At 70.3% G+C, this 43867-nt stretch carries 37 protein-coding genes and 1 pseudogene (1 of these 38 cut by a window edge); 26 read left to right on the top strand and 12 right to left on the bottom strand.

Features of this window, described 5'->3' with window-relative positions:
- Positions 1–259 precede the first annotated feature (259 nt).
- From NJE57_RS17355 to proB, 5 genes are all read left to right on the top strand, one after another.
- Entirely contained in the window at positions 260–3820 is a 3561-nt protein-coding gene (locus NJE57_RS17355; protein WP_319029775.1) for an Rne/Rng family ribonuclease, read from the top strand.
- A 237-nt stretch (positions 3821–4057) separates the two neighbouring features.
- Entirely contained in the window at positions 4058–4363 is a 306-nt protein-coding gene (rplU, locus tag NJE57_RS17350; RefSeq protein WP_319029780.1) for a 50S ribosomal protein L21, read from the top strand.
- A 68-nt stretch (positions 4364–4431) separates the two neighbouring features.
- On the top strand, positions 4432–4695 hold the full coding sequence (rpmA, locus tag NJE57_RS17345; protein WP_107748170.1) for a 50S ribosomal protein L27: 264 nt from the start codon (positions 4432–4434) through the stop codon (positions 4693–4695).
- A 123-nt stretch (positions 4696–4818) separates the two neighbouring features.
- The gene (obgE, locus tag NJE57_RS17340) at positions 4819–6279 is read left to right on the top strand and encodes a GTPase ObgE (protein WP_319029774.1); all 1461 of its coding nucleotides are present in this window, start codon (positions 4819–4821) and stop codon (positions 6277–6279) included.
- Positions 6276–7391 carry a glutamate 5-kinase gene (proB, locus tag NJE57_RS17335; RefSeq protein ID WP_319029773.1) on the top strand — a complete coding sequence of 372 codons (1116 nt, stop codon included), beginning with the start codon at positions 6276–6278 and terminating at the stop codon, positions 7389–7391. The genes obgE and proB overlap by 4 nt, the downstream gene beginning before the upstream one ends.
- On the opposite strand, the gene NJE57_RS17330 is transcribed toward proB, so the two are convergent.
- The 3 genes from NJE57_RS17330 to NJE57_RS17320 are packed head-to-tail and all read right to left on the bottom strand — an operon-like array spanning position 7388 to position 9713.
- Positions 7388–8008, bottom strand: a complete 621-nt coding sequence (locus NJE57_RS17330; protein ID WP_319029772.1) for a carbonic anhydrase — start codon at positions 8006–8008, stop codon at positions 7388–7390. The two genes, proB and NJE57_RS17330, sit on opposite strands and share 4 nt — an antisense overlap.
- Positions 8005–8934, bottom strand: coding sequence for a Sir2 family NAD-dependent protein deacetylase (locus tag NJE57_RS17325; protein WP_319029771.1), 930 nt, complete (start codon positions 8932–8934; stop codon positions 8005–8007). The genes NJE57_RS17330 and NJE57_RS17325 overlap by 4 nt, the downstream gene beginning before the upstream one ends.
- Positions 8931–9713 carry an MBL fold metallo-hydrolase gene (locus NJE57_RS17320; protein ID WP_319029770.1) on the bottom strand — a complete coding sequence of 261 codons (783 nt, stop codon included), beginning with the start codon at positions 9711–9713 and terminating at the stop codon, positions 8931–8933. Before NJE57_RS17320 ends, NJE57_RS17325 begins: the two co-directional genes overlap by 4 nt.
- Before the next feature lie 23 nt (positions 9714–9736).
- On the opposite strand from NJE57_RS17320, the gene NJE57_RS17315 reads away from it, so the two are divergent.
- Genes NJE57_RS17315 through NJE57_RS17300 form a run of 4 tightly spaced genes read left to right on the top strand, consistent with a single transcriptional unit; the run spans position 9737 to position 14759 of the window.
- A complete protein-coding gene (locus NJE57_RS17315) occupies positions 9737–10468 on the top strand; it encodes an AAA family ATPase (protein ID WP_319029769.1) in 732 nt (243 codons plus the stop codon).
- A 17-nt stretch (positions 10469–10485) separates the two neighbouring features.
- Entirely contained in the window at positions 10486–12306 is a 1821-nt protein-coding gene (locus NJE57_RS17310; RefSeq protein WP_319029768.1) for an FAD-binding dehydrogenase, read from the top strand.
- A gap of 23 nt (positions 12307–12329) precedes the next feature.
- Positions 12330–13496 carry an MFS transporter gene (locus NJE57_RS17305; RefSeq protein WP_319029767.1) on the top strand — a complete coding sequence of 389 codons (1167 nt, stop codon included), beginning with the start codon at positions 12330–12332 and terminating at the stop codon, positions 13494–13496.
- A 57-nt stretch (positions 13497–13553) separates the two neighbouring features.
- Positions 13554–14759: a cytochrome P450 gene (locus tag NJE57_RS17300; RefSeq protein ID WP_319029766.1), complete on the top strand. Its 1206-nt coding sequence runs from the start codon at positions 13554–13556 to the stop codon at positions 14757–14759.
- Between the two features lie 36 nt (positions 14760–14795).
- On the opposite strand, the pseudogene NJE57_RS17295 reads toward NJE57_RS17300, so the two are convergent.
- Together NJE57_RS17295 and NJE57_RS17290 are read right to left on the bottom strand one after the other, a co-directional pair.
- Positions 14796–15928: pseudogene (locus NJE57_RS17295) on the bottom strand (CaiB/BaiF CoA transferase family protein).
- 2 nt (positions 15929–15930) lie between these two features.
- A complete protein-coding gene (locus NJE57_RS17290) occupies positions 15931–17880 on the bottom strand; it encodes an NAD(P)/FAD-dependent oxidoreductase (protein ID WP_319029765.1) in 1950 nt (649 codons plus the stop codon).
- Positions 17881–18049: 169 nt separating this feature from the next.
- On the opposite strand from NJE57_RS17290, the gene NJE57_RS17285 reads away from it, so the two are divergent.
- Both NJE57_RS17285 and NJE57_RS17280 read left to right on the top strand, forming a co-directional pair.
- Positions 18050–19723, top strand: a complete 1674-nt coding sequence (locus NJE57_RS17285; RefSeq protein ID WP_319029764.1) for a class I adenylate-forming enzyme family protein — start codon at positions 18050–18052, stop codon at positions 19721–19723.
- 25 nt (positions 19724–19748) lie between these two features.
- Entirely contained in the window at positions 19749–20399 is a 651-nt protein-coding gene (locus tag NJE57_RS17280) for a TetR/AcrR family transcriptional regulator (protein ID WP_319029779.1), read from the top strand.
- 75 nt (positions 20400–20474) lie between these two features.
- Here the strand turns inward: NJE57_RS17280 and NJE57_RS17275 are convergent, their stop codons facing one another.
- Positions 20475–21644: an iron-containing alcohol dehydrogenase gene (locus tag NJE57_RS17275; RefSeq protein WP_319029763.1), complete on the bottom strand. Its 1170-nt coding sequence runs from the start codon at positions 21642–21644 to the stop codon at positions 20475–20477.
- Between the two features lie 537 nt (positions 21645–22181).
- Positions 22182–22949 carry a type I methionyl aminopeptidase gene (gene map, locus NJE57_RS17270; protein WP_319029762.1) on the bottom strand — a complete coding sequence of 256 codons (768 nt, stop codon included), beginning with the start codon at positions 22947–22949 and terminating at the stop codon, positions 22182–22184.
- Between the two features lie 66 nt (positions 22950–23015).
- On the opposite strand from map, the gene NJE57_RS17265 reads away from it, so the two are divergent.
- Complete coding sequence (locus tag NJE57_RS17265) at positions 23016–23285, top strand: helix-turn-helix transcriptional regulator (RefSeq protein WP_319029761.1); 270 nt, start codon at positions 23016–23018, stop codon at positions 23283–23285.
- A gap of 661 nt (positions 23286–23946) precedes the next feature.
- Here NJE57_RS17265 and NJE57_RS17260 read toward each other — a convergent pair.
- Positions 23947–25107, bottom strand: a complete 1161-nt coding sequence (locus NJE57_RS17260; RefSeq protein WP_319029760.1) for a calcium/sodium antiporter — start codon at positions 25105–25107, stop codon at positions 23947–23949.
- A gap of 122 nt (positions 25108–25229) precedes the next feature.
- Complete coding sequence (locus tag NJE57_RS17255; protein ID WP_319029759.1) at positions 25230–27404, bottom strand: RecQ family ATP-dependent DNA helicase; 2175 nt, start codon at positions 27402–27404, stop codon at positions 25230–25232.
- Between the two features lie 71 nt (positions 27405–27475).
- Here NJE57_RS17255 and NJE57_RS17250 point away from each other — a divergent pair, with 71 nt between their 5' ends.
- Positions 27476–28519, top strand: a complete 1044-nt coding sequence (locus tag NJE57_RS17250; RefSeq protein WP_319029758.1) for a serine hydrolase domain-containing protein — start codon at positions 27476–27478, stop codon at positions 28517–28519.
- A gap of 43 nt (positions 28520–28562) precedes the next feature.
- Positions 28563–29174 (top strand): class I SAM-dependent methyltransferase, encoded by a 612-nt coding sequence (locus NJE57_RS17245; RefSeq protein WP_319029757.1) that lies wholly within the window; start codon positions 28563–28565, stop codon positions 29172–29174.
- Positions 29175–29211: 37 nt separating this feature from the next.
- Here the strand turns inward: NJE57_RS17245 and NJE57_RS17240 are convergent, their stop codons facing one another.
- The 3 genes from NJE57_RS17240 to NJE57_RS17230 form a co-directional block, all read right to left on the bottom strand.
- Entirely contained in the window at positions 29212–30018 is an 807-nt protein-coding gene (locus NJE57_RS17240; RefSeq protein ID WP_319029756.1) for a glycosyltransferase, read from the bottom strand.
- Entirely contained in the window at positions 30000–31196 is a 1197-nt protein-coding gene (locus NJE57_RS17235) for a glycosyltransferase 87 family protein (protein ID WP_319029755.1), read from the bottom strand. Before NJE57_RS17235 ends, NJE57_RS17240 begins: the two co-directional genes overlap by 19 nt.
- A 62-nt stretch (positions 31197–31258) precedes the next feature.
- Positions 31259–32815: a SulP family inorganic anion transporter gene (locus NJE57_RS17230; protein ID WP_413464430.1), complete on the bottom strand. Its 1557-nt coding sequence runs from the start codon at positions 32813–32815 to the stop codon at positions 31259–31261.
- A gap of 199 nt (positions 32816–33014) precedes the next feature.
- On the opposite strand from NJE57_RS17230, the gene NJE57_RS17225 reads away from it, so the two are divergent.
- From NJE57_RS17225 to NJE57_RS17170, 12 genes are all read left to right on the top strand, one after another.
- Positions 33015–34319, top strand: a complete 1305-nt coding sequence (locus NJE57_RS17225) for a glutamate-5-semialdehyde dehydrogenase (protein ID WP_319029754.1) — start codon at positions 33015–33017, stop codon at positions 34317–34319.
- A 66-nt stretch (positions 34320–34385) separates the two neighbouring features.
- On the top strand, positions 34386–35267 hold the full coding sequence (locus NJE57_RS17220; RefSeq protein ID WP_319029753.1) for a MoxR family ATPase: 882 nt from the start codon (positions 34386–34388) through the stop codon (positions 35265–35267).
- A gap of 27 nt (positions 35268–35294) precedes the next feature.
- Positions 35295–36725: a vWA domain-containing protein gene (locus NJE57_RS17215; RefSeq protein WP_319029752.1), complete on the top strand. Its 1431-nt coding sequence runs from the start codon at positions 35295–35297 to the stop codon at positions 36723–36725.
- Positions 36726–36781: 56 nt separating this feature from the next.
- Positions 36782–37498 carry a nicotinate-nucleotide adenylyltransferase gene (nadD, locus tag NJE57_RS17210; RefSeq protein ID WP_319029751.1) on the top strand — a complete coding sequence of 239 codons (717 nt, stop codon included), beginning with the start codon at positions 36782–36784 and terminating at the stop codon, positions 37496–37498.
- Entirely contained in the window at positions 37495–37938 is a 444-nt protein-coding gene (rsfS, locus tag NJE57_RS17205; protein WP_319029750.1) for a ribosome silencing factor, read from the top strand. Before nadD ends, rsfS begins: the two co-directional genes overlap by 4 nt.
- A 7-nt stretch (positions 37939–37945) precedes the next feature.
- The gene (locus NJE57_RS17200; RefSeq protein WP_319029749.1) at positions 37946–38647 is read left to right on the top strand and encodes a histidine phosphatase family protein; all 702 of its coding nucleotides are present in this window, start codon (positions 37946–37948) and stop codon (positions 38645–38647) included.
- Positions 38644–39474 carry a DegV family protein gene (locus NJE57_RS17195; protein WP_319029748.1) on the top strand — a complete coding sequence of 277 codons (831 nt, stop codon included), beginning with the start codon at positions 38644–38646 and terminating at the stop codon, positions 39472–39474. Before NJE57_RS17200 ends, NJE57_RS17195 begins: the two co-directional genes overlap by 4 nt.
- Before the next feature lie 51 nt (positions 39475–39525).
- Positions 39526–40542: a ComEA family DNA-binding protein gene (locus NJE57_RS17190; protein WP_319029747.1), complete on the top strand. Its 1017-nt coding sequence runs from the start codon at positions 39526–39528 to the stop codon at positions 40540–40542.
- A 113-nt stretch (positions 40543–40655) separates the two neighbouring features.
- A complete protein-coding gene (locus tag NJE57_RS17185) occupies positions 40656–42026 on the top strand; it encodes a ComEC/Rec2 family competence protein (RefSeq protein WP_319029746.1) in 1371 nt (456 codons plus the stop codon).
- A 79-nt stretch (positions 42027–42105) separates the two neighbouring features.
- Positions 42106–42669, top strand: coding sequence for a 2Fe-2S iron-sulfur cluster-binding protein (locus NJE57_RS17180; RefSeq protein ID WP_319029745.1), 564 nt, complete (start codon positions 42106–42108; stop codon positions 42667–42669).
- Entirely contained in the window at positions 42666–43697 is a 1032-nt protein-coding gene (locus NJE57_RS17175; protein ID WP_319029744.1) for a xanthine dehydrogenase family protein subunit M, read from the top strand. Before NJE57_RS17180 ends, NJE57_RS17175 begins: the two co-directional genes overlap by 4 nt.
- Positions 43694–43867, top strand: partial view of a xanthine dehydrogenase family protein molybdopterin-binding subunit gene (locus NJE57_RS17170; RefSeq protein WP_319029743.1) — the 5' end (the start) only. It continues 1929 nt past the right edge of the window; only the first 174 of its 2103 coding nucleotides appear in the window; it begins with the start codon at positions 43694–43696; its stop codon lies off the right edge, out of view. The genes NJE57_RS17175 and NJE57_RS17170 overlap by 4 nt, the downstream gene beginning before the upstream one ends.

The raw sequence follows: 43867 nt of genomic DNA, 5'->3' as shown, positions 1-43867 counted from the left end.
GCCCGCGCCCGCGCGGCGACGGATCGTCGGCGTGTGTGGGACAATGGGCGAAGCCCGTATTCGCGGCGAGCGGAACACCCGTGAGCCCCGGTACCGGGCGCCCGCCATCCGCGGCCCGGAACACCCCGGTATCGCGGACCACAAGACACAGCCCCGCCCTGGTGGGGCCCAGAGAGAAATGCCGACCCCGTGCGGCGGCGTGGGTCACCGGATCACTCCGGTGACGTGATCGCGCCCGGAGTCCGGCCAGAGGAGACACGTGTCGGATTCGAACCTGACCATAGACGATCTCAATGCGCTTCCCGAGCGGATGCGCGCGCACGCGGCCGCCAAGGCCATCGGGATGACCAGCAGGGAGTTCCTGGCCGCGATGGCCGGCATCGGCGTGGAGGTCAAGAGCGCCCAGTCCGGAGTCAGCCGCGAGGTCCTGCTCACCTGGTTCGCGGGGCGTGACCAGACCGCCACGGACGCCGCCCCGGAGGCGCCCGCCGCCGCCGAGGACGGCCCGGCCGAGAAGCCCGCCCGCAAGACGGCGGCCGGGAAGGCTCCCGCCAAGAAGGCTCCCGCCAAGAAGGCCGCCGGGAAGAAGGCGCCGGCCGAGAAGCCGGCCGCCGAGAAGCAACCCGCCGCGAAGGCGCCGGCCGACGAGGCTCCCGCCAAGAAGGCCCGCAAGACCCGGAGTGAGACGTCGGCGCCGGCGGCGCGCGAGGGCGGTGCGGCCACGGACCCGACGACCACGGACGCGACGAGCACCGAACCGACGACCACCGAACCGACGAGTACCAAGCAGGGACAGTCGCAGGCTCCGGTCCGTCGACCCCTGCCGGAGATCGCCATCGTGACCGGTGAGGTGGGCTCGGCCGAGCCGGGCAACCGCCGCCGTCGGTCCACCGCGACCCCCTCGTTCTCCCCGCTGTTCCTCTCTCCCGATGAGGCCGCCGCCAAGGCCGAGAAGGAGCGCCCCCGGCGTACACGGTCCGCCGCGCCCGACGCCGACACCGCCCGGTCGAAGGGCGCCTCCGACTCCACAGGCGCCTCCGACACCGCGGATGAGCAGAACGACACTGACTCCCCAGACGTCTCCGACACCGAGTCCACAGGCGCTTCCGACACCGCGGACGAGCAGAACGACACCGCCGAGGGCGGCAACCGTCGCCGGCGGCGGGGCCGTCGTGGCCGCGGGCGGGGCCGGGGCGAGAACGTCGACGAGCAGAACGGCGAGAACGCCGGAGACGACGACTACGCGGAGGACACCGGGGACGCCGACGACGCGGAGGAAACCTCCGGCGGGAGCGGCGACCGGTCGCGGGCCGATTCCGGATCGGCCGACGGCGCCGACGGGCGGTCCGACTCCGGGGACGACCCGACCGAGGACGACTCCGAAGACTCCGACGGGTCACCGTCCGGTTCGCGTCGGCGCCGACGTCGTCGTCGTCGTGGTGGGGGTTCGGGCAACGACGACTCCCAGTCCTCCGGCGACGACTCGTCCGACACCGAGGCCCGGGAGCGCGATTCGCGCCGTCGTCCCGCACGTGGGGGACAGGCCTCCGGGTCCGGTTCGTCCTCCAACGACGAGGTCCAGGGCATCACCGGCTCGACCCGCCTCGAGGCCAAGCGTCAGCGCCGCCGTGACGGGCGCGAGGCGGGTCGCCGCCGGCAGCCCATCCTCTCCGAGTCCGAGTTCCTGGCGCGCCGCGAGTCCGTCGACCGCGTGATGGTGGTCCGTGAGAAGCGACGCGGCGACGGCAAGGGGATCATGACCCAGGTCGGCGTGCTCGAGGACAAGGTCCTCGTGGAGCACTTCGTCACCACCGAGTCCGCGCGCTCCATGGTGGGCAACGTCTACCTCGGCCGCGTCCAGAACGTGCTGCCGAGCCTGGAGGCCGCGTTCGTCGACATCGGCCGCGGCCGCAACGGCGTCCTGTACGCGGGTGAGGTCAACTGGGAGGCCGCCGGACTCGGTGGCAAGGCCCGGCGGATCGAGCAGGCGCTCAGGCCCGGCGACATGGTCCTGGTGCAGGTCACCAAAGACCCGATCGGCCAGAAGGGTGCCCGTCTGACCACGCAGATCTCGCTGGCCGGCCGCTTCCTGGTCTACGTGCCCGACGGCAACTCCACCGGTATCTCACGCAAGCTCCCCGACACCGAGCGGCGCAGGCTCAAGGCGATCCTCAAGGAGGTCGTCCCCGAGGGGTCGGGTGTCATCATCCGCACCGCCGCCGAAGGTGTCAGCGAGGAGGAGATAGGCCGCGACGTCGAGCGCCTCGCGGCCCAGTGGGACGAGATCGCCGAGGCCTCCGCCAAGCGGACCTCCTCCGGTGCCGGTTCGCCGATCGCCCTGTACGAGGAGCCGGACCTGCTGGTCAAGGTGGTGCGTGACCTGTTCAACGAGGACTTCTCCTCGCTCGTGATCCAGGGTGAGACCTCGTGGGACACCGTCCACGACTACGTCTCGCGCGTCGCGCCCGAGATGACCGAGCGGCTCGAGCGGTACGACAACCCGGACGTCGACGTCTTCGCCACCCACCGCGTCGACGAACAGCTGGCCAAGGCGCTCGACCGCAAGGTGTGGCTGCCCTCCGGCGGGTCGTTGGTGATCGACCGCACCGAGGCGATGACTGTCGTCGACGTCAACACCGGCAAGTACACCGGTTCCGGCGGCAACCTCGAGGAGACCGTCACCAAGAACAACCTCGAGGCCGCCGAGGAGATCGTCCGTCAGCTGCGGCTGCGCGACGTGGGCGGCATGGTGATCATCGACTTCATCGACATGGTCCTGGAGGCCAACCGGGACCTCGTCCTGCGTCGACTCACCGAGGCGCTGGGTCGCGACCGGACCCGACACCAGGTCTCCGAGGTCACCTCGCTCGGCCTGGTCCAGATGACCCGCAAGAAGCTGGGTACCGGTCTGATCGAGGCGTTCTCCACGCCGTGTGAGCACTGCCAGGGCCGCGGCCTGATCGTGCACGCCGACCCGGTCCACACCGAGTCGCACAACGCCGACGAGCCCGGCGCCCGCAAGGGTCGACGCCGGGGCGGGAAGGGGTCGGAGTCGGACCAGTCCGACGGTTCGAACGGGTCGACGTCCGCGCCCAAGCAGACGCCCCGGAAGGACGGGCCCGCGCCGGCCGCGCACCCGGCCGCGCTCGCGATCTCCCGTCAGGAGGCGGCCGAGCAGGCGGACGCCGCCGCGGAGAAGGAGCGTGCCGAGGTCGTCACCCAGAAGGCCGGTACGTCCGCTGCTGAATCCGGGGGCGACAGCGCCTCCGACTCGACGGTGGCTGACGCCGACGCCGCGGGCGCGGCCGGCGCCGCGGCCGCGCGCGCCGACGAACCGGAACCCGGCGTGGCGGAGTCCGGGGACGCCGCGGGCACGCGCCCGGCCCGCCGCCGTCGTCGCTCGACCCGTCGCCCGGCCGACGCGGCCCCGGCTCCGGTCGTCGCCGCGGAGGACGAGGCGGTGGCGGAGGTGACCGAGTCCCCGGAGGCCGCGGCCGAGGTCGTGGCGGAGGCGGCAGAGGTCGTGGAGACGGTCGGGTCCCCCGAGCCGGCCGCGCAGCAGAGCCCCGCCGCACAGCCGGATCCCACCGCGCAGCCGGAGACCTCCGGCCGGCGTCCCCGTAGGCGGTCCACCCGGCGCGAGACCGGGGCGGCTGCCGCGGATGTGGTGGCACAGGAGACCGCGCCCGTCGCGGTGGTGCCGGTCGAGGCCGCCCCGCTGGCCGAGGCGCCCCCGGCCGTCGTCGCCGAGCCGCGGAAGCGACCGGCCAGGCGGCGCGCAACCAGGACGACGACAGCCCCCGCGGACGGCGATAGCTAGAGGTACGGGGCCCGGCGGCGCGGTCGGTTTGACCTGCTGTGCCGCCGGGCCGTAACCTTGACAAGTCGCTCGTCGCGGCGCTATGTCGTCGCGCGAGAAGTCGCGGGCCGGGCCCTCCAGGTCGCCGGGCCCGCGAACCTCGGCCGACGCGAGTCGGCGAGCATGAGAGAACACCGCACATTAGGTGTGGACGTCCCAGTGGCGACCACACACCCGAGAAGCAAGGGGAAGCCCTCGATGTACGCGATCGTCAAGACCGGCGGCAAGCAGTACAAGGTCGCCGAAGGTGACCATGTCAAGGTCGAGAAGATCGAGGGTGAGGCCGGTACCTCCGTGTCCCTGTCCCCGATCCTCGTGGTGGACGGCTCGACCGTCACCTCCGCTGCCGACGCCCTGTCCAAGGTCTCCGTCTCCGGCGAGATCGTCGAGCAGACCAAGGGACCCAAGATCCGGATCCACAAGTTCAAGAACAAGACCGGGTACCACAAGCGTCAGGGTCACCGTCAGAAGCTGACGGTTCTCAAGATCACCGGTATCAAGTAATCCACCGCGGCCGCCAAGGCCACCAGCTCAGCGCCCTCGGGCGTCTTCCCTGAAGGAGGGGTTCGGACATGGCAAGTAAGAAGGGCGCATCCAGCACCCGAAACGGTCGTGACTCCAACGCGCAGCGTCTCGGCGTCAAGCGCTTCGGCGGCCAGGAGGTCAACGCCGGCGAGATCCTGATCCGCCAGCGTGGCACCAAGTTCCACCCGGGCGTGGGCGTCGGCCGTGGCGGCGACGACACGCTGTTCGCTCTCGCCGCGGGTGCGGTCGAGTTCGGCACCAAGCGCGGTCGCAAGACCGTCAACATCGTGCCGGTCGGCGTCGAGGCCTGACCCGGCACCACTGACGCGATTCGCCCTCGGGGGCCGGGCGGGGTCTGATGACCCCACGCCCGGTCCCCGAGAGCATTTCCGCCACGTCATGCACGTCCCACGACCAGCAGGAGGAGTCCGCATATGTCGAGATTCGTCGACCGCGTAGTGCTCCACCTCGCGGCGGGGGACGGTGGCCGCGGCTGCACGTCCGTGCACCGGGAGAAGTTCAAGCCGCTCGGTGGCCCCGACGGGGGCAACGGCGGTGGCGGTGGTGATGTGGTGCTGGTGGTGGACCCCCAGGTCCACACCCTGCTCGACTTCCACTTCCGGCCCCATGCGCGCGCCGGCAAGGGAGAGCCCGGGATGGGCTCCAACCGGAACGGCGCCCAGGGCGACGACCTCGTGTTGGCGGTCCCGCCCGGGACCGTCGTGCTGGACCACAACGGTGCACTGCTGGCCGACCTGACCGGTAACGGAACCCGCTTCGTGGCGGCCGAGGGCGGCAAGGGCGGGCTCGGCAACGCCGCGCTCGCTTCCAAGGCCCGCAAGGCGCCGGGGTTCGCCCTGCTCGGTGAGCCCGGCGAGGTCCGCGATCTGACCCTCGAACTCAAGTCCATGGCCGACGTCGGACTGGTCGGGTTCCCCTCGGCGGGGAAGTCCTCGCTCGTGTCGGTGCTGTCCGCGGCCAAGCCCAAGATCGCCGACTACCCGTTCACCACACTGGCCCCCAACCTCGGGGTGGTCTCGGTGGGCGACGACACGTTCACCATCGCGGACGTACCCGGGCTCATCCCCGGGGCCAGCGAGGGGCGGGGGCTGGGCCTGGACTTCCTGCGCCACATCGAGCGCACCGCCGTCCTGGCCCACGTGGTGGACTGCGCGAGCCTCGAGTCCGACCGTGACCCCATCTCGGACGTCGACGCGCTCGAGGCGGAGCTCGCCGCCTACCAGCCGGAGCTCGCCGACGCCGGTCTGGGCGACCTGGCGGACCGGCCGCGGGTCGTGGTGCTCAACAAGATCGACGTGCCGGACGCCGCCGACATGGCCGAGATGGTCACCGCGCACTTCGAGGCCAAGGGCTGGCCCGTGTACGCGATCTCCGCTGTGGCGCACAAGGGTCTGGACGAGCTGCGGTACGGGCTCTACGAGCTGATCAAGGCCCACCGCAAGTCGACTCCGCCGGCGGCGCCCGAGCGGATCGTCCTGCGGCCCCGGGCCGTCGACGTCGAGGAGTTCACGGTCCGCAAGGATCCGAACGAGGCCGGTGCGTTCGTCATCTCCGGATCCAAGCCGGAGCGCTGGATCCGCCAGACCGATTTCAGCAACGACGAGGCGGTCGGCTTTCTCGCCGACCGCCTGGCCCGGCTGGGCGTCGAGGACGCGCTCATCAAGGCCGGCGCCCAGCAGGGCTGCACCGTCACCGTCGGTGACGTCTCCTTCGAGTGGGAGCCGCAGACCCCCGCCGGCGTCGATCTGATGCGTACGGGCCGCGGCACCGACATCCGGTTGGAGTCCGACGAGCGGGTGGGCGCCATCGAGCGCAAGTACCGCAAGCGGGTCCGCCGCGGACTGATCGACCCGGACGAGGAGATCCTGGAGTGACGGACGAACCGGAGCTGCGGCGCCGGATCGGCACGGCCCGCCGAGTGGTGGTCAAGATCGGCTCGTCGGCCATCACGAGCTTCGGGGGCGGCATCCGCCGGCCGCAGCTCGACGCCCTTGCCGACGTCTGCCAGGAGCGCATGGCCTCGGGTTCGGATGTCTTCGTGGTCTCGTCCGGGGCGATCGGGGCGGGGATGTCCCCGCTGGGGATGACCACCCGCCCCGCCACCCTGTCGGCCAAACAGGCCGCCGCGAGCGTGGGGCAGCTGGAGCTGGCGCGGGCGTGGGGGGACTCCTTCGCGCGATACGAGCGGGTGGTGGGCCAGGTGCTGCTCACGGCGGGCGACATCGGCCGACGGGAGAGCGCGTCCAACGCCCAGCGCACCCTGGACCGGCTGCGCACTCTCGGCGCGGTGCCGGTGATCAACGAGAACGACACGGTGGCCACCAACGAGATCCGCTTCGGCGACAACGACCGACTGGCGGCGCTGGTGGCCCACCTCATCAGCGCCGACGCGCTGATCCTGCTCTCGGATGTGGACGCGCTGTACGACTCTGATCCCCGCAAGGGCGACGCCACCGCGGTGACGATGGTGGAGGGTGCGGCCGATCTCGACGGGGTGGTGGCCGGGGCCGGCGGCGCCCTGGGGACCGGGGGTATGGCCTCCAAGCTCGCCGCGGCGCGGTTGGCGGCCGACGCCGGGATCCCCGTCCTGCTGACCGCGGCCGAGAGGGCGGCACAGGCCCTGGCCGATCAGCCGCCGGTGGGCACGGTGTTCGCCCCGCGGCCCGAGAGGATGACCGCGCGCCGCTTCTGGGTCCGCCATGCCGCCGACGCGCGAGGTGCGGTGTTGCTGGACGCCGGCGCCGTCCGGGCCGTCACCGGGTCCCGGAGGTCCCTGCTGTTGGCCGGGGTGACCGGTGTCGACGGCTTGTTCCACTTCGGTGACGTGATCGAGATGCGCGATCCCGCAGGTGAGACCGTCGCCCGCGGGATCGCGCAGTACGACTCGATCGAGGTGCGCGCACGGCTGGCCGAGCGCGAGTCGGGGACCGGCACCACTGGCCAGGGGCGTCCGCTCGTCCACGCCGACGACCTGGTGGCGCTCTAGAGTTCGATCCCGCCCTCGGTGTGGACCGGGGTGACCGTGCCCTCGGCGAGGTTGTACAGCGCCCCGACGATCGCGGTGCGCCCCTCGCGGATGGCGCGGTCCACGGCGGCCGACTTCTCGCGGATGGCGGTGACCGCCTGCCGGACGTTCTCGATCACCACGTCGTCGTACCCCGCCGCAGGGTCGCGCCGGGCCTCGAACACGGCCGGGGCGATCCGCTCCACCACGTCGCGCAGGTATCCCGACGGGGTGGTGTGGGTGTCGACGGCGTCGATCGCCGCGCCCACGGCTCCGCACGAGGTGTGCCCGAGCACCAGGGTGAGCGGGATCCCCAGCACGTCCACACCGAACTCGATCGACCCCAGTACCGACGGGTCCACGATGTGGCCGGCGTTGCGGATCACGAACAGGTCGCCGAGGCCCTGGTCGAAGACCACCTCGGCGGGCACGCGCGAATCGGCGCAGCCGAAGACCATGCCGAAGGGGTGCTGTTCGCCGGTGAGTTCGGCGCGCCGCGCGGGGTCCTGGTGGGCGTGCAGGCCGGCCCCGTCCACGTAGCGCTGGTTGCCCTCCATCAGTCGGCGGAGTGCGGCGTCGGGGGTCAGGTCGGTGCTCATCCCTGCATTGTCCCCCCGGTGCCGGTCGGGCGACCGCGGGACCCGGCGTGCAGCGCGCGGTCCACGAGGGTGAGGACCTCCACGCAGTCGCCGTCCACGGTCAGGGTGGCCTCGTCGTGTGCCCGGGTGTGGCCGCGGTTGACCACGGCCACGGGGATCCCGGTGGTCACCGCCCGCCGCACGAACCGGTATCCCGACCGGACCGTGAGGGAGGATCCGACGACGACGACGAGGTCGGACCCGTCCACGAGCGCGTTGGCCTCCTGCACGCGGGCCGCGGGAACGTTCTCCCCGAAGTACACGATGTCGGGCTTGAGCACGCCCGAGCAGCGGCGGCAGTCCACCATCCGGAAGTCGGCGGTGTCGGCGAGGACCGCGTCGGCGTCCGGGGCCACCTCGATCGCCCCGCGGGTGGCCACCTTCTCGGCGAACCCGGGATTGAGACGGTCGAGGTCCTCGTGCAGGGCCCAGCGGCTCTGCCGCAGCCCACAGTCGAGGCAGGTCACCACCGCGTAGCTGCCGTGCAGGTCCACCAGTCGGCGGCTACCGGCCTTGAGGTGCAGCAGGTCCACGTTCTGGGTGATGACCCCGGCGACGATGCCGCGGCGTTCCCAGTCGGCGAGCAGCGCGTGCGCGGCGTTCGGGCGGGCGGCCTCCATGTGGCGCCATCCCAGGTGGTTGCGGGCCCAGTAGTGCCGGCGGAACGCGGGATCGCCCACGAACTGTTGGAAGGTCATCGGGGTGCGGGCGGGGGAGTCCGGACCGCGGTAGTCGGGGATGCCCGACGGGGTCGAGATCCCCGCCCCGGTCAGGACGGTGGCCCGTCGGCCCCGCAGCAGATCGGCGAGCACGGCGGCCCGATCGGGCAGGTCCGGGTCCGGGGCGGTCCGCGTCGCGGGCGTCCAGGCGGTCTCCCGGATCCTCATCTCCCGAGTCCTCCCGGGCCCGCGGGGTCGTGGGCGCACACCACGTCCAGGCTCCCGCGGCTGCGGCCGGCCAGGGATCGCAGTCGGGCGTGGGTCAGTTCGACAGCCGCCGGCTCCAGCGCCAGGACGCGTTCCCCCACCGCGACGAGTGTGGGGCTCTCGATCCCCGGCTCGATCTGCCCGCGCAGGTAGAACGCATCGCCCGCGTGCAGGATGTCCACCTCGTCCGGGTCCCCGGGGTCGCCCGGGACCAGGATGCCGGCGTGCCCCACGGTGTGCCCCGGGAGGTCCACCAACAGCATCCCCTCGACCACATGGTCCAGGTCGCGGACCCGGAACCCCTCCCACCGGTCGGTTCCGTAGGAGTACTCGGCGAAGCGCGGTCCGTGTGACCACTGGGCGCGCCGGTAGCGGCGCCGCTCGATCCAGCGGGGGGTCCGCACGGCCCACGTCAACGCATCCGAGGACACGTGCACCTGCGCCTCGGGGAAGTCGGCCAACCCCCCGATGTGGTCCACGTCCAGGTGGGTGAGCACGATGTGGCGCACCTCCCGGGGGTCGAACCCCATGGCCTCGATGCGGCGGTGCGCGGTCTCGGCCGGGTCGAGACGCGCCCGTAGGACGTGCCTCATCGGTCCCAGTCGCGCGGCTGGATCGGCGACGTCGCGGAGGCCGAAGCCGGTGTCCACCAGCACGAGCCCGTCCGGGGCCTCCACCAGCAGGACGCGGGTGGGGACAATGCCCGCGCACGTGCCGCAGTTGAGTTGGTGGATCCGCATGACGGTCACGGTACCGTGACCGCGTGAGTCGAGACGGTGTCCTGGATCCGCGGCCGCTCGTGCGCGTGAGCGTGCAACCGGGACCGGCCGGCCCTCCCGACGCCTGGCCGTATTCGATCCCGGCGGTGGCGCAACTGCTGGACGAGGGCCTGGAACTCGAGGACCTGACCGTGCTGGTGGGGGAGAACGGGACCGGCAAGTCCACGATCGTCGAGGCCGTGGCCATGGCGTTCGGGTTGAACGCCGAGGGCGGGTCCACCGGTGCGCGGCACGAGACGTGGGAGTCGGAGTCCCCGCTGCACGACTCACTCCGGCTGACCCGTGGAGGGGGCGCGTCCAAGTGGGGGTACTTCCTGCGCGCCGAGACGATGCACGGGTTGTTCACCTACCTGCAGTCCACGGGCCCGGGACAGGATCTGCACGCACGCAGCCACGGTGAGGCGTTCTGGGATCTGGTCGAGACCTCCCGGTTCTCCGGTGGCGGGTTGTTCGTGATGGACGAGCCCGAGGCGGGGCTCTCCTTTGACGCCCAGCTCAGACTGGTGGCGCTTCTGCTCGAGCTGGCCGACCGCCGGGGTGCGCAGGTGCTCATGGCCACCCACTCACCCATCCTGGCCTCCGTGCCGGGGGCGGCGGTCTACGAGTTGACCGGGGACGGGATGCAGCGCACCCGGTGGCAGGACCTGTCGATGGTGGAGCACCACCGCCGCTATCTGGAGGCCCCCGAGCGGTACCTGCGCCACCTGCTGGAGTGACCGGGCACACTGGACCCATGAGCAGTCCCGAGTCCCGATCCGCGCGCACCGCCGGCCAGGCCCGGCCCGTCCACCCCACCTACCCGGCGTACCAACCGCCGTCAACGTCACGGGCGGCCAACACAGGTCCGCTGCCCGCGCCCGAGCCCGGATTCACCCCGGATCTGATCGTGGTGGGCCACGGACTGGCGGGACTCGTGGCCACCTACGAGGCCACCCGCGCCGGCAAGAAGGTGCTCGTGGTGGATCAGGAGAACGAGAAGAACCTGGGTGGGCAGGCGTTCTGGTCTCTCGGCGGGTTGTTCCTGGTGGACACCCCCGAGCAGCGCCGGATAGGTATCAAGGACTCGCTCGAGCTGGCGTGGCGCGACTGGCTGGGTTCGGCCGGATTCGACCGGCTCGAGGACCACTGGCCGCGGGAGTGGGCGCGCGCGTACGTGGAGTTCGCGGCTGGTGAGAAGCGGCAGTACCTGCACGACCTCGGCCTGCGCATCATCCCCACCGTGGGCTGGGCCGAGCGGGGCGGCGGAGACGTGAACGGCCACGGCAACTCCGTCCCCCGATTCCACGTGACGTGGGGGACCGGACCCGAGGTGGTGAGGGTGTTCGAGGAGCCGGTTCTGGAGGCCGCCCGCAGCGGCCTGGTGCGCTTCGCCGTCCGGCACCGGGTGGACGAGATCGTGGTCGACGGCGGGCGCGCCGTGGGCGTGAGCGGGGCGACGCTCGTGCCCTGCGACCTCGACCGCGGTGTGGCCTCCCCGCGCGAGGAGACGGGGGCGTTCGAGTTCCGTGCCGGGGCGGTCCTGCTGGCCTCCGGTGGCATCGGCGGCAACCCCGATCTGGTCCGGCGGTACTGGCCCACCGACAGGCTCGGTGACGTGCCCACGGACCTCATCGTGGGTGTGCCCGAGCACGTCGACGGGCGGATGCTCGAGATCTCCGCCGAGGCGGGGGCGAACCTCATCAACCGCGACCGCATGTGGCACTACACCGAGGGCGTGGCCAACTTCTCGCCGGTGTGGCCCTCCCACGCCATCCGGATCATCCCGGGTCCGTCCACCCTGTGGCTCGACGCGAACGGCGACCGGATGCCGGTCCCGCTGTTCCCCGGCTTCCACACCACCGCCTCCATCGAGGCCATCCGTCGCGCCGGCCAGGACTACTCCTGGTTCATCCTCGACTCGGCCATCGCAGGCAAGGAGTTCATCCTCTCCGGGTCCGAGCAGAACCCGGAGCTGACGGACAAGAGCATCAAGAAGTTCGCGTCCAAGGCGGGAAAGGGACTGCCACCGTCGATCGCCGACTTCGCCGAGAAGGGCGTCGACTGGGTGGTGGCCGACACCCTCGAGGAGATGGTCGACGGGATGAACTCGCTCCTGCGCGAGGGCGAGCCCGAGCTGGACGTGGAGAGGGTCCGCGAGTTCGTCCTGGCCATGGACGGACAGATGGACAATCCCTTCGCCAAGGACGCCCAGGTGCAGGCCATCCACAACTCCCGTCGCGTCCTGACCGACAAGCTCACCCGGTTGGCCAAGCCACACCGGCTGCTGGCTGACGCGGGCCCGGGCAAGGGTTCCGCGGCGGGCTCCGGTGGTCCGCTGATCGCGGTCAAGGTCCACCTGATGACCCGCAAGACCCTCGGCGGGATCGAGACCACCCTCGACTCGCAGTGCCTGAGGCCGGACGGCGAGCCGTTCCCCGGCCTGTACGCAGCCGGCGAGGTGGCCGGTTTCGGCGGTGGCGGCGTCCACGGCTACAACTCCCTCGAGGGGACCTTCCTCGGTGGCTGCATCTTCTCGGGGATGAAGGCCGGTCGGGCGATGGCGCGGGAGGCCTGAGACGAGTGTCCGCAGGCTCTGACATGTCGACGAGGTCCGCCGCCAGGATCGGTATCGCCGGGGCAGCGGTGGTCGGGGTCGCGTTCGGCATGGCGAGATACGTCTACGGACTGACACTTCCGGACATCCGGCAGGAGCTCGGGCTCTCGGAGCTGGTGCTGGGGCTGATCGCCAGTGCCACGTTCGCCGGCTACCTCGCCGGTCTGCTGCTCGCCGGTCCACTGTCGGCGCGTCGGGGCCCGCGTGCACCGACGACCGTCGGCGGGGTCTGTGGCGCGCTGGGTGCTGCGATCGTGGTGGTCGCACAGTCGCCCGGGCTCCTCGCGGTGGGCGCGGTGCTGTGCGGCAGCGCGGGCGGATGGGTCTGGGCACCGTACTCGGACATCGTGACCCGTACGGCCGTGGACCGGCTCCAACCGAGGGCGCTGGCCATGATCACCACCGGTACCGGCGCGGGACTGATCGTGCTCGGCGGCCTGGCGATGCTCGCCGTGCAGGGTTCCTGGCGACTCGTGTGGGCGGGTGTCGCGACGGCGGCCGTGATCGCGGCGATCGCGAACCTCCTCCTGGTACCGCGGGCCGGCCCGAACGCCCGCCTGCGAAGCCCGGGTGACATGACCGCGCTCGCCCGGACGCTGCCGGTCGCCGCCGCGTACTCGGTGATCTACTTCGCCGTGGTCATCATCTACTTCACCTATGCCGCCGATGTTCTCGATCGCGCCGACCTACCGGTCTTCGCGACCCCGGTGATCTACGTCGTGATCGGCGGTAGCGGTGTGGTGGCCCTGGGCACCGGGGCGATGGCGATTCGCTGGGGTAGCGCCCGTGTGGCCGCGATGTGTCTGGTGACGGTGGCGATCGCACTGGTGATGTTGAGCTTCTCGGACGACTCGCTGATCTGGCCCGTGATCTCCGCGGGTGTCTTCGGTGTGGGCTACATGACCGGATCAGCGGTGCTCGCGGTGTGGACCGCCGAGTTGGCCCCGGATCGGGCGGGAGCCGCGTTCACCGGGTGCCTGGTCGTGGGTGCGGTCAGTTCGGTCGTCGCCCCGGCACTCGCCGGGACCGTGATCCCGTCCCTGGGCCTCGGGGCGGTACTCCTGGCGAGTGCCGCGGTCGCGCTGATCAGCGGTATGGCGCTGATCGTGATCGCCAGAGGACCGCAGGGTGCATCCGCGACCGCCGGGTGAGCAGGGGGTTCGTCGAAAGCGCTGTGTGGTGGAGACACGTGCGCGAGGGTGGCCAGCATGCAGAGCGCGGACGATGTCATGGACATGCTCGCCCCGTCTCGTCGGTCGCCGGGGATCGAGAGGATCGCAGAGTCGTCCTTCTACGCCGTCCGGGCCTGGGATCTGGTCGCAGAGGCGACGGAGCGGGTCGAGGATTTCTCGTCCAACCTCACGGCGACGATGGTCGTGGGTCCGAACGGGGAGGTGACGGAATTTCCCGTCGCCGAGCTCGGATCCCCGGTCCATGCGCTGGCCACAGCCGACGGTGAGGTGCACCGCGCCCACCGGAAGCTGGTCCTGCCCTCCCTCTCTCCACGCACGCTCCGGGCCTGGCGGCCGTTCATCGATCAGCAGCTGCGTGACCTGTGGGCGGAGGGATATCGAGGCGGTGGCATCGACTGGGTGGGGGCGATAGCCGAACGGCTCCCGTCCGCGGCCGTGGCGAAACTCATGGGATTGCCCGCGCGGGACAGTGACAGGCTGTGCGAGTGGGCGTTCGCCAGCACGAGGATGCTGGACGGGATGGTCTCGTCGGGCGAGCTCGAGGAGTCGGTCCGGTCGGTGGGGGAGTTGGTCGACTACCTGTCCGGCGGGCTCACCCGAGCGCGGAGTGCCGGAGGGAACTCGGTGATCGGTGACCTGGCCCGTCTCGTGGAGGACGGGGACCTCACGCACGACGTCGCGGTGCAGGTCCTCGTCCAACTGGTGGCGGCCGGGATCGAGTCGACGGTCGGACACCTGGGCTCGCTGGTATGGCGACTGGGGCGGCACCCCGAGTACCTGGCGACCCTGCGGTCGGATCCGACGTCCCGTCCGCTGTTCATCGAGGAGACGCTCCGGACCGAGGCTCCGTTCCGGGGGCACTACCGACACGTCACCAGGGACACGGAGCTGGGCGGGACCGCTCTCGCCGCCGGCACCCACCTGTTCCTTCTCTGGGGTACCGCCAACCGGGACCACCGCCGCTTCCACCAGCCCGAACAGTTCACACCGGACCGCGCGGAGGGCTCGCACCTGTCGTTCGGACGCGGGATCCACTTCTGTGTGGGGGCAGCCCTCGCGCGGATGGAGTCGCTGGCCGCCCTCGACTTCCTCCTGGGCCACGGCTCAGACCTGCAGATAGACGTCTCCGACGCCCGATGGCACCAGAGTCTCCTTGTGCGTCGACTCCGGACTCTCACCGTCAGCGTGGGAGACGGGACCCGGAACGTGGACCGTCCCTGATCGAGACCGGTCACGAACCCACGCGCCGGCCCGCGGTCAGCCGAGAGGACCGGGGACGTCCCACCTCGCCAGTGCCGAGTCCAGATCCTCGCGTGACGACCGCGGCGCCGTGCCGTGTGACGAGTCCATCCGAGGGGCTGCGGCGGGCATCGCGAACCCTCCCGCGTCGACGAAGGCCCCCGTCGTACCGCGTGGTCGTGGCGTGTCGCCTCCTCGAGCGAGAGCACCGGGGTGACACAGGCGTCGAGACCGTCGAAGGCCTCGGCCCAGGCGTCGCGCCCGCGCGAGGCGAACCGCTGGCCGAAGATCTCGGTCAGAGTCTCCCGGTTCGAGCTGTCCCAACGATTCGGTAGGTCGGCGGGATCCAGTCCGATGCCCCGCACGAAGCGCTCGTAGAACACGTCCTCGAGAGCCCCCACCGCGATGAATTGGCCGTCAGCGCACTCGTAGGCACGGTAGAAGGGCGCCGACCCGTCGAGGAGGTTCGTCCCTCGACGGGTGGACCAGCGACCGGCGTGCTGCCACGAGCGGACGAGACCGGTCAACGAGCTCGCTCCGTCGACCATCGCCGCGTCCACGACCTGACCCCGGCCGGTCCGGTGCCTGTCGTGAAGTGCGGAAAGAAGGCCCACCAGGAGGAACATCGATCCTCCGCCGAAGTTGCCGACGAGGTTCAGCGGCGGTGTCGGCGGGCCGGACGCCGGGCCGAGCTGCCCGAGAGCGCCCGTCAGCGCGAGGTAGTTGATGTCGTGCCCGGGATCTCGTGCCAGCGGGCCGTCCTGACCCCAGCCGCTCATCCGGCCGTAGACCAGCCCCGGGTTGTCCTCCATCACGACGTCGGGCCCCAGGCCGAGCTTCTCCATCACGCCGGGACGAGATCCCTCCATCAGCACGTCGGCACCGCCGATCAGCCCCCGCAGGCTGCGGGCCTCGCCGGGACTGGTCAGGTCGACCGCGATCTCGGTCCGTCCCCGCAGCATCGCCGCGTTGGCGTCGTCGACCCCGTCGTCCGCCCCCGCCGTGACCGGTCGCACTACGCGGACGACATCGGCGCCCAGATCGGCGAGCATGAGTCCGGCGTGCAGCAACGGGCCGATGGCGTCCATCTCGACGACCCGGAGTCCCGACAGAGGCCCGCCGTGCACGTCCCCCGTGACCTCGCTGCGCATCCCTAGCCGCCGGTCGTCGCCGTCTGCGCCGCCCCGGCCCGGACCGGTTCGGTGTGGAAGTCCTCGGGGTCGACCTCGTTGGTCATGGACCAGTAGTCGTTGATCCGCCAGGGCAGGACCGACACGACGCGCCCGTCCGGGTTGCGGTACCAGTTCTCCATCGCCGGATGAGTCCACACCATCTGCGCGTGTTGCCGGTCGACGGCCTCGTTGTAGCGATCGTTGACCTCGGCACGGCATTCCAACACGCCGAGGTTCTCGGACCGCATCAGCTCCAGGGCGTCCATGATGTAGCGGACCTGGCATTCCAGGATGGTGATGAAGCTGCCCCCGTGGCCGAGGCCCGTGTTGGGGCCGGTCATGATGAAGAAGTTGGGGAAGTCCGGAACCGTGATCCCCAGGTAGGCGCGCGCGTCGTGCTCGCCCCAGATCTCCTTGGTGGAGCGACCCGATCGACCGACGATGTCCATCGGGTGGAGGATCCGCACGCTGTGGAAGCCCGTCGCCATGACGATGATGTCCAACTCGTGCTCTACGCCGTCGGAGTCGACCAGGCCGGTGGGCGTCACCGCGTCGACACCGTTCGTGACGAGGGTGACGTGGGGCTTGCGCAGCATCGCGTACCACCCGTTGTCCAGCAGCATCCGTTTGCCGAAGGGCGGGTAATCCGGCAGCGAGGCCTCGATGAGATCGTCGCGGTCACCCAGTTGATCCCGGAGGTAGCGCTCGTAGAACCTGCGGTGGCCGTGGTTGGCGGCGTTGATCGAGGCACTCGGTTCGGGCCACTCGGGGTCCACCTGCAGGGTCGGGTACACCTTGTCGTTGAAGATCCACGACAGTCGGGCCCGGTACCACTCGCGATATCCCGGAACGTGGTCCAACAACCAGTGGACGTCGTCGTCGATCGTCGCGAAGTAGTCGTCGTTGGGGGCGATCCACTGCGGCGAGCGCTGGAAGATCGTCAAGGACCCCACCCGATCGGCGATGGCCGGACCGATCTGCATCGCACTGGCGCCGGCGCCGACGATGCCCACCCGCTTGCCCCGGAGCGCGTCCGGGTCGTCGAGCTCGCTCGGCCACTCGGCGGAATGGAACATGCGGCCACGGAAGCTCTCGATTCCCGGGAGGTTCGGGACCTTCGGACGGTTGAGCAGGCCCACCGCGCTGATCAGGATCGGCGCCACCAGGAGTTCCGACTCCCCGTCGGGTCGCCGAACGGTCACCCTCCAGGACTGGCCCGCGTCATCGAACTCGGCCCGCGTCACCTCGTGGCGGAAGCGGACGTGGCGCCGGATGTCGTTGGCCTCCGCGAAATCCTCGAGGTAGCCCTGCACCTCGTCACGCTTGCCGAAGTGGGTCGACCAGTTGTGCGGGAACGACGTGATCGAGTAGAGATGGCTCGGCGTGTCGACCCCGGCGCCGGGATAGCGGTTCTCCCACCAGGATCCGCCGACATCGTCGTTCTTCTCCAGGATCACGTGGGGGATCCCGGCGCGGGTCAGCTCGACCGAGGCCAGCATCCCGGCGATCCCGGCCCCGATCACGATGGCGTGGAGCCGCTCGTCACGCTTCCCGGACGCCGGCGTGGCCCGGGGGCCGTTGACTATCTCCGCCATCATCGGAGCGAAGTCCGGCGGGATCGATTCACCGCAGGTGAAGTTGAGGAGACGCTCGACGTCCGCGTCCTCCATCCACCCCCGTGAGGGCCGTCCCGACGCCCACCAGCGCTCGACGGCCTCGACCAACGCCTCCTGGATCTCGGCCTGGACCTCGTCCGGAAGCCCCCCGGTCGAGTTGTCGTCCATGCCGCGGCTGCGGGTGGGCTGGTACCGGGGGTCCATCCACCGCTCGTCCGCGGTCAGTTCCAGGAGGACGGCGAGCATGGTGGGGACGTTGCCCCGGCGCACCGCCGAACGCAGTCGGGCTCGATCCGAATCAGTGACATTGGCCATACTCCGGAGACTAACAGCAGTTAGTTCGTCAGCCAAGGCCAATCGCGCTGCCGCTCGATGCATCGTTTCGCTCTGCTTGACCCTCGTCGACGGCGGTGACAGTATGAGCCACATCATACTAACGGCGGTAAGCCCATCAGCCGTCAGCCCCGCGGGAGAGTGAGGAATCATGGACCAGTCGGTACGTGTCGAGTCGAGTGCCACCGATCCACGACCGTCCGCGGGGGGCGGGGCCTCCGGGCACCGGTCGCTGGCATCGACCCAGGCCGCGCCGCTGGGGCGGGCGACGTTGGGCGACCAGCTGCGCCGTCACGCGCAGAGCCGGTCCGCGAAGGCCGCGATCGTGTCCTACGCCCCTGACGGTGGACGGACCGTGACCACCTACGGCGAGCTCGATCAGGGCGCGAACCGGGCCGCCCACATGCTCCTCGGGCTCGGAGTCTCCCGCGGCGACCGGGTCGCGGTGATGGCGCGCAACCGCGTGGAATCGGTCATCGCCTACTACGGCGCCCTCAAGATCGGGGCGGCCTACTCCGGCATCAACGTCCTGTTCGGGGCCGGCGAGGTTGCGCAACAGGTCGCCCACCTTGAGCCCGCGGCAGTGGTCGTGGCCGCGGAGTTCCTCCCGGTGATGGAAGAGGCGCTCACCGATCTGGAGAACCGCCCCGAGATCGTCGTCCTCGACCACACGGATGAGGTCGCCGGCCACAGCTTCGAGCGGCTCCTCGGGTCCTCGCCGGCGACGGAGCCCGAGAGCGACGTCGACGAGCACGACCTCGCGATGATCGTGTACACGAGCGGCACCGAGGCGGCGCCGAAGGGCGTCATGCTGCCGCATCGCAACTACCTGATCTCCACCGCGCCGGCGTACACCTGGGGTCTGCGGTGCCTCGACGACGATGTCTGGCTGTTCGTGATGCCGTTCCACACCATCGCCGGGATCGGCTCCCTGACCTCGCTGATCATGCTCGGCGCGACACTCGTGCTGCCGGCCAGCCTCGCGCCCGCCGACGCGTTGAACATGATCAAGACGGAGCAGATCACGGTCCTGGCCCAGACCCCGACGTTCTTCATCTCACTGGCGGACCACCCGGACTTCGGCCCCGACACGGTGGGAACGATCCAGCGTTGTCTGACCTACGGAGGGCAGGTCTCGCCGCGAACGGTGGACGCCTGGCACCACGCGGCCCCGGCGTCGATCTGGGGCACCTACTGGGGGCAGTCGGAACTGACCCAGTTGGGATCGGTCGGGTGGTTCAAGCGGCTCGAGGATGTCCCCGACCAGGACCCGACCTGGATCGGCAGGCCGGTCGGCCATCTGGAGGTCAGGGTCGTCGACGCCGACGGCAACGACTCCGAGAGCGGCGAGCTCCTGTGCCGCACCCCGTCGGTGATGCTGGGGTATTACAAGGAGCCCGAGAAGACCGACGCGGTTCTCGCGGGTGGTTGGGTCCACACCGGTGACATCGTGCGTCGCGACGCCGAGGGCAACATGTTCTTCCTCGACCGGAACAAGGACATGATCAAGACGGGCGGGTACAACGTGTCCTCACAGGAGGTCGAGCGGGTGCTGCAGGCCCATCCCGGGGTGGCGCGAGCCGCCGTCGTCGGACTCCCGGACGAGTACTGGTCCGAGGCGGTCACCGGCTTCGTGATCCCGGTCGACGGCAGCGATGTGTCGGGGCCGGAGTTGCGAGAGCACTGCAAGACCGCGCTCGCAGGATATAAGGTCCCCAAAGCGATCATGATCGTGGACGAGCTACCCACCGACCCCCAGGGCAAGCTGCTCAAGAGAGAACTACGCCGCCTGCACGCGAAGGGCAGCCAGCACGCAAAGGACTGAGACGCTGAACACCGAGCCCGCCAGTATCGCGACGCCCGACCCCGCTCCAGCACGGCTGGAAGGACTGCACGGCAGTAGGCGCGACGCGATACTGGCCGCGGCCGCGGAGTACTTCGCCGAGCAGGGATACCACTCGGCGGGAATGCGCGGAATCGCCGACTCGGTGGGCATCAAGGGCGCCAGCCTGTACAACCACTTCACCTCGAAAGAGGAGATCCTCTACGCGATCGCGCTCAAGATGACCCGCGTCCCGGTCGAGGAGCATCTGCTGGTCCTCGACGAATCCGGGACGCCGGCCGAGCGGCTCACCTCGCTGATCGACGTTCACCTACGGCATCTCGCGGTGAACCGGGTCGAGCACCTGGTGAGCCTGAGGGAGCTCTCGGCGCTCACCGGCGAACACCGTGACCGTGTGCTCGAGTACCGGAAGTACTACCAGCGGCGCGTGCGCGATGTGATCGCCGCGGGCATCCGGGCCGGTGAGTTCGACGACGTCGATGCGCTCCGTGCGGCCGTGGCCGCCCTGGACCTCATGAACGGGGTGAGCTGGTGGCTCCGTGACGACCACGACATCGACGCGCTGGTCGCGACGTATGTGGAGTACATCGTCGACGGCATCCTCCGGCACCGCCCGCGGGCCGAGAGCGGGACGGGGGATCCGACCGCACACCGGTGACATTCGAAGCGCCGAAAAAAACTGGTCTCCCTCCACCTGAGGTGGAGGGAGACCAGATGAGTCTGTGGCGCAGGATCAGAGTGCGCGCCGCAACACGGGGACCAGCGCATCCGCGTCAGCGATCGGGTTCGGGTTCGTCCCACACCAGATGTCCTTGAAGGTGTAGGCCGCGAGACTGGGGAGATCGTCCTCGCTCAGCCCGACCTCTCCCAGCGACCTCGGCATGCCGAGTTGCCGGATGAGGGAATCCGCCAGCTCGTGCGCGGGTGTCTGCGGCTCACCGAAGGCGACACTGATCAGGGCCTGGCGGTGCTCGTTGACCTCGCGGTTGTACTCGAGTGCGAACGGCGCCATGACGCAGGAGGTGTACCCGTGGGGGACCTTGAACGATCCACCGAGAGCGTGTCCGACAGCATGGCTGACGCCCATGTCGAGGCCCGCCACGATCGCCACCATCGACGACCACGCACCCACCTGGCACATCCGCCGGGCCTCCAGGTCGCCGGCGTCGTCCTTCACCCGGACGAGTCCTTCGGACAGCAGGCGGATGGCGTTCATCGCCATCCCGTCGTAGTAGCCGTTCGACTCGAGTGAGCCCAGGGTCTCGAAGGCGTGGTCGAGGGCGCGCACCCCGGTGGACAGCCACAGCCACTCCGGCGTGTGCCGGGTGAGTGCGGGATCGAGGATGACGGCCTTCGGGGTCATCGCCGGATGCAGATAACCCTCCTTGACGTTGCTCTTCTCATCCGTCGATCCCGCCAGGGCGTTGAACTCGCCTCCGGCGAGGGTCGTGGGCGCCACCACCACGGGGATGCTCGGAGCCGAGAAGCTCGGAGCGGTCACAGACGTGTCGGGATTGACCTGCAGGTGATAGGCGTCCATGTCGGAGGTCTCACGGATGCCGTGTTCAAGGGTGACCGCGAGGATCTTCGTCAGGTCGGTCGCCGATCCGCCACCCACGCACAGGAGCATGTCGGGGTCCACTTCTGCGGCGACCCGGGTCGCCGCGATGACGTCCTCGCGCGGCACATGGGGTCGGACCGCGTCGAACAGGCCCACGAAGCGATCGCCCAGGGCCTCGATGATCCGGGCGATCTCGTCGGTCTGCGAATTGAGGGTCCCACTGCAGACGATGAAGACGCGACCCGCGCCGAGCATCTCCGCTTCCTGGGCCGCTGCCTCCGCGACCGGGGTCCCGATGTGGACTCTGTCCATGGAGGACAGAGAGATGAGTGATGACTGCACGGCGATACCGTCCTTCGTTGTAGTCCTCGACCCACAGGCGCGACGCGTTCTCTGCGTCTCGTCGTAGGCTAACCACCGTTACCCTACAGCAGAATTGTGGTGTGGGCCACAGTCCGAATGGGAGTGCGCGGTTCGACCTCTGCACGGATGTCTATGGCTGGCGTCACTCATGCCCTGTACTGCGTGAATGGACCCGTTTCCGTTCGCGGTGGTGGCACCCACCGTGAACCGGTGGCCGCGGAGATTCGAGCTGATGCCGGAAACGGCGCTTGTCATGAGGTTGAACCTAACCACTGATCGTGCAGGGGGGTCCCGATCGAGGGCCCTTCACACGGTCGCTGCATCGCACGTCGTGGCCAGCCGTCCGCCGCCACGGTCGCTGAAGCCTCCCTCGCATCCGAGGGGAGCCGACGCCCGGACCGGAGGGGCCAGTGGAGGCGGTGGTCACCCACAACCCCTGGTCGTACTCGGTGTGGATCTACGGATGTAGGTGAGCTCGCAGTCGACGTCGCCTCGACTGGGGGTGCCTGCACCTGGTCACGGCAACGTGAGCACTTCCGCGCTCGCAGAGGTGATGGCGATGGTGTGCTCACTATGCGCCGCCCGGCATCCTGTCGCGCTACGCAGTGTCCAGCCATCTGCGTCGAGGGTGAGCTCGTCGGTATCGTCCATGACCCAAGGCTCCAAGGCGATCAGCAGGCCGGGCCGGAGCTTGTAGCCGCGGCCCGGCCGGCCGATGTTCGGAATGTGCGGACTCTGGTGCATCGTCGACCCGATGCCGTGACCGCCGAACTCGGTGTTGACCCGGTACCCGGCGTTGACGAGGACCGATCCGATGGCATGAGCCAGGTCGCCGACACGGGCCCCTGGGATCGCGGCCTCAATCCCCGCCCGTAGGGCGCGTTCGGTCGCCTCGATCAGGGCGACACTCTGAGCGGGTCTGGCCTCGCCGACGAGGAAGCTGACGGCGGAGTCGGCGGCGACTCCATCGACCAGTATCGCTAGATCGAGGGTCAGCAGGTCGCCGTCGGCGAGGGGGTAGTCATGGGGCCGTGCATGGAGCACGGCGTCGTTGACTCCCGTGCAGATGTAGTGGCCGAATGCCCCGCGACCGAAGCGGGGCGCGTAGTTGACGTAACAAGATTCCGCCCCCGCATCGTGGATCATGGACCGGGCCCATCGATCGATGTCCAGAAGGTTCGTGCCGACCTGGGTTCTGAGGCGCAGCGTCTGAAGGATCTGCGCGACCAGCGCACCGGCCTTGCGGGCGCGGTCCAACTGCAGAGGGTCCAGTATTTCGATCATGTGGCCTCCTTCGCCTCGCTCCGATAACTATACCGGCCATATAATACCGGTACTAGTATCAGGGGCATGGTGAGACTGCCCCTGACCGCTGTGGAAATGGAACGCGGCCGACGCCTCGGCCTCCTATTGCGGGCAGCGCGTGGATCCCGATCGATACTCGACGTGGCACTGGCCGCCGGAGTCTCCCCGGAGACGCTGCGCAAGATCGAGACGGGTCGCATCGCGACCCCGGCCTTTCCGACGATTGCGGCGATCACCGACGTCCTCGATCTCTCCCTGGATGTGGTGTGGAGCGAGATATCCCGACCCGCCCGGTGGCCGGTCGAGACCCCGTAGTCGCGAGTCCGCGACACCTTGGTCGTACGTCGCGGCGCAGTAGCCACGCTGACACGACAGGTGCGAGCCAGCGGTGTGAGAAGGAAAGGGCCTTGCACCGTTGTATCCGCACTATGAATCGAGACGTCCCAAGCTGTCTGGAGCGATCCCCACACCAGGTGATAAACGTCGAGTGAGACACCGTCGCACGTGGCTAGGGTCGCCTTGTGCCAGTCAGACTCTGTGTTCTCCTGTGGCCTTATCCCGGCGGCGAAGGCGCCCTGTCCAATTACGAAGACCGGGTTCTTCCCCTCGTTGCAGAACACGGTGGGAGGGTCTGCTCGCGTGATCGCGTCTCACGTGAGTCAGATGCCGATCCATGTGAGATTCAGCGGATTGATTTTCCCGACGACCTCGCCCTCGAGCGTTTCATGTCCGACCCCCGCCGACTTCGGTTGGAGCAGCAACGCACGGTCGCGATCGCCAGGACTGACGTGCTACGACTGGCGTGACCTTCAGGCAGCCTGTCCAAGTGGAGTGAACAGGCTCGGGGAACAAGACTTCTGGCTGTAGCGAGTCGTCCCGTGATGGGCGCGTGGATTGCACCCGACGGCGTACATAGCTGATCAGTGCAGTCTCGCTAGAGTTGGCCGGGAGTGCCGGGCAAGGCGAATTTACTCGCCTACCACCCTTCTGCGGGGGCGTCATGGGGCCGGGCTTGCCGCCGCCCCCGCAGCACCCCGAGCTCGTAGGTGGCCAGGACGATCAGCCACAGCGCCGTGATGGGGATGACAAACCAGAGCATCGCCGTGCTGAACGGATCCAGTGCGTCGTGCTCGGCCGCCTGGAGCACCACGTAGACGATGTACGCGGCGTAGAAGGCGACGAAGAGCAGCCCCTCCCAGCGTCGGATCGCCATTCCGGTGAAGGCGATGGGCAGGAGGGCCACCGCGACCGCCAGCATGATGGGCAGGTCGAAACGGATGGCGCCGGCTGCGACCTCGATGGGTGTGATGAAGGAGGTGATGCTCAGGACCGCGCCGATGTTGAACACGTTGCTTCCCACGATGTTCCCCACGGCCATGTCGCGTTCTCCCCGGTACGCCGCCACCAGGCTCGTGGCGAGCTCAGGGAGAGACGTGCCGATGGCCACCACGGTGAGTCCGATGACCAGGTCGCTCATGCCCCACGCCCCCGCCAGTTCGCTCGCGGCGTCGACGAGCAGGCGGGCCCCGACGACGAGCATGGCGACCCCGAGGATCACCAGTGCGCTACTCCCCGGAACCGAGTGGGATCGGCCGCCGTCGGACGACGTCGACCGTGCTCCGGCTCCGCCCCCGTCGGCAGGAGGGTTCGTCGCCGCGGCGGCCCGGTCGACGGTGTCGACGCCCTGCTTGCGGGAGACCACCACCGTCGCCACGACATATGCCACCATGCCGCCGAACAACAACAGCCCGTCCAGGGGGCTGATCGTGCCGTCGAGTGCCACCACCAGCAGGACGACGGAGAAGCCCACCATGATCGGGATGTCGACCCGAACGATCCGGGACTTGGCGACCAGCGGGGCCACCACCGCCGTGAGACCCAGGATGAGGAGGATGTTGGCGATGTTGCTGCCCACCACGTTGCCGACCGCCAGTCCGGGGTGACCGCTCAAGGCTGCGTCGGCGCTCACCGCGAGTTCCGGGGTGGAGGTGGCGAAGGCGACCACCGTCAGGCCCACGACGAGTGGTGAGATCCCCAGTGTGCCCGCCAGGCGTCCGGCTCCCCGCACCAGCAGTTCGCCGCCGGCGATGAGAAGGACGAACCCGGAGGCCAGTGCGACCAGGGTGAGAGCACTCATGTCGGATCCGGGAGGGTCGATCCGCACTCGGGCAGGTGGAGGGGCGCAACGGCTGTGGTTGTGTCCATGGGGGGATTATCTCTGACGTCCCCGACTCCTCGCAGGGGCGCGGCATCGCCGGCTCACCCGGCAGAGGCCACGGCCAGGGGCAGCACCGAGGGGGCTCCGGTCGAGCGGAGGTGCCGGGCGGCCTCCGTTGCCGTCCACCCCGTCCCGAACAGGTCCGTCACCAGCAGGACGGGGCCGTCGACACCGGCTTCGGGCCCGGTGAACGTGCCCCAGAGCTGGGCCACGCGGTAGGCCGAGTTCTGGGCGGTCACCGGGGGTATGGCGGCGTCGCGGGTGAGTTCGCCCAGATAGTCCATCCGGCCCATCTGCGCGAGTGCGCGGGCCAGGCTTCCCACGAGCAACGGACGCTCTCCGGTGAGCAGCGCCACCACCCCGGTCGGCCGTTCGTCCCAACCCCATTCGCGCAACACCGGCACACACGCGCGGACCACCCACTCCGGAACCTCCCGGTCTGGTTCGGCGAGCAGGCCTCGCAGCTTCTGACCGAGACCGAGATCGGTGAGACGCGCCAGCGCGCGCCCCTCGGCGGGACCGTCGGCGATCTTGCCCTTCAGCGGCACGTCCAGTCGGGCGAGCCCGGTGGGCCACTGGCGTCGAGGAGGCAGGACCACACCGGGACGCTCCAATGCCTCGCGGGCCCTGGTCAGGGCGCTGTCATCGACGGCGGTGGTCCTGCGATCGCCGGTGCAGTTGTCGCATCGTCCGCATCCACCGGAGGCCGGGTCGAGGGTGGGGTCGTCGAGTTGGGCCCGCAGGAACTCCATCCGGCACGAATCGGTCCGTTCGTACTCGATCATCGCCTTCTGCTCGACCCGCCGCGCCTCGGCCAGGCCCGCGTAGCGCTGGGAGTCGTAGTGCCAGGGCCGACCGGTGGCGATCCACCCGCCCCGGACCCGCTGGACCGCTCCGTCCACGTCGAGCACCTTGAGCACCATCTCCAACCGGGTCCGGCCCAGGTCCACAGCAGGTTCCAGCGCCTGGGTGGACTGCGGCCGATCCGATGCCAGGGCGTCGAGGACCCGGCGGACCACGTCCTCGGGTGGGAAGGCCAGGGAGGCGAAGTGGTTCCAGATGGCCCGGTCCTCGGGGCCGGGCAGGAGGATCACCTCGGCCCGATCCGCCGCACGCCCGGCGCGGCCGATCTGCTGGTAGTAGGAGATGGGGGAGGGCGGGGCTCCCAGGTGAACGACGAAACCCAGGTCCGGCTTGTCGAATCCCATGCCCAGGGCGGACGTGGCGACGAGCGCCTTGACCTCGTTGTCCAGCAGTGCGCGCTCGAGTTCCTCGCGCTCGCCTGCGTCGGTCCGCCCGGTGTAGGCCTTCACCAGGTGACCGGCGGAGGTGAGCAGCTGAGCCATGTCCTCGGCCGCCGCGACTGTCAGGCTGTAGACGATCCCGCTACCCGGGAGGGACTCGAGGTTCTCCACCAGCCAGGCCGCGCGCTGTTCGGAGTCGTCGATCGCCACCACCGACAGGCGCAGCGACTCGCGGTCCAGCCCGCCGCGGAGGACGAGGGTGTCCGAGGCCGCCGAGTCGCCCGTGCCTGTGCCCGGCAGATCGGAGCCGCCCGGACGTTCTCCCACCCCCAGCTGTTGTGCGACGTCCCGCACCACGCGGTCGTTGGCCGTGGCGGTGGTGGCCAGCACCGGAACGCCCTCGGGCAGGTCGGCCAGGAGGGTGCGGATACGCCGGTAGTCCGGTCGGAAGTCGTGTCCCCAGTCCGAGACGCAGTGCGCCTCGTCCACGACCACCAATCCGGCGTCGGCGGCGAGGGCGGGCAGGACGGTGTCGCGGAAGTCGGGGTTGTTGAGCCGCTCCGGGCTCACCAGGAGCACGTCCACCTCGCCGGCGCGGACCGACGCCCTGACCTCGTCCCACTCCGTCATGTTGGCCGAGTTGATGGTGGCCGCCCGGACCCCGGCGCGCGCTGCGGCGTCGACCTGGTTGCGCATGAGCGCCAACAGGGGCGAGACGATGACCGTGGGCCCGGAGCCGAGTTCCCGCAGCAGGCGGGCCGCGATGAAATACACCGCCGACTTGCCCCAACCCGTGCGCTGCACGACGAGCGCGCGTCGGCGGTCCGCCACGAGCGCCTCGATGGCCGTCCACTGGTCCTCGCGAAGCGATGCCCCCGGTCCGGCGAGTGCGACCAACAACTCGTCCGCTCGGGATCGCAGGGCCGCGCGGTCGGTGACGACGGGCGGGGGGCTGATCGGGGAAGTGGCCATGACGCCCATCGTGCACCACCGTTCCGACAGGGGGGATGCGGAAAGGGGCCGGATGACGTTGACTCGAGTCCATGGGTGGCGAGGATCGCGGGGCGGGGTCGCGGAAGGGTTTGCACGAGGAACTCGTCGAGGAGGCAGCGCAACGGCTGGCGCGACGGCGGGTCGGGCTCGTAGTGGGTGGCGGCCCGAAGGGCGACGTGTCGATCGCCTCGGGCGGCGACGACGGCCACGGGGAGGTCCCGGACGCGGGCACCCTGTTCGAGATCGGGTCGATCACCAAGACCTTCACCGCGCTCCTGCTCGCCGACGGCGTGGTCCGCGGGGAGTGGCGGTTGGACACCCCGGTTCGCGAGCTCCTCCCGGCCGGAGTGGAGGTCCCGAGTCGGGCCGGGGTGCAGATCACGCTGCAGCACCTCGCGACCCACACGTCCGGTCTCCCGAGGTCACCGATACGTATCGGGCTCCGGGAGAACCTCGCCTACCTGCGCACCGGGGCCGACCCCTACGCGGGGCTGACCGAGGACGGCGTGCTGCAGGGCCTGCGCGACGTGCGGCTCAAGCGGACACCCGGGTTCGGTAGGCCCAGGTACTCGAATCTCGGGTTCGGGCTCCTCGGCACCGCGATGACCGCGGGGACCGGACTGGATTACTTCTCGCTCGTGCGAGACCGCGTCTGCGCCCCGCTCGGAATGGTCGACACCGTCGTCGACGACCAGATGACGACCGATCAGCGGGAGCGGATGGCCGTGGGATTCCGGAGCCGTCGCCGCCCCGCCGAGCCCTGGCCCGTGGCCGGGATAGCAGGCGCGGGTGCGCTTCGTTCCACGGCCACGGACATGGTGCGGTTCCTCGAGGCGCAGGTCGATCCGGCGAGCACGGGGCTCGGTGATGCCATCCGGCTCACCCAGGCCACACCACCGGACGGGCCGCGTCGGATGGGGCTCGGGTGGCACCGCGCGTGGGGTCGGACCCTGTGGCACAACGGCGGGACCGGCGGGTTCCGGTCGATCGCGATCATCGGCCCGGACTCCGGCACCGTGGTTCTCGCGCTGGTCAACCAGACGCGGGGCGCGGACCCGGTTGCTTTCCGTCTGATGCGCCGACTGGAGGAGTGAAGTCTGAAACTGGTCGGCGGACGGTGGGGTCATACTGGGAGACATGAGGCAGACGTGGAAGCAGATCGTGGAGGCCGACCCCGAGCACTCGCGTCGGTACTCCAGACGGTGGGACGACATGATCGCCGACGGCGTGGACATCGACGGCGAGGCGCGGCTCATCGATGCGATGGCGCCGCGAGGCGCCCGGATCCTCGACGTGGGGTGCGGGCAGGGCCGCACGGGCGCCTACCTGCACGAGCGCGGGCACCGGGTCACCGGCGTCGACCTCGATCCGCACCTGGTCGAGCGGGCGGGGCAGTTGTGCCCTGGTGCCACCTGGGAGGTCGCCGATCTGGCCGACGACGGCTGGGCGTCCGGGCCGTTCGACCTGGCGGTGTCGGCCGGCAACGTGCTGGCGTTCGTCGACCCCGCCGACCGTGGCCGCGTGCTGGCCAACCTCGCCGCGCGGCTGGTGACGGCCGACGACGACGCCGAGAGCCTGCCCGGGCGACTTGTCGTGGGTTTCGGGCTCGACCGCGGATGGTCTCGCGAGGAGTTCGACGCGGATGCTGACGACGCCGGGCTCCGGCTGGAGCAGCGGTGGTCGACGTGGGACCTCAGGCCGTTCGGGGAGGGCAGTGGCTTCATGGTCTCGGTGCTCGTGCGCGGGTGAAAAGCCGCGTGAGGACCATCGGCGCCACCCCTGGTGGTCAACGGTGGAACAGGCGGCGGTATGCGGCGATCATCGCGGTCGCCGGTAGGCGTCGGTAGGCGGTACGGGCGACGTAGTTGGCCACGGCGCGGGGCCGGGACACCAGACCGCTCGCGACGAGAGTGCGTTGGATGGTGCGTTCGGAAGCGGTGAGTTCGCGACTCTTCCTGCGGGTGAACTGCTCGTCGGTGACGCGGAACTTTGCCAGCGGTTCGGGCAGGTTGTAGAAGCGGTAGCCGGCCCCGAGCAACCGGATCATGAGGTCGTAGTCCTCCTGGTAGGGCACGTTCCGGTAGCCGCCCACGGCGCGGATGGCGTCGGTGCGGGCCAGGAGGGTGGGGTTGTTGACCGGGTTGTTGATGCGGGCGTAGCGACGGATCGTCTCGTGGGTGGTGGGAAGGGCGCGCAGGGCCCTGGGCTCTTCCGGGTCGGTGTCGAACTCGAGTACCGCGGCGCCCAGGACGTCGACCTCCAGTGCGCGGGCACGGTCGAGTTGGCGTTCGAAGCGGTGGGGCAGGGAGATGTCGTCGGCGTCCTGGCGGGCGAGCCACCTGGTGCGGACCTCCTCGAGGCCGCGCTGTGAGGCTGCGGAGGCACCGAGGTTCCTGGGTAGGGAGAACCGACGTAGATCGGGACTGGAGTCCAGGACCGCTCGCAGCGCTGCCGGTAGGGGCCCGTCCTCCACGACCACGATGTCGGCCGGTTCCACGGTCTGGCTGTGGATGCTGGCCAGCGAGGCACGCAGGTGGGCAGGGGAGATCTTGTCGTAGACGGTGACAAGGACGGTCAGTTCGGGATCGCGCATCGAGGTCCTCGGGGTCGGTTCTTGTCTGGGCGGGGCGGTCGGGCGGAGTCGGCGAGAAGGACGAGGAACGCGGCGATGCCGGTCAGTCCCTGGGCGTTGCCGATGAGCCATTGCAGGAGGCCGGCGGCGGGGTCCAGGGCCGTCAGGGAGTAGGCATGGTGGGTTCCGATCAGGTGGGCCAGCACGAGGGCGGCCAGCGCCAGGCGTACCGGGAGCGCGCGTGCGGCCAGCAGCAAGGGTAGGGCGATGAGCATTCCCGACCAGTGGTGGGTGACGGCGACCGGTGTGGCGATGAAGACGCCGAGGGAGATCAGCAGCAGAGCGTCCACCGAGCGACCGTCTCGGGCCAGGCGCCAGGAACCCCAGGTGGCGGCTACCGCGACGAGAAGGAAGAAGCCGTAGACGGCCGGGTCCAGCGCAGAACTCGACACCTCCGCCCGGGACAACAGGCCGCTCAGTGCCTGATTGGGCACAAATCCGGGTGGGCCGCCGCGGTCGGTGAGGAAGAACTCGGTGGTCCAGAAATACCGGGAGGCGGCCGGTCGGACGAGGTGGCCGAGAGCGACGGTGCCGATCACGGTCGCCACGGCGCGGGCCAGCGACGCCCAGTCTCTGCGGACGAGGTACATCAGGGCGAACGCGGCCGGGGTGATCTTGATCCCGGCGGCCAGGCCGACCAGGACGCCACGGACACGGCGGGGAGTGAAGCCCAGGACGTCGGCGGTCACGATCAGGAACAGGAAGACGTTGATCTGGCCGAATCCCAGGTTCGCGCGGATCGGTTCGAGTATTAGTGCCACCCCGGTCAGGGCGAGCGCCACGGTCTTCGCGCCGCCCAGCTGCAGGCGGGTGGCCGCCATCGCCAGGATCGCCCATGTCGCGGCGATGGTGGCGGCCGTCCAGGCGATCTGGGCGAGGAGGGGTCCCAGTGGGGCCAGCGGGATGAACGCGATCGCGGCGAAAGGCGGATAGATGAATCTGAACCCCGAGCGGGTGGGGAAGTCCTCCGAGTACAGGTCCTGACCCGACAGCAGGGCCCTTCCGGCGTCCTGGAACACCTGCAGATCCAGCATGAACCCGAGCACGGCCTGCACCATGAACACCACGGTCACCACCGCGCTCAGGACCAGACCCGCGGCCAGACTGACGGTGCGGGCCGTGGTCGGGGGTCTGCGCATCGCGGGGTCTCTTCTCTGGCGTCGTAGGTCGGGGCGGTCGGTGCGGGGTGGACTCCGCGGGGTCAGTGGCCGTCGCCCAGATTGCCCGAGAGTTTGTCCAGACGGTCCTGGCTCGCGCCGTCCAGGCCGATGATCTCGACGCTCTTGCCCTTGGCCGCGTACTTGTGGGTGATCGCATCGAGGGTGGCCACGGTGGAGGCGTCCCAGATGTCGGCGTCGGTGAGGTCGATGATCACGTGCTGGGGGTCTCCGGTGTAGTCGAACTGGTAGACCAGATCGTTGCTGGAGGCCCAGAACAGTTCTCCGTGGACGCGGTAGGTGCGGATGTCGATGGTGCCGTCGTGGTTGACGTCGAGTTCGGAGACCTTCTCCAGGCTCGTCATGTGCGCCACGCGGCGGGCGAACATGACCATCGCGGTGAGTACACCGAGGATGACGCCGATGGCGAGGTTGTGGGTGATCACGGTGGCGGCCACGGTCACCACCATCACGACTGTCTCGCTGATCGGCATCAGGCGCAGGGTGCGGGGGTGGATGGAGTGCCAGTCCATCGTGGCCACCGAGACCATGATCATCACCGCGACCAGCGCGGCCATGGGGATCAGGCCCACGATCTCGCCCAGGGCCACCACGAGGATCAGGACGAAGATGCCCGCCAGGAGGGTGGACAACCGGGTGCGGGCGCCGGACTGCTTGACGTTGATCATCGTCTGGCCGATCATCGCGCAGCCGCCCATGCCGCCGAAGAAGCTGGTGACGATGTTGGCGACGCCCTGGCCCCAGCCCTCGCGGGTCTTGTCGGTGCGCACCTCGGTGATGTCGTCGACGAGTTTGGCGGTCATCATCGATTCCATGAGCCCGACCAGCGCCATCGCGGCGGCATACGGTGCGATGATCTGCAGCGTCTCCATGGTCCACGGCACGTCGGGGATGAACAGCGACGGCAGCGAGTCGGGCAGGTCGCCCTGGTCGCGCACGTTCGGCATCGTCCAGCCGAACAGCACGACCACTCCGGTGATCACCACGATCGCGATCAGCGGGGCCGGCACCGCGGCCGAGAGCTTGGGGAAGAACACCATGATCCCGATGCCCGCGGCGACCATCGGGTAGACCAGCCACGGCACTCCCAGCAGGTGGGGGATCTGCGCGGTGAAGATCAGTATGGCCAGTGCGTTGACGAATCCGACCATCACACTGCGGGGGATGAACCGCATGAGTCTGCCCACGCCGATCAGGCTCAGGACCACCTGGAAGACGCCGGCCAGCAGCACGGTGGCGATGAAGTAGTCCATCCCGTAGTTCAGTGCGACCGGCGCGATCACCAGGGCGATCGCGCCCGTGGCGGCGGAGATCATCGCGGGCCGTCCGCCGGTGAAGGCGATGGTCACGGCCATCGTGAACGACGCGAACAGACCCACCCGCGGGTCGACGCCTGCCAGGATCGAGAAGGAGATGGCCTCGGGGATCAGTGCGAGCGCGACGACCAGACCGGCAAGCACCTCGGTACGCAACCGGCGTGGGGACGAGAACGCGTACGTGAACGAGGCGATCACGCCGACCGGCGCGAGGTCCTCCTCCGCACTGGCGGGCGCCGCGGACGTGGGGGCGGGAGCTGTCACGAGGGGTTTTCCTCACCGTGGATGGTCATGACTCACTCTCCCGTGACGGGAGGGTTGAAACCTACCGTAACGGGAGGTTTGCCCGATCGCGACTTCGGGTCCGCCACTGTGACTGATCCCACTGCCACCGCGCTCGTGCGGAATCCCCGCCGTCGTCTCGTGCGACGGGGGCTCGGCGTGCATCGGTAAGCTGGCGCGCATGACCACCAGTCACCTCGACGCTTCCGTGCTCACCGGCCATTCCGGCGCCGATCGACCCACCGCGGACCCGGCGCGCGAGGCCGTCCACGACGCGGCGCGGCGCGCCAAGGCCGCCTCGCGGGAGCTGGCCCTGCTGACGGCCGACCGCAAGAACTCCCTGTTGCTGGCGGCTGCCGACGCGCTGGTGTCCTCGAGGTCGCAGATCCTCGGGGCCAACGCCCGCGACATCGAGGAGCAGGCGGCAGAGGGCACCGGTGAGGCCATGCTGGACCGGCTGCGACTGACCGCCGAGCGGATCGAGGGCATCGCCGGCGGCCTGAGGCAGGTGGCGGGACTCGCGGACCCGATCGGTGTGATCACGCGCGGTTCGACCCGTCCCAACGGGCTCCAACTGCGTCAGGTCCGCGTCCCGCTGGGCGTGGTCGGCATGATCTACGAGGGCAGGCCCAACGTCACGGTCGATGCGTTCGGGCTGGCGTTCAAGTCCGGCAACGCGGCCCTGCTGCGGGGTTCCCGCTCGGCGCGGCACTCTAACGAGGCCCTCGTGACCGTGCTGCGCGGCGTGCTGGCCCGGCACGAGTTGCCGGTCGACGCCGCTCAGTTGTTGCCGTCGGCCGACCGGTCCTCGGTCACCCACCTCATCCAGGCGCGTGGCCTGGTGGACGTGGTGATCCCCCGAGGGGGCGCCGGGCTCATCCAGGCGGTGGTGGAGAACGCCAAGGTGCCGGCGATCGAGACCGGCACCGGCAACTGTCACCTCTACATCCATGGAGACGCCGACCTCGATGAAGCCATCGAGCTTCTCCTCAACGGCAAGACCCGCCGGTGCAGCGTCTGCAACGCCACCGAGACCGTGTTGCTCGACGAGGCCCTCGGCGACGCCGCGGTCGACCGGGTGGTCGGAGCGCTGAGAACCGCCGGGGTGACAGTCCACGGTGACCGCGAGGGGCTGGTCCCGGCCGACGACGTGGACTGGGGTGAGGAGTATCTGAGCATGGATATCGCGCTCGGGGTGGTCGACGGGGTCGAGGGGGCGATCGATCACATCGCCCGCTGGTCGTCGGGCCACACCGAGGCCATCTCCACCCGCAGCATCGACGTCGCGGACCAGTTCTGCGCCCGTGTCGACGCGGCAGCGGTGATGGTCAACGCCTCCACCGCCTGGACCGACGGCGAGATGTTCGGCTTCGGCGCCGAGATCGGCATCTCCACCCAGAAGCTCCACGCCCGCGGCCCCATGGGTCTCGAGGAGCTCACCAGCACCAAGTGGATCGCCCACGGCAAGGGGCACGTGCGCCCGTAGGCCCACCACCCGGGTCGTCCGTCGGCCCTTCCCGGAGACTCACCCCGACCCGAAAGGATCCGCCCCATGGATCGAGCCCGCACCGCCCAGCGACCGGCCTTCGAGAGCATCGACCACGTCATCGAGGCGCTCGGCGGCCAGGGTTACCTGGCCGACCGCTCGACCGCGACCGTGGTCTACCTGGCCGACCGGTTGGGCAAACCGCTGCTCATCGAGGGTCCCGCGGGAGTGGGCAAGACCGAGTTGGCCAAGGCCGTCGCCGCCGCCACCGAGGCCGAGCTCATCCGCCTGCAGTGCTACGAGGGTGTCGACGAGGCCCGGGCGCTGTACGAGTGGAACCACGCCAAGCAGATCCTGCGCATCCAGGCCGGGCAGGGGGAGGGCTGGGACTCGACGCGGGACGACGTGTTCTCGGAGGAGTTCCTCCTGTCCCGCCCGCTGCTCACCGCCATCCGGCGCAGCGAGCCGACGGTCCTGCTGGTGGACGAGGTGGACAAGGCCGACATCGAGATCGAGGGCCTGCTACTGGAGGTGCTCAGTGATTTCGCGGTGACCATCCCCGAGCTCGGCACCATCGAGGCCGTCCGCAGGCCGTTCGTGGTACTGACCTCCAACGCGGCCCGTGAGCTCTCCGAGGCGCTCAAGCGCCGCTGCCTGTACCTGCACCTGGACTTCCCGACGCCCGAGCTCGAGCGGAAGATCCTCGCCTCGCGGGTGCCCGAGCTGGACGACCGGCTGGCCGAGCAGCTCGTCCGGGTGGTCGGGGTACTGCGCGCCATGGCGCTCAAGAAGGTGCCGAGTGTGTCCGAGACCATCGACTGGGGCCGGACCCTGGTGGCGCTGGGCCTGGACACGATCGATGACGAGACCGTCATGCAGACCCTCGGCGTGGTCCTCAAGCACCAGTCCGACCAACTGCGCGCGGCCGCCGAGCTGCGGCTCAACTAGCGTGAGGCGACCTGGAGGGCAGGGGAGATGACAACGCGTTCGCCCGGTGGGATGTCCGGGCACCTCGTGGACTTCGTCGACGCGCTTCGTCGTAAGCAGATCCCGGTGGGGCCCAGTGAGGCGGTCGACGCGGCCGCGGCGATGGTCCACATCGACCTGCTCGACCGCGCGGCGCTCCGGGAGGCGCTCGCGGCGACGATCCTGCACAAGGCCACCCACCGCGGGGTGTTCGACCAGCTCTTCGACCTGTGGTTCCCCGCGGCGATCGGGGCCCACGCCGCGTCGGACGCGGCGGTGCTGGAGGTGGAGATCCCGACGGACGACGACGGCAAGGTGGACCCGGAGGCCCTCAACGAGCTCATCGCCTCGCTGTTGCTCGAGGACACCGACGAGTCGCGGGCCAAGGCGCGGGCACTGGCGGAGATGCTGGTCGAGCAGCTCGGGGCCTACGACTCGGTGAACGGACAGCGGTTCTCCGCCTACCAGGCCCTCAGCCCGCTGGACACCGGAGCCATCATGCAGAAGATCCTCGACGGCCTGATGGGTGCCGATCCCTTCGACCCGGACGGCTCCCAGCGGCACGCCGAGAAGTCCGCGGCCGCCAACTCCGCCGCGGACATGGTGCGCGGCTTCCTCCGGGAGGTCGCCGATGAGACCAGGCGCAGGACCGCGGAGACCGTCGGCCGCGACCGTGTCGCCGACTATGCGGTCGGTCCCGCGGCGGAGCAGGTGGACTTCCTCCGTGCCAACGACCAGGACCTGCAGGCACTGCGGCGGCGGGTGGGTCCCCTCGCGCGTCAGCTCGGCAGTCGCCTGGCCGCACGTCGTCGTCGTCATCGACACGGCGCGATCGACATGCGCAAGACGATGCGCCGGTCCATGTCCACCGGCGGTGTGCCGGTGGAGCTGGTGCTGCGCAAGCCCCGGCCGGCGCGGCCCGAGCTGGTGGTGCTGTGCGACGTGTCCGGGTCTGTCGCGGGGTTCAGCCACTTCACCCTCCAGCTGGTGCACTCCCTCCGCGAGCAGTTCTCCCGGGTGCGGATCTTCGCGTTCGTCGACACCACCGACGAGGTGACCTCGTTCTTCGAGACCGGATCGGACCTGGGGTCGGCGATGAGCAGGATGGTCCGCGAGGCGCGGATCGTCACCTACGACGGGCACTCCGACTACGGTCACGCTCTCGAGGGGTTCGCCGATCGCTACGCCCACACCCTCACCCGCACCGGATCGCTATTGATCCTGGGCGACGGGCGCAACAACTACCGCGACCCGTCCGTGGAGGCCCTGGAGTTCGTCAGCGAGCGCGCCGGCCACACCCACTGGCTCAATCCCGAGCCCAAGCGGCAGTGGGGGACCGGGGACTCGGCGGCGCGGTTGTACTCGCAGTACGTGCCCATGCACGAGTGCCGCAACGTCGAGCAGCTCACCGCCGTGGTCGCGGGCCTGCTCCCCGTGTGAGGACGCCGGCACGCCAGGGAGCGGAACGTGGGGCCGGACCGATAGACTCTGCGACCATGACCACGACGGGGACCGCCGCGGGCGCCGGGCGCCGCATCGGCGTGATGGGCGGGACCTTCGATCCGATCCATCACGGTCACCTGGTGGCGGCCAGCGAGGTCGCGCACCGTTTCGGTCTCGACGACGTGGTCTTCGTCCCCACCGGCGAGCCGTGGCAGAAGCGGGAACGGGCCGTCTCGCCCGCCGAGGACCGGTATCTCATGACCGTCATCGCGACCGCCTCGAATCCCCGGTTCTCGGTCAGCCGGGTGGACATCGATCGTGAGGGTCCCACCTTCACGGTGGACACCCTCAAGGACCTGCTGCACCAGAACCCCGGGACCGAGCTGTTCTTCATCACCGGTGCGGACGCTCTCGAGAAGATCCTGACCTGGCGCGGCTGGGAGGAGATGCTCGACCTGGCCACCTTCGTGGGGGTCTCGCGACCCGGGTTCGAACTCTCCGACACCCACCTCGCCGAGGCCGGTGACGGGCGAGTGCACCTGCTGGAGATCCCGGCTCTGGCCATCTCGTCGACGGAGTGCCGGCGCCGCGCCGCCGCCGACATCCCGGTCTGGTACCTGGTACCGGACGGGGTCGTGCAGTACATCGCCAAACGCAATCTCTACCGCCCCGAGGGCTCGAACCGCCTCGACGGCACCCCCGCCGCGACCGCGCCGGTACACCGCGTGCTCGCCGCCGCCGACCACCACCACGAGGAGAACCCCCTGTGACCGCCAGCCCCGAAGCCCTGGAAATGGCGGGCGTCGCCGCCCGCGCCGCAGACGAGAAGCTGGCCACGGACATCGTCGTCCTCGATGTCTCCGGCCAGCTCATCATCACCGACTGCTTCCTCCTGGCCTCGGCCGAGACCGAACGTCAGGTCAACGCCGTCGTCGACGAGATCGAGGACAAGCTCCGCGAAGCGGGGCACAAGCCGCTGCGCCGGGAGGGCACACGTGAGGGGCGGTGGGCGCTGCTCGACTACAACGAGTTGGTGGTCCACGTCCAGCACGTCGACGAGCGCGACTACTACTCGCTCGACCGTCTCTGGAAGGACTGTCCGGTCGTGGAGATCGAGGGTGTCGAGACGTCCGGCCCGTCCGGGTCCTCGACCAGCCGCGCCGACGACTCGCTCGCCCCGGAGGAGCCGCAGCGGGATCAGGGGCTCTGACACCCCCGTGACCCGTCGTCTCATCCTGCTGCGTCACGGCCAGACGCACTACAACGCGTCGCTGAGGATGCAGGGCCAGCTGGACACCGAACTCAGCGAGCTCGGTGTCCAGCAGGCTCACGCGGTCGGCCGCGCCCTGGCGCCGCGTCGGCCGTGGACCATTCTCTCCTCGGATCTGCAGCGCGCGCGGGAGACGGCACGGGCACTGGCCTCGGAGGTCGGGCTCGAGGTCCGCACCGACCCACGGCTGCGGGAGACCGACCTGGGCACGTGGCAGGGGATGAGTCACTCGGAGGTCGACGAGCAGTGGCCCGGGGCGCGGATGCGCTGGCGGTGTACTCCACGGTGGTGTCCGCCGGAGGGGGAGAGCCGACTCGACGTGGCGCTGCGGACCCGCCAGGTCGTCGACGAACTCGTGGACGCCTCGCCGGGGTGGAACGAACACCCGGCCGTCCTCGTGGCACACGGGGGAGCCATCGCCGCGCTCACCGCGGCACTGCTCGAACTGCCCGTGGAGCAGTACCCGGTGTTCAACGGGCTCGGCAACACCTGTTGGGTCCAACTGTCCGCGCATCCCCGCCCCGACGCCTCCTGGGGCGGGGCGCTGCCGGAGCCGGAGATCGGGCCGACGACCGACGGCGCCCGCGAGGTGTTGTGGCGACTGGACCAGTGGAACGCCGGACTCACACCCCCGGTGATCCCGTCATGACCATCCGGTTGGTCACCGATTCCAGCGCCGACCTCCCCGAGGAGTGGGTCCGCCGGTTCGACATCACCGTCGTGGGCCTCCACGTGGTCGAGGAGGGCGACAGGGCGGTCTCGACTGCCGCCGTCACCCCGGACGAACTCGCGACCGTCTACGAGGACGTGCTCGCCGACCCGGACTGCACTGGCGTCGTCTCGGTGCACCTGTCGCGTGAACTCTCCCGCACGTGGGAGTCCGCCGCCGATGCCGCCACCAGGTTCGGGGGCCGGGTCCTGGTCTCGGACTCCCGGTGCGCGGGGATGGCGTTCGGCGCGGCGGTGGCCCAGTGCGCGTGGTCGGCGGACAACGGTCTCGGTCTGTCCGCCACCTACGAGCTGGCCGAGCGGCTGTGCCGTGGCGCGTCCACGTTCGCCGCGCTGGAGTCGCTGGAGAGCCTGCGACGTGGTGGGCGGATCAGCGCTGTCGCGGCGATCTTCGGCAGCGCGCTGGCCATGCGGCCGATCATCGTGTTGCGCGCCGGCTCGGTCGATCTGGCCGCGAAGGCCCGGACCACCACCAAGGCACACCAGAGGCTTCGCACGCTGCTGCGCGACGAGATCGGTCGGGGCGACGTGCTGGTCGTCGTCCACCATCACGAGGCGCCGGAGCGGGCCCGCGAGATGGCCACCGAGATCCGCAAGGAGACCCCGTTCCCGGAGCGTGTCCTGGTCGTCGAGTTCGACGAGGTCCTGGCCTGGCACCTGGGCCCCGGGACCGTGGGCGTCTCCGTGACGGACCTCGTGGACACCGCATTCCCCATCCCCCCGGTCTCTCCACAGGACGCCGACTGACAGACCTCCGCGGCCCCGGATCGGAGCTCCCGCCGGGATAGGTTCGCGGCCATGTTCCCCGACACCCGGACACGTCCCGCGGATACCGGTGATCCTGCCCGGGACCCCGCGCGCGAGGCCGCCCTGCAGCGACTCTCCCACGCGACCGGGCCCCTCGGCGCGGCCTCCGTCCCCTGGGCCGCCGCGGATCCGGAGGGGAGACGACCCGAGCGCGTGCCGCCCGAGAACCCGGACCCGGCGGCGTGGGCGGACCCACCGTGGTGGCGCCGGGTCCGGTGGGCACCGGACAGGCTCGGAGGCATCGCGTTGGTCGTCCTCGTGCTGGGGCTCGGCGTCTTCTCCGTCCACCGGCTCCTGGCAGCGGTACCGGCCGGTCCGCCCGTGCCGGATCTCCCGCTGGCCACGCCCGGCGTGACCGTCCCGGCGGACGGGTCGTCCGCACCGGGACCCGGGCAGGCCCCGACCTCGAGCGCGATGGATTCGACGAAGGCGGGCACGACAGCTGTCGAGACGACCGGTGTCCCCGAGGTCGACGAGGTCGTCGTCTCGGTGGTGGGACTCGTCGGCCGCAGTGGGTTGGTCACCGTGACCCCGGGGGCGCGGGTGGCGGACGCTCTCGACCGCGCGGGCGGCGTCCTGGACGGCGGCGACCGCGACGGTCTCAACCTGGCGCGCAAGGTGGTCGACGGTGAGCAGATCCTGGTGGGCCTGGCCCCGGGGCCCGACGGACCCCGCGGTCCGCGCAGTGGGATCGTCGGCGCCGACGACGCGCCGGTGGACGGCGGGCCCGCGCCCGGGGCGGAGGCGGGCCCCGGCGGGATGGCACCGGGCCCCGGCGGGATGGCACCGGGCCCCGACGGGATGGCACAGAGCGGTGGACTGGTCGACCTCAACTCGGCGGACGCGACGGTGCTGGAGTCGCTGCCCGGGGTGGGGCCGGTGACCGCCTCGTCCATCCTGGCCTGGCGGGCCGCCAACGGTGCGTTCACGAGTATCGACCAACTCGCCGAGGTCGACGGCATCGGCCCGGTGACGCTGGCCCGTCTCCGGCCCCTCGTCACGGTGTGAACGGCGCCGGTCCGCACGGGGACCCCGCGGACGATTCCGCAGCCGATCCCACAGCTGTTCCCGCCGGGGGTCGCCGCCCACCGGCGCGGGTCCCGGCGGTCCGGGACCTCCGGTTGGTCGTTCCGACGCTCGCGCTCTTCGTCACGACGGCGGTCACCGTCGGGATGCGACCTGCGGCGGCCGCGGCACTCGGGGTCGTTCTGCTCGTCGCGGCGGTGATCGCGGTCCTCTGGTCGGGGGAGGCGGGGGCCCACAACCGGGTGGACCACACGGCACTGGGGGTGCTCGCGATGGCGTGCACGCTGGGGGCGGTCGGAGCCGGGGTCCAGGCCGCGCGGTCGCACGCTCTCGCCGCACATCCGCTGGTCTCGCTCGTGGGCACCCGCACCGGCGTCGAGGGGGTGGTGACGGGCTTCGACCGGCCGGTCCGCAGTGGCGGCGTGATGGTCCCGTTCCGGGTGGAGGCCACGGGGTCGGGGGAGTCGGTGAGGGCGGCCGAACTCGACGTGGTGGTCCTGGCCCGGGAGGGGTGGCGGGGTCTTCCCCCCGGTACCCGGGTGCGGGCCTCGGTGGCCGTGCTCGAACCGCTCTCGTCCGGGGATCCACCGGGGTTGCGGGCCCTGACCCCGCCGAGACTGACGGGTGAACCGGGACCGGCCGGCCGTGGGCCCGCCGCGGTGCGTGAACGGCTGCGGGGCGTCTCGGAACGCGCGCTCAAGGGGGAGGCGGTGGGGCTGCTGCCGTCCTTCGTGCTGGGCGACGAGGGCGGGGTCTCCACGGAGACGCGGGACGAGTTCCGGGCGTCGGGACTGGCACATCTGGCCGCGGTGTCCGGGGCCAACACCACCTACGTGGTGGGGGCGGTGCTCCTGGCCGCCGCGGCCATGGGCGCCGGCCGCCGCGGCCGCATCATCGCCGCGGGGGCCGCGCTTGCCGGCTTCGTCGCGGTGGTGGGTCCGGAGCCCGCGGTGCTCAGGGCCGCGGGCACCGGCGCCATCGGACTGGCCGCACTCAGCTCCCACCGGACCGGTCGCCCGTTGGCGGCGCTGGCCGGGGTGGTGCTGATGGTGGTGATGGTGGATCCGGTCACCGCGACCGGGGCGGGGTTCATCCTGTCGGTCACCGCGACGGCCGCGCTCGTCCTGGCGGCGAGGCCGGTGGCGGTGCGTCTGCGCCGCCCGTGGATACCCGCGACCGTCGCGGACGTGGTGGCGGTCTGCGTGGTCGCTCACCTGGCCACACTCCCGGTGCTGGTGGCCTCCGGGTTGGAGACGGGCCCGTGGGCGCTGCCCGCCAACGTCGCGGTGGCACCGGCGGTTCCGCTGGTGACGGTGCTCGGGACCGCTGCCGCGGCACTGGGGCCGGTGTGGGAGGGCGGGGCTGTCGTCCTCGCGGCGGCGTGCGCTCCCGCGCTGTGGTGGTTGGAGACGGTCGCGCACATCGCGGCCGGGCTCCCGGGTTCGCCGGACCCCACGCCCCGGTGAGCAGGTCCTGTGCGTGGATCACCTCGAGCGGCGGCGGACCGGTCGCGACACCTCGGTCGCGCGGCATAAAGTCGGGGGCATGGAGATGCGGATCACCCTCACGGTCGACGGTGCCCTGCACGGCGTCACGGTGGACACGCGCACGACCCTCCTGGACGCACTGAGGGACCGGCTCGGCAACTATGCGCCCAAGAAGGGCTGCGACCACGGGCAGTGCGGGTCGTGCACCGTGCTGGTGAACGACCGCAGGGTCACCTCGTGCCTGTCGTTGGCGGTCGCACAGGAGGGCAACGACGTGGTCACCGCGGCCGGTGTGTCCGCTGACGGGATCCATCCGCTCCAGCAGGCCTTCATCGACGACGACGCCTTCCAGTGCGGCTACTGCACGCCCGGTCAGGTGTGCAGCGCGATCGGGATGCTCGACGAGGCGGGGGCCGGCGCGCCGAGCCACGTCACCGAGGACCTCGACGGGCACGTGGACCTGACCGACGAGGAGATCCGGGAACGGATGAGCGGCAACCTGTGCCGGTGCGGTGCGTACCCGAACATCGTCGCCGCGATCCGCCGGGTCCTCGACGCCGACACCTCGAGTACCTACACCGCGGGCGCCGATCCCGCGACCCCGGAAGGAGCCGGGCGATGAGACCGTTCCGGTACGAACGCCCCGCGGACGCCGCCGCGGCCGTCTCCCTGCTCCGGACCAACGACGGTGCCAGGGCGATCGCCGGCGGCACCAATCTCGTGGATCTGATGAAGCTGGGCGTGGCCGCCCCGGACGTCGTCGTGGACGTCTCGCGCCTCCCGCTGGACTCGGTCGACCGCCTCGGGAGCGGTGGCGTGCGGATCGGGACCAACGTCCGCAACTCCGACCTGGCCGCGCACGCCCACATCCGCGGTTCCTACCCCGTGCTCGCCCGCGCACTGCTGTCCGCCGCCTCACCACAACTGCGCAACCTCGCCACCACCGGCGGCAACCTGCTCCAGCGCACCCGCTGCGTGTATTTCCAGGACGTCACCACACCCTGCAACAAGCGCGAGCCCGGCACGGGGTGCTCGGCGATCGGCGGGTACACCCGCTACCACGCCGTCTTCGGCCACTCCAGCGACTGCATCGCCACCCACCCCTCCGACATGGCCGTCGCCCTGGCCGCACTCGATGCGACGGTGATCGTCCTGGGCCCCGACGGTGAACGCCGGATCCCCGTCACGCGGTTCCACCGACTCCCGGAGAAACGACCGGAGCTCGACACGGTCCTGGAGCGAGACGAGCTCGTCGTCGCGGTGGAACTGCCCCCGCCGGTCCCCGGTGCGGTCTCCACCTACCGCAAGGTCCGTGATCGGGCGTCCTTCGCGTTCGCCATCGTCTCCGTCGCCGCGCAGCTGAGCGTCGACGACGACGGGGTCGTCACCGACGCGCGCATCGCCTGCGGGGGTGTCGCCCACAAGCCGTGGCGGGCAGGTCGGGCCGAGGAGCAGATCATCGGCCGGGTGGCCACCGTGGCGTCGTTCGCCGGTGCGGCCGACGCGGAGTTGGCCGCCGCGACGCCTGTCGAGGGCACCGAGTTCAAGGTCCCGCTACTCCGACGGACGATCATCGCGGTCCTGCGCGATCTGGCGGCCGAGGCGGCGGGCGACCGCGCCGTCGGGACGCGGGAAGAGGGTCCGCGATGAGCGCGATCGGCACCTCGACGCCACGGCTCGACGGCCCGGCCAAGGTCACCGGGACGGCGCCGTACGCCTTCGAGCACACCGGGGCGGGCGAGCCGGTGTACCTGCACCCCGTCACGGCGACCATCGCCCGCGGCACCATCACCGCGATGGACGTCTCGGAGGCCGAGGCG

Source organism: Dietzia sp. PP-33 (assembly GCF_033790845.1).
Lineage (GTDB): Bacteria > Actinomycetota > Actinomycetes > Mycobacteriales > Mycobacteriaceae > Dietzia.
The sequence above is the reverse complement of the archived record's forward strand: the minus strand, read 5'-3'. Positions and strand labels throughout refer to the sequence as shown.

Coding starts and splice junctions, on each gene's coding strand:
- NJE57_RS17260 (WP_319029760.1), bottom strand. CDS start 25,107: ATGAGTGCTCTCACCCTGGTCGCACTGGCCTCCGGGTTCGTCCTTCTC.
- NJE57_RS17220 (WP_319029753.1), top strand. CDS start 34,386: ATGGATCGAGCCCGCACCGCCCAGCGACCGGCCTTCGAGAGCATCGAC.
- NJE57_RS17265 (WP_319029761.1), top strand. CDS start 23,016: ATGGTGAGACTGCCCCTGACCGCTGTGGAAATGGAACGCGGCCGACGC.
- NJE57_RS17300 (WP_319029766.1), top strand. CDS start 13,554: ATGCAGAGCGCGGACGATGTCATGGACATGCTCGCCCCGTCTCGTCGG.
- NJE57_RS17180 (WP_319029745.1), top strand. CDS start 42,106: ATGGAGATGCGGATCACCCTCACGGTCGACGGTGCCCTGCACGGCGTC.
- NJE57_RS17305 (WP_319029767.1), top strand. CDS start 12,330: ATGTCGACGAGGTCCGCCGCCAGGATCGGTATCGCCGGGGCAGCGGTG.
- map (WP_319029762.1), bottom strand. CDS start 22,949: ATGATCGAAATACTGGACCCTCTGCAGTTGGACCGCGCCCGCAAGGCC.
- NJE57_RS17325 (WP_319029771.1), bottom strand. CDS start 8,934: ATGAGGATCCGGGAGACCGCCTGGACGCCCGCGACGCGGACCGCCCCG.
- NJE57_RS17285 (WP_319029764.1), top strand. CDS start 18,050: ATGGACCAGTCGGTACGTGTCGAGTCGAGTGCCACCGATCCACGACCG.
- NJE57_RS17195 (WP_319029748.1), top strand. CDS start 38,644: ATGACCATCCGGTTGGTCACCGATTCCAGCGCCGACCTCCCCGAGGAG.
- NJE57_RS17250 (WP_319029758.1), top strand. CDS start 27,476: ATGGGTGGCGAGGATCGCGGGGCGGGGTCGCGGAAGGGTTTGCACGAG.
- NJE57_RS17310 (WP_319029768.1), top strand. CDS start 10,486: ATGAGCAGTCCCGAGTCCCGATCCGCGCGCACCGCCGGCCAGGCCCGG.
- NJE57_RS17255 (WP_319029759.1), bottom strand. CDS start 27,404: ATGGCCACTTCCCCGATCAGCCCCCCGCCCGTCGTCACCGACCGCGCG.
- rpmA (WP_107748170.1), top strand. CDS start 4,432: ATGGCAAGTAAGAAGGGCGCATCCAGCACCCGAAACGGTCGTGACTCC.
- NJE57_RS17320 (WP_319029770.1), bottom strand. CDS start 9,713: ATGCGGATCCACCAACTCAACTGCGGCACGTGCGCGGGCATTGTCCCC.
- NJE57_RS17245 (WP_319029757.1), top strand. CDS start 28,563: ATGAGGCAGACGTGGAAGCAGATCGTGGAGGCCGACCCCGAGCACTCG.
- NJE57_RS17235 (WP_319029755.1), bottom strand. CDS start 31,196: ATGCGCAGACCCCCGACCACGGCCCGCACCGTCAGTCTGGCCGCGGGT.
- NJE57_RS17330 (WP_319029772.1), bottom strand. CDS start 8,008: ATGAGCACCGACCTGACCCCCGACGCCGCACTCCGCCGACTGATGGAG.
- NJE57_RS17190 (WP_319029747.1), top strand. CDS start 39,526: ATGTTCCCCGACACCCGGACACGTCCCGCGGATACCGGTGATCCTGCC.
- NJE57_RS17175 (WP_319029744.1), top strand. CDS start 42,666: ATGAGACCGTTCCGGTACGAACGCCCCGCGGACGCCGCCGCGGCCGTC.
- rplU (WP_319029780.1), top strand. CDS start 4,058: ATGTACGCGATCGTCAAGACCGGCGGCAAGCAGTACAAGGTCGCCGAA.
- nadD (WP_319029751.1), top strand. CDS start 36,782: ATGACCACGACGGGGACCGCCGCGGGCGCCGGGCGCCGCATCGGCGTG.
- NJE57_RS17290 (WP_319029765.1), bottom strand. CDS start 17,880: ATGGCCAATGTCACTGATTCGGATCGAGCCCGACTGCGTTCGGCGGTG.
- NJE57_RS17215 (WP_319029752.1), top strand. CDS start 35,295: ATGACAACGCGTTCGCCCGGTGGGATGTCCGGGCACCTCGTGGACTTC.
- obgE (WP_319029774.1), top strand. CDS start 4,819: ATGTCGAGATTCGTCGACCGCGTAGTGCTCCACCTCGCGGCGGGGGAC.
- NJE57_RS17240 (WP_319029756.1), bottom strand. CDS start 30,018: ATGCGCGATCCCGAACTGACCGTCCTTGTCACCGTCTACGACAAGATC.
- NJE57_RS17225 (WP_319029754.1), top strand. CDS start 33,015: ATGACCACCAGTCACCTCGACGCTTCCGTGCTCACCGGCCATTCCGGC.